This window comes from Hallerella succinigenes (assembly GCF_002797675.1).
Taxonomy (GTDB): Bacteria; Fibrobacterota; Fibrobacteria; order Fibrobacterales; family Fibrobacteraceae; genus Hallerella; species Hallerella succinigenes.
The window spans coordinates 2,070,861-2,128,531 of sequence record NZ_PGEX01000001.1; the positions used below are offsets into that span (position 1 = coordinate 2,070,861).

A 57,671-nucleotide genomic window follows, 5' to 3' on the forward strand; every position below is an offset into this window, starting at 1 on the left:
AATCCGACAGCCTTTACTGAACGCGGTCTCTACATGCTTGCCACAATTTTGAAAGGGCGTGTCGCAACGCAAACAACTGTCTCGTGCCATTGCTCGCGTTCCTGAAGTTGTTGATGAAAATGAAAAGAAGTCGTTGTTGAAAGTAAAAAAGGCGTGGAGTTGAATGCATCTATCTACCTGAGCGTCCGTCTTGTTCCCGTTGTTGAAATTGTCGCAGTTTCAGATAGAGAACAAGAGAAAACTCTATTTGTCCCAAAGATAGATTTTTTGGAATGCCCAAAAATGTCAAAAATGAGCAAATAGGTACATCTTAGAGAAATTTGAAAAAATATTTTTTTTTCGATTGACTTTTTCCTCGAAAGATGGTATATTGTTTTGTGTTCGCTGAACGACGAATGTGTAATGCTGTAATAGGAGACGATATGAAAACATTGGATTCTTTTGGGTCTTACATTTCCGAGAAACGCCGAGAGCGAGGACTTTCGTTGAGAAGATTTGCAGAATTGATAGGCAAAGCCCCCTCTTATGTTTGTGACATCGAAAAAGGCAAAAAGAACCCCGTTGAAAAAGACTTTCTTGAAAAGATCGCAAATGTACTGAACCTTCTTGAAAACGAAAAAAACAAGTTGTTTGACCTATCGGCTAATGCTAGGCGTGATGTCGCACCGACTGATTTAACCGAGTATATCAAGGCGACTCCTCTTGCCGCAATTGCACTCCGTTCTGCGAAAAGCTCAAAAATTACAGACGAGCAATGGCGCAAAATTATTGATATAATCCAGAAGGTAAAATGAACGACTTCATTGATTACTCTTGTATTTCTATGGACGAAAGAGGCGTATATTGTGTTAGCTACGCCCAAATCGAGCGTGCTGTGGAAAAATATTTACAGGAGAATCACCCTGAAGTATTGCTGGCTCCACAAAGGATTCCTATTGAAGAATGGATCGATTCGGGCGAATACAGTTTTATACTGGACATGCGCAATATAGCCTATCCTCAAGCCAAGGGAATCACAGCGTTTTCAAAGATGGTCATTTGGTCTATTGACTGCGAAACGAATGAAATTCGAGGAATACCTATTGAAGAATCTACGATTGTCATAGATGAATCGCTACCTCCCGTAGAAATCAGGTTTACTGCGGCTCATGAAGTCGTCCATATCAAAATGCATTCCTATTACTTTATGCGTCATTCCAATGCAATTGCAGCGAATTCAAATGTTATCAGCCTGAGTTCCTATTTACGTAAACCGATTTGGTGGCTTGAGCGACAAGCGAATTATGGTGCAGGGGCACTACTGATGCCTCGGGTTACTTTATCATTGCTGTTCAAGATATTCTTTCAGACAACAAAGACGTTCAAGATTCCTAAAAATGATCCTCGATGTTGCGAATTTGTCAATTCGATTTGTGAAATTTATGATGTAAGCATGAGTGCCGCTCGTATTAGGCTCAAACAATTAGATTTGCTGGAGGAATAGAATATGGGTTCAATGAGGTGTTTTTGTGGCTATGGAATGCGGAATTCTGACAGCATAAATCAAATAGAACTTTCGCTTTTCAAACTTGATGATGTCAAGTCTGCTATAGAAAAGGGAGTTAAATTGAAGGACCTTCCGTATCTTTATGATGAAATTGAAGTTTGGCGGTGTCCGGTATGCGGACGATGGGATTTTGTCTCATCAGAGTTCAATTATCGAATGGTTCCTGCCGAGTCCGAGGCGGATGTGTCAGAATGTATGGACGAAGATGATGTCGTGTTAATTGAATACGACTTGCGCTCTGCGAATAACGCATTCTCCATCTCCGGAGAAATAACTGTTTCGGATTTTCTAAAGCTGGATGAAGATTTCGCCAAGATTCGTTATCTTAGGGTAAATCCTCGGAGAATGTTGTTGTACAGGGATTCTGCAATGTTGAAGCCTGTCAAATGTTATAAACAAGAAAAATAAAATTTTTTATCAGTAATGTTCGCCGTGAGACGAACGAAGGAGATTGTCATGGGTGGATATGGCGGCCAATCCGGCAGAAAAAAGGGAAAAGGATTTCTTAATACGGCAGGAAATCCTGTCAAGGACAAAAATGCGGTTGAAGTTGCCGAATATTATCTGGGCATGGGCAAATATGTTGCATTTTTGAAGGAGACTCCCAATGATCATAAAAGGGCGGATTTGATGGTTGAAGGTGCTCCTGTCGAAGTGAAGGGAGTTGAGGGAGCGAATTCCAATACCATTTGTACTAGCAGTTTAGCAAAGGCGGTCAAGCAAATACGAGCTACAATTTCAGAATCCAGGTGGTATGCGAATAAGGAAAATAGCAAAATCATCCTGCTTTCTAGGCATAAGACAGACGCCGAAGGTAAAAATGCTATTGACGCTGTGATGGAAGGCTATAAGGCAGCTCTTCGAAAAGGAATATTGAGACCGAACGATAAGGTGGAATATTGGTTCAAGAAAGGAAATAAAAGACGATTATGGAATTGAATGCATATGCATAGAGTTTGAATAGAGATGTTTATGATTAAGGCAGATCAAATAACGTTGGATCATTTGCTCATACAACAGGGAGCTTTGTTTACAGGTACTTTGATGGTTCCTTCATTGTCTTCTATTGAAGATGTTCCAGATATGGAAAATTGCATACCTATCAATCTTGCTATCAAAGCGGGGGGTGTAGGACATTGGGGGCATTGCTTTGTCAAAGATGAACTCCAAAATAAATATTGGAATAGCCCCTACGCGTATATTCCTACATTGAAGAATTTGGAAGGAGTTATCGGACCTGATTTCAGCTTGTATAGGGACTATTCGCTTGAACGGCAGCAGTGGAACTGTTACCGCAATCGAGTGATTGCCTATCATTGGCAAAAAAACGGCATAAATGTAATCCCAACTGCAAGCTGGAGTACTCCGGATAGTTTTGAATGGTGTTGGCAGGGGTTGCCATCAAATTCTGCTCTTGCAATAACGACAAATGGTATTGTATCCGAAAAGGAAGGTACGCGACTTTTCATTATTGGTTTGGACGAATTGATTCAAAGAAAGAACCCACATAGTTTGATTGTATGTGGGCATTTCTTCCCTTGGATGCAAGAAAAATACCCGCAAGTTCGTATGATTCGGATAAAAAGTTACGGACAAATCTGGAACGAAAGGAAAAAAGCAATGCGATAGATTTTTGAAATGATGCAAGTTGTCAAATATTTTACATATACTTTAAAGAAGAAAATTCTCCAAGCAGGTTTATATGAAATTCGGAATTCTAGGCTGTGGACATATTGCTGGCAAAATGACTTGTGCTGTAAAGGCTCTCCAAGAACAGGGCTATGGCGTCGAAGCCTATGCAATCGCTTCCCGAAGCTTGGAAAAAGCTCAAAATTTTGCCGCGGAAAATGGATTTGAAAAAGCTTATGGCAGCTATGAAGAACTTGCGCAAGACCCGGACGTGGATCTCATTTACATCGCTACTCCGCATTCCGAACATGCCGCCCATTCCTTGCTTTGCATTGAACATTCCAAAAATCTGCTGGTGGAAAAAGCGTTCACGGTAAATGCGGACGAAGCTTCTTATGTAATCGCGCGTGCCAAAGAAAAGGGGACTTTCCTTTGTGAAGCCATGTGGACGCGCTTTTTGCCGGCAGTTCAAATGATCAGGGAAAAAATTTTGCAAGGGACAATCGGAAAAGTCGAAACCGTCGAGGCGGATTTTTCGATGCCACTTTCGCACCGTGAACGTCTTCGCGATCCCAAACTTGCGGGCGGCGCTCTTCTGGACCTGGGCGTTTAGAGCTTGACTTTTGCCGATATCTTCCTCACCGATCCGCAAATCGGAGGCAAAGACAATCGGGTGGAAAATACGGAAACAAAAAGCGTTGCGTTCCCGACAGGCGTCGATGCCACGGACTGGATCAACTTGACCTACAGCCACGGGCAAAAGGCTTATCTAAAAACATCCATGGTGGCGCCGACCCATAACGAAGGCACTATTTATGGAACCAAGGGCTTTATCCATGTACAGAACCTGAACGATATGGTCGAAATCCAGATTTTCGATTATTCAGGAACTTTAACGGAATCCATCGTCCCTTCAAAGATTGCGAACTTTTACGAGTACGAAGTTCTTGCCTGCAAAAAGGCAATCGAAGAAGGACGGAAGGAATGTGCGGAAATGCCGTGGGCTAAAACCCTCGAAATCATGAAAGTTCTCGACAGTCTACGAAATTCTTGGTATATTGAGAGTGTACGTTCTACGAGGTAAGCTTTATGCCGGCAAGTGTGGAACAGTTGATTTCGGAATGCTCGCCCCTTTTGGAAAAGGATTCGGTCGTTTTCCAGGAGCTGCTGACCTATTTTAATGGCGACGCGAAAATCGCTCCTGACTTGCACGACCTTCGGGAATTTTTGGTGCCGCATCGGCTTTATAAAGTGGTCAAAATCGTGGAGACTTCTTTTATGAAGTGCGCCTATGCGCTGGTGGATAACTATCCGGAATGTACGCGCGCTTTGGGAATGCTCCGCTATTACCGCTCGCCGAACGCAATGATCTGGCAAGACGTGGAAAAGGCGGAAAATATTATTTCTAATTCGTTGACGATGGATGTATACGGCTGGAAGCCGGATTCGTTTACCGCTTTCGAAAAAGTCGGCGGCGATCAGTTTGAACTAACCGCGATTCTCGCCTTTTAATTTTTAGAGGAATTCAAACAGGAGAATTCCCGGAACTTTGCCCGTTCCGACCCAGGATTCCAAGTATTCTTGCAATTCGTGGTCGAGGACTTTTCCAAACTTTTGAGAAGCGTCGCGGAGAACGGGCTTTTTGCCCTTTTCCAAAATCAGGAATCCCGTGTGGAAAATGTCGATGATCTGTAAACGGCTCACGAAACCGATTCCGCGGATCGTGCTTTCGCCTTGCCATTCCTGTTTGGAAAATTCAATCGCCTTGTCGAGGGGCAGATACTTCAAATAGATCTGCGGATCGGGTTTGCCGTAAGCAATCCCTTTTGGCTTGAAGAATGCTTTCTTTGGAATCGTGCGAATGACAAGCGTATCGTTGGGCTGAGGAATTTGCCTTGCAAAAGTGCCTTCGCCGATCCAGTCCAGTACAAAGTAATGCTTGCGGTTTTTGTAAGCGATGTCTCCATTTAAATAGCGGATTTTTTGGAGAGTTTTGAAAATCGCATTTTCATCGGGGCTTTTAGCGAGTGCCAGAACGTGTTCCAGGTAGGTGACGCAGTCAAGTGAATCCGTGTAAACCATCGGTTTGGAATCGATCGTGTCTAGATAGCCTTCGCCTGTAGGCCCAAGCAAATAAGGCTTGTCGAGGAACTTTTCCGAGAAGAAGCGCAAGCGGTTTTCAAGTCCGCTGACCGATTCCCCTTGGATGTAGAGTTTTTTCATTTCGAGCAGCGAAGCGTAGCCGTTGTTCGTTGCACGGTAAATACTGGACCAGATGGAATCGAGAATTCCTCGGCACGTGTTGTCGGGCGTTTTACCGGTGCGGTTCAAATAGCTTGCAATCACGAGGGTGTCGCCGTCGATTGTCGGCATATAACCGACGAGACCGTGTGCTTCATTGATAAATCCTGTTTTAAAGCGAATGCGCCAGCCGTATTCCAATTCACGCATGCGCTTGTAACCGCTGCCGACCCACGGGCTTGCAAAACTTTTGATGTAATACTTTCCGCGTGGATGACGGGCCATCTTCGCAAGCAACTTCGTTTCAGAAGAGGGTTTTAGCCGGTTTTTGGGAGAAAGTCCGCAACCGTCGTAAAGGATAAAGTCTTCTGCAGAAAGTTCCATCTTTTGCAGAAATGTTTGAACGCCTTTTTTGCCGTTTTCCACGTTTCCCACGCCGTATTTGGCTGCCGCAAAATTGCGGAAAAGGGTTTCGGCGTGCAGGTTCTGACTCCTCTGGTTGATTTCATCGAGAAAGCTTAACAGGGGAGTACCAGCATATTCGAATGTGTAAATATCGAGACCGCTTTGAGCAGCCGGATCATCGATGACGATCAAACCTCGCTCCTTCATCGCATGGATAAAGGCGGCTTCAAAGTAATGGTTCGGGTCGCGTACAGGAATGACAATGGACGCATCGGTTACGTTCACTCCGATTGTTCCCGAAATGTTTAAAACCGCTGAGTCTTTGTCGAGGGAATACTTCCACTTGCGACGGCTGCCTTTGCCGGTGATGAGCGCATTATTGACTTTGACATAGCCGATGTCCGGGTCGATTGAAATCTTCGCGGTATCGCCGATTTTTTCACCTGGATCCATATGCACTAGGGTGCAGTTGTCGTTGAATTCGAGCGGGGTGATTTCTGCGCCGTACCAAGAGTCGAAATAGTTGGATTTCCAATGGTCCGGCTTGCGGGGTCCCGAAAAGTAAGTAGTGTCTAGCTCAATGCGAATCTGCAAGGTGTCGATGTTCTTGGAACGGATCGAATCCGCGAACTGGTGCAGTACGTAGAACGGTTGCGAATAGAATCTCGCCGAAATGTTCGGGTCGCCTTCTCCGCGTAAACGGATTACGCCGGAGAACGTTTTCCCGGCAAAGCTTCCTTCCATGTGAACGGAAGTTTTCGCTTGAAAGTTGAGCGGTAAATAGTCGAGAGCCGCCGCCGTGGTGACGGTTTTCATGGTGCTTGCCGGCGTAAAGAAGGAATCCGCATTGACGGTGGCGATTTGCTTTCCCGTGTGCAGGGAACGGATGGACAGTCCAAAGAGAGATCCCGGAGCGAGGGAATCGACAATCGTCTGATAGTCGGCGGTCGAGATATAGGGTTTGGGTTCAAACAGCACGGAGTCCGCGGCAGAGCCCTTCGATGCGTTACCGGTCGCTGCTTGGGCGACGACAGAAAAAATCCACAGTGCAGAACAGAGCTTTCTCATTTTGCACTCGGAATTTCAAAGTTTGCGCCGGTCAAGGTTTTCAAATCCTTCCAGTAGCCCGGATACGTTTTGTTCACGCAGAGCGGGTCCAAAATCCGAATGGACTTTCCTTTTTCAAGTCCAAAGGCGGCTAGGCTCATGCACATGGCCATGCGGTGATCGTTGTACGTTTCAAAGTCGGCGGTCTTGAACACCTTTGGCGGCGTAATCGTAATGGATTCGTCTGTCGTCGAAACTTCGGCACCCGCCTTGCGAAGTTCATTTGCCATCGCCTGAATGCGGTCGGTTTCTTTGACCTTCCAACTGTGGATTCCGCGGATCGTGCTCGTTCCGTTTGCAAAAAGGCAAAGAGCTGCGACGGTCATCGCCGCGTCCGGAATTGAGGAAAGATCCTTGTCGATCGCTTTGAGGGGGAATTCTCCACGACGGCTTTCCACAAAACCTTTCCCGTAAGAAATCTTTGCCCCCATTTCGGCGAGGACATCAGCAAAGTGAATGTCTCCCTGCATACTCTTTTCGTCGAGACCGAGCAGGCGGACAGGGCCGTCTGCAATCGCCGCTGCTGCAAGAGCGTAACTCGCACTCGAAGCGTCGCCTTCCACGTCATAGTCGCCTGGAGAAATGTATCCAGTATTGGGAACGTGGAATTCCTTAAAATCCAGATTTTTGACTTCGACGCCAAACTGTTGCATCATGCGGAGAGTCATGGTCACGTAAGGCTTCGAAATGAGTTCTCCGTCGACGACGATTTTCAGCGGTTTTTGCATGCAGGGCGCAGAAAGCAGAATCGCCGTCAGATACTGGCTCGAAATATTTCCTTTGATGTGAAGAATTTCGCCCTGCAAACCGTTTGCGTGCAGAACGATCGGCGGGTAGCCTGCATTTTCTGTATAATCGATCTTTGCACCGACTTGGACTAGGGCGTCCACCAGGTCGCGGATCGGGCGTTCCTTCATGCGTTCTATGCCCGTAAGGGTGAAGTCTCCCTGTCCAAGGGCAACAGCCGCGGTCAAGAATCGAATCGAAGTTCCCGAGTTTCCCACGAAAAGTTCAGCATTTTTGACAGAAAAACGGCCATTTTGGCCCGGAATCACCGCTTCAGAATAGTCTGCGGAAAAATGCATGCCTTGGACACCGAGTTTTTCCAAAGATTCCGCCATATAACGGGTGTCATCGCTCCATAGCAAGTGGTGCAGACGGGTTTCTCCCTGGGCGAGGCTCGCGAGTAAAAGGGCGCGGTTGGTAATGCTTTTTGAACCAGGAAGGCGAATTTCCCCTTGAATATGGTCCAAAGCGCGAATTTCCAAAAAAGTTGGGCTCGAGGGATTCTTGTTCATAATTTCAAATTTAGATTAAATTAGAAGCATAGAGAGGTTTACTATGGATCAGAGCGGCGACGTTTCTCAGTTGGTCAAAAGTCTAATGGTCTCGGATATCTTTAAGGGTCTTTCGGCGGAGCTCATCGAAGAATTCAACGATATCATTTGCCGAGTTCATCTCTCCAAAGATGAAATCCTGATTGAAGAAGGCACGGAAAGTTTCAGCTTTTACGTTGTGGAAAGCGGCGATATTGAAGTTTATTTTTCAGTTCCCGGTCAAAGTCAGTTTTTGGAAGCTTGCCGCTTAAAGGTCGGCTCTGTCGTCGGAGAAATGGCGTTGTTGGAAAATGACGTCCATTCCGCTCGTGTCGTCGCCAAAACAGAGGCGAGTGTCATCAAAATCGACAGTAAGGCATTCCTGCTGTATTTGGAATCCAATCCAAATGTCGGATTTATTGTGATGCGGAACTTGGCGAAGTTGATCAGTAACCGTCTGCGTTATACCGATCAGTTCGTGCGTCACGTCGCTGCGTATTAGTTTGTATACAAAGAGGCTTTGTATGGAAAAAGGGATTGACGAACATATTTTTCCCATTCGTTTCTCGGATTGCGATCCGAAAAATCGTTTACGCGTTTCTTCATTCTTTGACTTTATGGAAGAAACCGCCATCTTGGATGCCGAAGCACATGGGATGGGAATCTGGAAAATGGTGCAGAATGGCTATACTTCGGTGATTTCACGCTTAAAGCTTCGAATCAATTATATTCCGCGTTGGGGTGAAAAACTCCATGTTTCAACGTGGACCAAGTCGATTTACAATCACAAGGTGGCTCTGCGCGATTATTCGATTCGAGACGATAATGGCAACATGATCGCGGAAGCGACTTCTTCCTGGCTCATGGTGAATTTGCAAACGGGACATTCGGAAGACCCGGAACAGACTCCTTTTTTGCCGACGCTCTATCCCGAAAAAGTCGCCATTTCCGAAAATTTGATGCTGCTTGAACCTCGTGCAAATCCACGTGTGGTGATGACAAAAACCGCAGCGTTTTCGGATATCGATATGAATCGGCATGTGAACAACTGCCGTTATGCAGACTGGGTCTTGGACGCGCTCTATCTGGATCAGTCGATGAAGGGTAAATCGATCCGTTCTATTCAAATCAACTATCTCGCGGGGATCCCGGTTGGGGAAGAAATCCATCTGGTGCGTTTTGATAATTCGAATCACCACGCATATGTTTTTGGCGTGAACGCAAAGGATCCGACAAGGGTTCATTTTCAGGCTCGAATCGGCATTGCGGATTGAGAATTTTGAAATAATTTTGTAAGTTTCCTTCTATGAAGGGAATTATACTTGCCGGTGGATCCGGAACTAGACTTTATCCGCTGACCATGGTGACATCGAAGCAGCTGTTGCCTGTTTACGACAAGCCGATGATTTACTATCCACTTTCGACGTTGATGCTCGCGGGTATCCGCGACATTCTCATCATTTCGACGCCGACGGACTTGCCAAATTTTGAACGTTTGCTCGGGGATGGAAGTGCGATGGGTCTGAACCTTTCGTATAAGGTGCAGCCTAGCCCAGATGGCCTTGCCCAGGCGTTCATTTTGGGTGAGGAATTCATTGGTGACGATTGCTGTGCGATGGTTCTCGGCGATAATATCTTCTACGGTAACGGCTTTAGTCCGCTGCTCAAGGCGGCGGTCAAGAATGCGGAAGAAAATGGCCGTGCTAGTATCTTCGGCTACTACGTTGAAGACCCGGAACGTTTTGGCGTTGTTGAATTCGACGCAAACGGCAAGGTCATTTCGGTCGAAGAAAAACCGAAGGAACCGATGAGCAATTACGCGATTACGGGTCTTTATTTTTACGACAACCGCGTTTGCAAATTTGCAAAGGAACAAAAACCGAGTGCTCGCGGTGAACTTGAAATTACCGATTTGAATAGAGTTTACCTGGAAAAGGGTGAACTGGATGTGAAACTTTTGGGCCGTGGATTTGCATGGCTCGACACAGGAACGATGGACAGCCTGATCGAAGCGGGCGATTTCGTTCGCATGGTTGAAAGCCGTCAGGGCATTCAGATCAGCGCGGTCGAAGAAATCGCTTACATCAATGGTTGGATCAGTAAGGAAAAACTCCTCGAAAGCGCTTCCAAGTATGGCAAGTCTCCTTACGGTCAGCACCTGCGCAAGGTTGCGGAAGGAAAAATTAAGTATTAAACAACGTGGACACTCCACGCTTCACACTCCACACTCCACACTATCCTAACAACTTTCTATTATGAAACGATCTATCATCATCACTGGCGGAGCTGGTTTTATCGGAAGTCATGTGGTACGCCTTTTTGTGAACAAGTACCCGGACTACAAGATCATCAATCTAGACAAGCTCACCTATGCGGGAAACCTCGCAAACCTGAAGGACATCGAAGACAAGCCGAACTACAAGTTCGTGAAGATGGACATCTGCGACTTCGACGCTTTCTACGAGCTCATGCAGAGTGAAAAAGTGGACGGCATTATTCACCTCGCCGCCGAAAGCCACGTGGACCGCTCCATCCAGGATCCGTTCACCTTTGCCAAGACGAACGTGATGGGTACGCTCAGTCTGCTCCAGGCGGCAAAGCTTTACTGGGAAAGCCTCCCGGAAAAGTATGAAGGCAAGCGCTTCTACCACATCTCGACCGACGAAGTTTACGGCGCTCTCAGCATGAGCCATCCGGAAGGCATTAAACCACCGTTTACGACGACCGCTTCGAGTTCCGAACATCATCTTGCTTACGGTGAAGACTTCTTCTACGAAACGACAAAGTACACGCCGCATTCCCCGTATTCCGCATCGAAGGCGGGCTCGGATCACTTTGTACGCGCTTTCCACGATACCTACGGCATGCCGACGATTGTCACGAACTGCTCGAACAACTACGGTCCATACCAGTTCCCGGAAAAGCTCATCCCGCTTTTCATCAACAACATTTGTCACAAGAAGCCTCTTCCGGTTTACGGCAAGGGTGAAAATGTGCGCGACTGGCTCTTTGTCGAAGATCACGCCCGCGCCATCGACATCATTTTCCACAACGGCAAGATCGCTGAAACCTACAACATCGGCGGCTTCAACGAATGGAAGAACATCGACATCATCAAGGTCGTAATCAAGACCGTCGACAAGCTTCTCGGTCGTGCAGAAGGGGAAGATCTGAACCTCATCACATACGTCACCGACCGCTTGGGCCACGACGCCCGCTACGCGATCGACTCGACAAAGCTCCAGAAGGAACTCGGCTGGGAACCCTCCCTCCAGTTCGAAGAAGGCATTGAAAAGACTGTCAAGTGGTATCTCGAGAACCAGGAATGGCTGGACAATATCACGAGTGGCGACTACGAAAAGTATTACGAAAAGATGTACGGGAACAAGTAACCCCTGACGTCTTAGAAGGTTTTAGGAGAATCGATCATGGGAAAGTTTAAGTTTATCGATACGGAAATTGAAGGCGTTAAAATTATTGAACCGACCGTTTTTGGCGATGCCCGCGGTTACTTCATGGAAACCTATAGCGAAAAAGAATTCGCAGAAAACGGTATCGATGTGAAGTTCGTTCAGGACAACGAATCCCGCAGCAAAAAAGGCGTTCTCCGCGGTCTGCATTTCCAAAAGCAGAACCCGCAGGGAAAGCTTGTGCGCGTTCTCGAAGGGGAAGTTTTTGACGTCGCTGTGGACCTGCGCAAAGCGAGCAAGACCTTTGGAAAATGGGTGGGCGTCACCCTTTCTGCAGAAAACAAAAAGCAGTTCTACATTCCGGAAGGTTTTGCTCATGGCTTTGCCGTTCTTTCGGAAACGGCGACCTTTGTGTACAAATGTACACGTCTTTATGCCCCGGGCGATGAAGGCGGTCTTATGTGGAACGATCCGCAGATTGGCATCCAGTGGCCGGTGAGCGAAGACTTTAAGCCTCTTTTGAGCGAAAAGGATACAAAGAACCCGACCCTTGCCAATTTAGATTGGACATTCTAATCGATAAAATTTTATTTTTCGCATAATGAAGAATATTCTTGTGCTCTGTACGGGAAACGTCTGTCGAAGCCCGACTGCGGAATACCTGTTGCGTAAATCTTTGGAAGGCGTGGATTGCATCGTCCAAAGCGCTGGAATGGGTGCAGTCGTTGACTCGCCTGCAGAACCGATGGCTCAAAAAGTCGCGCTCTCACACGGGCTCGATATTTCTGCGCATCGTTCGCGACAGGTGACGATGGATATGCTTAAGTGGGCGGATCTGGTTTTGGTGATGGAAAAAGCCCAAAAGATTCACCTGCTCGAACGTTACTCATGGTTGGATGGAAAAGTTTTCTGTTATGGAGACTCGATAAAAGTGGACGTTCCGGATCCGCATGGACGCCCGGAAAGCGCCTTTGTCATGGCTTGGAATTTTATTGAAAAATTGACGCCTTACTGGGCTCAAAAAATTTCTCATCACGAGGAATAGAATTTATGGCGATAGAAAAGAAGACTATACCGGTATCGACGAAGAATCCATGGTTGGATTTGCTTGAAGACCTGTGGAAGAATAAACTGTTGGTTTTTTCTTTTACCTTCGTTTTTGGCATTATCGGTATCGTTGTTGCTCTTTGGATTCGACCTATGTATGAAGCGAGTGCTTTGATTCAGGTGAAGACCAAGGGAGGCTCCCTTTCTGCAATGCTCGGGGATGTGGGTTCTTTATTAGGCATGGGCGGAAGCTCTGCGGAAACGGAAATCCAGCTGATGCAGAGTCGTCGCATTTTGGAAGAACTCATCGATTCTTTGGGACTTCATAACGAAGCCAACCCGACAGAGACCATAGATCGTTTCCTTCGAAAGGAGGGACGTGTGGATATCCGCTATATGAAGCTTCCGGATTCTTCTGCAGTGGCTCCGGAAATTCGAAGCAAACCATGGGTTTTGATTGCGGACGATTCTTTGAATTTCTCGTTTTACGATGCAGATATGTCAAAGGTTTTGTCTTGTTCGAAGGGCAAACTTTGCTCGGCTCCTTATCATGGAGACTCGGTTTCGATACTCGTTTCCGTGATGGATGTGAAAGCGGGACAAAAGTTCAATGTAACGCAGAAAATGATGGTCCGCGCGGTGAATGCGGTTTTGCAAAACCTGTCTATTTCGGAAGCGGCTAAGAAGACGGGCCTTTTGCATGTGTCCTTCCAGCATCAGTATATGGACAAGGCCGTGACGGTGGTTGACTCTTTGACGTCCATTTATCTTCGTTTGAATGAGGAATTCAGCTCTTCGGATATGAAGAATACTCTGGAACTTTTGGAAGACCAGCTGCCGATTGCACGCAAGACGCTGGACAGCTTGATGCTTAAACTCAACGAGTATCGTGAAAAAATCGGATCTGCGGATATCGCCGCCGAAACGAAGATTACGCTTGAATCTCAGGTCAAGCTTCAGCAGCAGATAATCCTTTTGGAACAGATGCGTGAAGAAAAGGCTCGCCTGTTTGACGCCTCGCACCCGCAGATCGTGACGATGGATAGGCAGATTGCATCTCTCAAAAGAGAAATGGCAAAGGCGAACTCGCAAACAAAAAAACTGCCGGAAACGCAACAAAAAATCCTGACGATGACTGCCGAAGCGCAGTTTGCTCAGACCGCTTATTCCGATCTTTTAAAACGCGTGGAGCAGCTTCGTTTGCTCGTCGCTGGTTCAGCAGAATCGGCTCAGATTGTGGACCATGCTGTGGCAGATCCGAAGCCTGTCAAGCCGAAGAGAAAGATGATCGTTCTCGCGTTCATTTTTGCAGGATTCTGTGCGGCGTTCGGATTTATTTCTTTGCGTAAAAAGATGAAGGGTGTAATTGACCCGTTCTTGGTTTCGAAGGCAACAGGCTTAAGCGTGTATTCTCTGATTGCGAAGGGCGAAAAAGAATCGCTTGAAGGACTTCATACTCTGCAACTTTCGCTTGAACTAGAAAGTTATGACAAAAATCGGATTCTTTGCTTTACGGGACTTTTGCCGCATGTCGGATGCTCTTTTGTCGCCGCTCAGATGGCGAAGCTTTTTGCAGAATCCGGTAAAAAGGTTTTGCTGATTGATGCAGATTTGCAAAAGGGAAATCTGGGCAGTTTGTTTGGCTTTGAACCTGCGGAAGGACTTGTGGATGTTCTCGCTGGGAAGAAGTCGATTTCGGCGGTTGTGAAGACGACTCAGACTCCGGGCTTGGACCTTCTTCTTTGCGGATACCATTTGCTATGCTCGGAAGGCGTTTTGGGAACGAAAAAGTTTGCCAACTTTATCAAGCTTGTCCGTGAAAGTTATGACATTGTTATTTTGGATACGCCGTCTTTGCAAAAGACAATGGATGTTTCGGTGGTGAGCCGTGAATTGGACGAAATCGTTCTGATTTTGGAATACGGTCGCCACAGCATGGATAGCATTCTGGAAGGGGTATCTCTCTTGTCTAAGACATCGACGCTTTCGAAGGTTATAGCCTTCAACAAGTGCGTTCTTCCGCAGAAAAAGAAAATTTAGGGAGTAATCAATGATGATCAATTTAATTTTATGTGGTGGATGCGGAACGCGTCTTTGGCCGGTTAGCCGGACTCTGATGCCGAAACAGTTCGCCAAGCTTTTTGATGGCAGTTCTCTTTTCCAGGGAACGGTCGTGACGAATTCGGTCGCATGCGAATCGCAGTATGTAATCAGCAATGCGGAGCAGTATTTCCTTGCCAAGGATCAGCTGTCGGAACTTCCGGAATGCGGTCACGATCCGCGTTTTATGCTGGAACCGGTGGGCCGTAATACAGCGCCTGCAATCGCTCTGGCGTGCCTTTCCTTGGATCCGAATGCGGTTGTTCTCGTTTCTCCGTCCGATCATGTGATCCGTAAAAAAGAAGCCTATTTGAAGGCTTTGGAAAAGGCGGAAAAGTTTGCGGAAGAAGGTTCCTTGGTCACATTCGGCATTACGCCGACAAGTCCGGAAACCGGCTACGGTTACATCGAAGCGGATGGCGAAAACGTTAAGCGTTTTGTGGAAAAGCCGAACCTGGAGAAGGCGAAGGAATACCTGCAGAGCGGTAACTTCTATTGGAACAGCGGCATTTTCTGCTTCAAGGTTTCCACGTTCCTTTCGGAACTCGAAAAGTACGCCCCGGACATGTTTATCGCATGCAAAGCGGCTCTTGCCAATGCGAAAAAGGAAAATCAGCTTCTTCGTGTCAATTACGAAGACATGATGGCTATTCCGGCTAATTCCATCGACTACGCGGTGATGGAAAAGTCCAAGAAGGTAAAGGTCGTCCCGTCGGATATCGGCTGGTCGGACCTCGGATCTTTCGACGCCCTTTATGGGGAATATCCGCATGATGAAGCGGGCAACAACGTGAACCCGAAGCATATTCCGGTCGGCACTACGAATTCCTTGGTCATCGGTCAGCAGCGCATGGTTGCGACGATCGATCTCGACAAGATGCTCGTGGTGGACACGCCGGATGCTCTTCTCGTCGCACCTCTCGCTTCGAGTCAGAAGGTGAAGTCGGTCGTTGAAAAACTCAAGTTCAAGAAGTCTCCGCTGACGGACGTTCCGCAGACGGTCAGCCGTCCGTGGGGCACTTATTCCGTTCTCGACGACAACGAACGTTACAAGATCAAGCGTATCGTGGTGAAGCCGGGTAAACGCCTTTCTTTGCAAAAGCATTTGCACCGCTCGGAACACTGGGTCGTGGTAAGCGGTACTGCTACTTGCACGGTTGGAGAGAAGATTTTCTACGTGCGTCCGAATGAATCGACTTATATCCCGGTGGGTGAAGTGCACCGTTTGCAGAATGACGGTAAGCTTCCCCTCGTCATCGTGGAAGTTCAGGTCGGTGAATATACGGGCGAAGATGATATCATCCGCATTCAGGACGACTTCAGGCGTTCGTAATTCGAACAAAGGAATTGAAAAAGGCTCCGCTTTTGCGGAGCCTTTTTTGTAAGCCTTGAAATTTTAGTTGGCGGTCGAATCTGTTGTCGATTCTGCAGAAGAATCGTCCGGGCCCATGTATTCGACAACGAAGACAAGCGTCGCGTTGCTCGGAATCGGACCTCCGCCGCGGTTGCCGTAGCCGAGTTCAGGCGGAATCACGAGGACTCTCTTTTCGCCCGGGAGCATGCCTTCGACACCCAAATCCCAGCCGCGGATCACGTTGCCCTTGCCGAGCGGGAAGTTGAAGATCTGGCCGCGTTCACGCGAACTGTCGAATTTTTTACCGTCGGAGAGGAAGCCTGTGTAATGCACACGGGCATTTTCGCCGGCGTGGATCGGTTCACCCTGGCCTTCTCGGATAATGCTGTATTTCAAACCTTCTGGGCCGTCCTTCAGATCGAGCTTTTCCACATCCGGGAAGAAGTCCATCGTTTCTGCAAGAGCTTCATCCACTTCGACATTCAGCATTTCCACGCGGAAGACGAGTGTCGAATTGGGCGGAATGGTGCTGTAAGACTTGGCTCCGTAACCCATCGATGGGCTGATTTTTAGCCAACGAACGGTTCCCGGCATCATACCGTCGAGACCGACTTCCCAGCCGTTGATCAAACGTCCACCGCCGAGGATTGTGGTTAAAGGCTTGCCGAAATCTTTAGAACTCGAGAACTTACGACCCGATGCAATCCAGCCTGTGTAGTGGGTTTGGATGCGGGTTCCTTGCGTTGCCTGCGTTCCTGCACCGACCTTTTCGTCCCAGTATTGAACGCCGTTTTCGAGCTTTTTCCACTTTGCCTTTTTGCTGTCGGCAAAGTTGTCCGGTTCAAGTGGCGGTTCTGCAGAAACGAGTTCCACTTCAAAGTAGAGGTCGGAGCGTGGGGGAATCGGGCCGATTTCACGGTCGCCGTAGGCGAGCTGGTAAGGGATTGAAAGTTTGCGGATTTCACCGATTTTCATGCCCAAAAGACCGCGTTCCCAGCCCGGAATCACTTGGCCTGCGCCTAAAGAGAATTCCAGCGGTTCGCCGCGATCATAAGAGTTGTCGAACATCGTCATCGCCGAGTCGGCCAAAAAGCTCTTATAATGGACGCGGATCAGCTGACCATTCTGAATCGGTTCACCAGAACCTTCTTTAACAGTGACAACTTCATACGGAATTGCCCACAGGCAAATCGGCAGAAGAAGGAGAAAAGCGAAAAATCTGTTTTTGGGCATGCGAACTCCTGAAGTGCAAATTAGAAAATGCTAGTTTTTTTGGACACAATCAGGTGGAATAACATGGATTTGACAATCATTTTCATGCTGGTGGCCATCGTTCTGCTCTCGCTGGTGCTTGCCGGCTTGGGTGCGTATGTGGTCATCCATAATTCGGATGAGAAGGAAAAGGAATCGAATGCTCCGGTTATCGATGTTTCCGGTCAGTATGCGGTCGTGGTCCGTCCTGCCCGCGAATCGATCGAGAAAGTGAAACCTTCCTTAAAAGAAATGGCTGAATGGCTCTCTACTACAGGCGCTAGTCCGGAAGAACAAGCTCGTTTGATTGAATCTTGGAACAAGAGTATTGATGACGTGGTGAAGGTAATTGACGAAGGCGACCGAAATGGGACCGTGACTTATCGTGTGGTGGTTGGTCCTAAGAGCAAGCCGTTTTGTAATTTTATGAGTGACGACAATTATATTACTCGGGAACAGATTCGGAATCACGCAGAAATTCTGCCACCCTATGTTCTCGGTTGCGATTGTCATTTGGTACCTAAGCTTCCTTGGGAAAATCCGGGTAAGGCGGGGTGGAAACCTCTTATTCCGGAAAATGGGGCGTATCGCGTTCCCGATTGGAGACACATTGCGTAAGACTCTACTGTTTGCTTCTCTTTTCTCGGTCGCCGCATTTGCAGCGAATTCAGCGATTATCACTCTAGAGATGCCGGTTGGCGCTCGTCAGCTCGGTATGGGTGAAACCGGCGTGGCTGTTGCGGATGACGCGGCGGCACTCTATTACAACCCGGCAGGCCTTGCCTTTGGCCCGCTTGCTAACGAATGGGAACTGTCCTTGGAACAGAAGTCGGAAAAGACTCCAGCTTTTACGACTCTCGCCGTCAAAAACCGTGCAGGGTTTTTTGAAAAGAGTGAAATTTGGGCAGGCACGAATAGCGGTATTCGCCATTACGATGGGGAACACTGGTCCGATTATCATGTCGTGACCCTTGAAGGTCAACAGAAGATCCGGGATGTCGTCCGCGTGTTTGCTGGTACGGAAGCGGGTCTGGATGAATACACGCGCAAGGTCAAGCAGTTTAACGATGTGCAGAATGACGTCGATGAATCCTATGTCCGCGACGTGATGATTCCCTGGAATTTGGTCGTCAGCGATACGGTGACCGCACTTCTGTATGAAGTCCGCACGGAAAAGCTCTGGGTGGGTACGCCGAAGGGACTCTTCCGCTTTGACGGCAAAACCTGGAAAAACTATTCCGCAGAACTGGGAACGCCGCGTATTACCGCCTTGGAAAATCAGGGCGCAACGCTTTGGATCGGTACGGATAACGGTCTTTTCTCTTACCGCAACGGAGTCGTGGAGCAGAAGGGTAAGGTCCTCCCGAGTCAAAAGATCAACGCTCTGGCGTGGTCGGATTTCAAGGGTGAACTTTATGTATCCGCAGACGGCGCTGGTATCGCTCGATTGATTCCGAAGAAGGGTTCAAGCGGAAAGGACCGCTGGAGCCTGTTCAACGAAGAAGACGGTCTCATGGATTTGCATGCGACGGCTTTGATCGTGGATTCTTCGGGGCACGTTTGGGCGGCTCATAACGGCGGTCTTTCTCACTTCAACTTGCGCAAGTGGGAACAGGTCAAGTTTGAAAGCAACATCGTGCACGATCTCGCTGTGGACGATGACGGAGCCATTTGGATTGCGACGGATAAGGGCGTCTGGCGTCATTTGCCGGACTATGCCACCGCGTCCGGTCGTAAGGCGGAACTCGAACGCAAGCCGGAAGACCGCGGAAACCAACAGTCGGAAGATGAATGGGAACATTTCCATTCCGGCAATGGACTTTCTTCGAACCGAGTCTGGGCGGTTTTACCGCAGGCGAATGACGTCTGGTTCAGTACGAGCGCAGGCATTGAACGTTATAAGGACGCGGACTACCAGCTCACCTTCTTCTATGAAAAGCTTCTTCCTGTCTTGAATATCCCGGACTTGTACCACTTGTTCGGCGGCATGACGATTCCTCTTGATGAATGGGGAACTTTGGGTGTGTCGGTAAACTTTGTTTCTTTCGGTGAAACGGTCGTTTCGACGGAAGATGATGCTGCAACAAATGCGAACAGCTCTGAAGTGGTCGGTGCCATCAGTTACGGCACCAAGTTGACGCAAAAGTCTTCTATTGGTCTGACGATCAAGTTCTTCTATTCGGACTTGAGTTCTGGTGCATCGACGAATGGCGAAGAAGCAACGACGTTCAGTTACGCGTTTGACGTGGGCTTCCTCCGTCGCGACTTCTTGATCGATGACTTGAGTGCGGCAATCGTTCTTGCCAATATCGGTCCGAGCGTTTATTACACGGACAAGTCCGATCAGGATCCGATTCCGCTTACCTGGCGTTTGGGACTTGCTTATGAAGTGGTGAACTCTTTGGACCATCGCCTGTTGATTGCGGCGGATTATAACCGTACGGTTGTTTACGACGATGATAAGGGCAATCCGGAACCGTTCTACACCGCAATGTGGAAAAGCTTGATCCATCCGGAACTCGGAGGCCATGGCGCAACGCGCTTTAAGAACTCTCTTCTTCAGGGCATTTTCAACATCGGTGTGGAATACACTTATTCCAATACGGTGGCGGTGCGAGCTGGTTACCTTTACGACAAAACGGGCAAGCGTAACGAAGTGGATCTGGGTCTTGGCGTGATGCTTTCCGATGTACTCGAATTCGATATTTCGACAATCAAGGACGTGGGCGAAAACGACGGCGTTCGTGACGGTCAGATGCGCTTTGGTGCAATCTTTAAGTTCTAAAGATTTGAAACATGGTTCCGGTTAATTATCAGCGTCAGATGGATGATATCATCCGTCGCTTGCAGAGCAAGGGAGAAGTTCCTTCGCTTTTGCTGCATTGCTGCTGTGCGCCGTGTTCAACCTATGTTCTGGAATATCTTTCGAATTATTTCCGCATTACGACTTTCTATTACAATCCGAACATTTTCCCGATTGAAGAATACAAACACCGTGTGGCGGAATTAAAGCGCTTTTCGGCAGAGTTTCCGGCGAAGCACCCGGTGAGTTTCCTCGAAGGAAATTATGAACCTGCACGCTATTATGCAGCTGTTAATGGACTTGAAAAAGAGCGCGAAGGCGGAGCCCGGTGTTATAAATGCTTTGAACTCCGATTGGGCGAAGCGGCAAAAGTAGCGAAAGAGCTCGGCATGGATTATTTCACGACGACGCTCACCATTAGCCCAATGAAAGATGCGGACGTGCTGAACCATATTGGTGAAGAAATGGGAAAGCTTTACGGAGTCAAGCATTTGCCGTCGAACTTTAAAAAGCGTAACGGCTTCCTCCGTTCCACGCAGCTTTGCAAGGAATACAATCTTTACCGCCAGTATTTTTGCGGATGCGTCTTTTCGAAAATGGAACGGGACCGTCAGATTGCAGAAGAAGAGGCGAAGGCTCGAGCCCTGGAACTGTCTTCTGTTCTTGTTTAACGTATTTTCAGCGTAGAATAGGGCGAAAAAAAGGCCTCCGCCGCAGCGGAGACCCTTCTCTCTTTGTAGGTTGAAACTTAGTGGATCGAGATACGCTGGGTGCTGTTCATCGAACCTGCATGGACGCGGACGATGTAGGAGCCGCTCTGCATCGATTCGAGCGAAACGGATTCGTTCACCTGGAAGAAACGCTTCAGTGCACGGCCCTGCATGTCGAACACTTCTACGGTGACAGGCGTTGCGGTGCTGACGTGGAGAGTTCTGCCGAGGACTGCAAGGTGCAGGCTCTGGGCTGTCTTGTCCGCGGCAATCGAAGTGCTTTGTTCATTGACAACGTTCAGGCTTATGGTAATGGTTTCGCCGTTCACCTTGATTGTTTCGGTGTAAGAACCTTCGGTGGCCCAGCTTTCTACAGTACCGGAAATCGTTACGCTGTTGCCTGCGTAGGTGAAGTTGATGTTGCCGATGGAGGCTAGGTTCCAAGTTTCACGGCTGAAGGATGTGACGTTCGTAATCGTGATGGTTTCGAAAGCGGTATTCTTGGCGACCGTCTGGTTAGTCGAACCGTTGATGACATAGCCTGCTGCAGAAATTGCAGAGGAGCTAGAAACGACGACGCTAGACGAAGATGTCGCGCTCGAACTGGAAACTGCATTGCTCGAGGAGGAGTTTGTGCTGGAGCTGGACTTCGCAGAGCTCGAAGAAGACGGAGATTCTACCGGGACAATCGCCATGCCCGAACAACGGACGTCATCTACATAGAGGTAATTGAGGCTGGGCTGGTTCCCCTTGATTTCCCAGGTGAGTTTTGCGATGCGCTTCTTGGAAAGAGTCACGTCATCTGCCCAGGATTCCTGAGCCAACATATCCCAGGGAATCGTCACGGTGGTCCAGGAAGTAGACGCCGTCTTGGTAATCTGGTGGTAACCGTAATCCTTGACCGCCGTATCCTCTGCCTTAAAGTTGTGGGCAGCACCCTTGTACTTGTATGTAATGGCGGTGCAAGAAGAAAGGTCGTAAGCGGTCTGGGTTTCGTTCAGGCCTACACCGAGAGCCACATAAGGATCGTACTTGTTGCCTCCCTGGGAAAGCGTGACTCCAGTAATACCCGCCACATAGCTGGTGGAGTTTCCGGTTGTAGAACCGGGAAGCACTACATTGTAACCGCCGTTCTTGCCGGGACCGTTTGTAATCGTAGAGGCGCCATCGTCGCCTTTGTCGGTATAGGCATACCATTCGCCGCCGGTAAAGGCGTAATTGTCCCCGTCTTCAAAGTCGTCAATGTAATCGGTGGTTCCTGCCGGCTGCACGTAGCTCGAGGAACTGGCCGCGGAGCTGCTGGAGGTTATTGTCGTGCCGCTGCAAGCCGTGTAGGAGGTAGGCAACTTCGAGAAGATATTGGTATTTACCCACTTTCCACTTTCGGAATAGTTCCAAGCGCTTCCACTAAAATAAGAAGCCCCTTCGTTCTTGTTGGATACAGACCAGTTGGCACCGGAAAGCTTATGCTGATTCATCCAGGATAGCCAAGTGGATGAAGTCCCACTGACAGAACCGCCGCCATCGGCATTGACGGTTCCCCATTCCGAAACAAACACGGAAAGCCCGCTGTTCATGGCCGAGACCGCATTGGCGCCTTCTGTTCTCGTGCTGTGGGAACCCGCATAGTAATGGAAGGTGTAGGCTGTGTTATTCTTGGAGTCCGTCACCGGATTGCTGGAAGCCTCGTTGGGAAACTGGTCCCAGCTGCGGCTACCCACCAGGATTAGATTGTCGGAGTATTGACGGATTGTCGACACAACTGTATCAGCATAGGTCTTGATGGTGTCCCAGGACTGGGTAGTGGGTTCATTGAAAATTTCAAAAATTACGTTGTCGTATTTGCCCCATTTTTCTGCCATATAACTGAAGAAGGTCTTCGCGTTTTCCACGTTGTCGCTGGCCTTGTGACTATGGTAGTCGATAATCACGTAAATATCGTTGTCGATGGCCGCCTGGACCACTGTATTCATAAGGCTTTGGTAATAACCATTCTTGTTAAAGTAGTTACCGGCACCCCAGTCCTCGTCCACACCCATGGGGGCGCGAATTAGCTGTATGTTCTGTTTCTGTACAAGACCGCTGACATAATCGGCAGTCCAGAAAGGAGCTCCCACGTCGCTTGCGATGCTCCAGAAAAGGCTCATACCCTGCACCGCCACCTCGTTTCCGCTGGTGACGCCCTTACAGGAACCGTAAATTTGGCCCTTGCCGCTGGAATTGGTACCAGCCTGCAACTGGCCGTAGGCGCTCACAGGACCGACGCGTCCAAATGAAAGCGTTGCAAGACTCATGGCGAGTACGCCAACAGTCAAGACGGATTTGGTGAAAGAAAAGTTCATTCTAGACCTCGCAAAGAGAAAATAGGATTACCCCTATAATTTATGTCAAAGGCTTTTTTTAGGGAGTAAAATGCGATTAACAAATGGTTCTTTTTGTTCCCACTTTGTTCTCTTGTGAGCAAAAACAAATTCCCCTGTGTGATGCAGGGGAAGTAAGTAAAAGTTACTTTGCAAAAGTTACTTTGCGAAACGGTTGAAACAGTTGTGCGATTCTTCTTATTCTTCGAAGGTCCCTTCAAAAACAAATTCAGCTGGACCTGTCATCATCACATGGGAATCTTCTTCTCTCCATTCGATGTGGAGCGTTCCGCCGAGAAGTTCCAGGTCAATTGCACGAGAAGTTTTTCCGTTCAAAACACAGGCGACAAGTGTTGCGCAAGCGCCTGTTCCGCAGGCGAGAGTTTCTCCTGTTCCGCGTTCCCAGACGCGCATTTTGGCGTGGGTAGAGTCTACAAGTTCGCAAAATTCGATGTTTGACTTGCGCGGAAAAAATGAATCGATTTCGTAATCGGGTCCTTTGGTGTGCACCGGAGCTGTTTTAACGCTGTCGACAAAAGTTACCGCATGTGGATTTCCCATGGAAACGCAAGTGAATTCACATCCGTCGAGGGTGATCTTGTTCGTTTCCGCGGCAACCGGAATCTTCGCCGGTTCAAGAATCGGAGCGCCCATGTCCACTGTCGCCGATTTAAAGTTTTCTCCATCGCGATGGATCACGATGTGTTTAATGCCTGCACCGGTTTCTAAGTCAAATTCGTCTTTGGCTTTCTTGAAGAAACGTTCCCACGCAAAACGGGCCACGCAACGACTGGCGTTACCACACATTTCGGCTTCACTGCCGTCTGGATTGAACATTCGCATGCGCACATCGGCCTTGTCCGAAAGGCTAATCAAAACGAGGCCGTCTGAACCGACGCCAAAATGTCTATCAGAGATTTTCGGGGAAAGCTGGGTAGGGTCTTTAACCACGCCGTTTCGATTATCTACATAGATGTAATCGTTTCCAGCGCCTTGCATTTTAGTGAAGTGGATCATAGGAGGGTCCTAGGTGAAGTGGTCATCAATAATGCCGCTCGCTAAAACGGCATCATCTTGATAAAGTACGACGATTTGCCCCGGAGTCACAGACATTTGAGGTTCGTCGAAGGCTACGTACAAATTATCGCCTTCGATTTTGAATGTAGCAGGGGCAAGGGTTTTACCGTGGCGGATCTTTGCCATGGCGCGACCCTCATTCACATGATCGTCCAGAAGCAATCGGTTGACGTCATGGGCTTTAAGGCTTTTGGAATACAAATCGGCTTTGGTTCCGAGAATCACTTGATTCTTGTGCGGGTCAATTTTCACGACAAAAAGCGGCTCTTTGAGACCGCCAATGCCAAGACCTTTGCGCTGACCGATGGTATAATAAATGATACCGTTGTGATGGCCGAGAACTTTGCCGTTCAAATCGACGATGTCACCGGGCTTGATGTCATCCTTGTCGAAGAGAACTGCGTAATCTTCGCATTCGATGAAGTCTTGACTTTCGTGCTGGGCGGCAATGTCTTCAAATCCGGATTCCGCAGCTAGGGTTTTGACTTCTTTTTTGGTGAGGTTTCCGAGTGGGAAAATCACGCGGGAAAGCTGTTCTCTTTTTAAGCGCGAAAGGAAATAGGTCTGATCCTTGGTAGAATCGACCGCCTTGCGCAAGAGTCTTCCGTTATCGGAAACCTGTGCATAATGCCCTGTCGCGAATGTGTCGAAGTCGAGCAGTTTATGGGCGCAATCGATTAAGAATCCAAACTTCATCTTTTGATTGCATTTAACGCAAGGGTTCGGGGTGCGACCGGCTCTGTATTCTTCGCGGAAATAGTCTAAAACATTTCGCTTGTACTGTTCGGCAAGCGGAATGACTTCGTAGTCGATACCTAGGCGTTTGGCGACTTCTGCTGTTTTTTCAAGTTCGCGAGCTTCACCTGGGCCAAAACATCCGCTTTGACCGTGGTCTTCTAAAGGAATTGTTCCATCCCAAAGAGACATCGTAACACCGACGACGGAGTGACCTTGTTTCTTTAAAAGATAGGCTGCCATCGTGGAATCAACGCCACCAGAAAGTCCGACTGCGATTTTCATGCTCCAAAATATAGAAAAGCCAAAGTCCTTCAAAAAACTTTCTAACTTTCCCTATATGGATATTGCGTACTGGCGAAAAAAAATCGACGAGCTTGAAAACAATCTGATCGAGCTTTTGAATAACCGCGCAAATTATGCGGTTAAAATCGGTAAAATTAAAAAGGAAAAGGGACTTCCTGTTTTTGATGCCTCTCGCGAACAGGAAATCTTGGAACGCGTCGCTGCCAAGGCGAAAGCGTGTGACGGTCCGCTCTCTCCGGAATCGATGGCTCGGATTTTTCAGGTCATCATGACGGAAACTCGACAGGTGGAAAGGTGATGTTTTCTTTCAAACGAGTCACTTTTGTCGGTTTTGGGCTTCTTGCAAGTTCCATCGCCGCCGCTTTTAAGCAGGCGAAAGAAGATGTCATTGTTCGAGCGGTCAGCTCGCCGAAGACGCTTGCCCGTGCCAAGGAATTGAAACTCGCCGACGAAACGTTCGGCTATGATGAAATTGATCAGTGGGTAGAAGGTTCGGACGTCATTCTGCTTTGCACGCCGATTTCGATCATTCTTTCGACTCTCGAAAAGCTTTCCAAGCGGACTCCGTCCCATCCGATTCTCGTTTCGGATATAGGCAGTACCAAGGCGGAAATTTGCAAAGCGGGTGCCGCTCTTAAGGCTCCGTTCCGCTTTGTGGGAAGTCATCCGATGGCTGGCTCGGAAAAACATTCCGTTGAATTCAACGATCCGTCGTTATTTGAAAATGCGTACTGGTTCGTCTGCCCGCCTGCGGGAACCTCTGCTTGCGATTATAAGGCTCTGTCCGAAATGATTTCGTTCGTCGGAGCGGAGCAGGTCGTTTTCCCGCCGGAACATCACGATCAGACGGTCGCCTGGGTCAGTCACATGCCGCAGATGGCAAGTTCAAGCCTCGCCGCGAACATCCCGGCGCGCCTTCTCGACAACGGGTACCAGCATTTTGCCGGGCGCGCCTTCCGCGACATGACCCGTATCGCCGCATCCAGCTGGGCCATGTGGAAGGATATTGCCGAAACGAACAAACCGGAAATTCTTCGCGCCATGGACGAATATATCGCAGGCCTTCAAGAGACCCGTCAGGCAATCGAAAAACTCCCGACGGATGAAGACTATCTGCATCGGATTTTTAGCCAGGGAAACGCCGGTCGCGCTTCGCTTTTTGCCCCAGGCAAGAATGCGAACAACAGTTTTTTCCAGCTCACGGTACAGTTGAAAGATGAACCGGGATCGATTCTTGCAGTGCTTGAACCGCTTGCGAAGGCAGAGCTGAACGTGCGAGATATCGAACTTATGAAGGTGCGCGAAAATATCGCAGGCACCCTTTTGATTGCATTTAAAACCGAAGCTCAGGCGAATGCGGCGCGAGAACTCTTGCGCTCCTTGAATTTTGAAGTAACGGAACGCTAATGGAAGATATCGTTTTAAATCCGGACCGCGAACTTTCGGAAGATGTGCTTGCGCTCGGCCTTCTGGTGAACGGTCGTACGACTTTGGACGACTTTGCGTTTACCGATCGCTCTCGCCATTTTGCGAACTTGCTCCAGGAGTTTGGCCTCAAGGTCGAAGAAAAAGGTTCGAATACGATTCTGACGGGTGTCGGATTCTCTTATAAGATTCCGGCTCTTCTGCATATTCCGGAAAGTGACAATGCCATGTCGCTTTTGCTTGCTCTCGCTTCCAAGGATACGGAAACGCTTTTCTCTGCAACGGGAACTGCGGAACAGCTTCAAAAGGCAAAGACTTTCCTCGCTGAAGTTTTCGGCGTGAAGGTGGAAAACGAATCGGATACGGAAGCGGGCAAGACGATTTCGTTCCACTTTGAACATGTGCTTCCGTTGCTCAAGGAAACGCGTGAAGGCTGCATCCCGTACCTCGCTAAGAATGCGGTCCTCGTGAATGCTCTTGTTCTCGGTAGAACTGTCGAGTTTGATGAACGCTGTCCGGTCCGTTCTTCGTTTGTCGAAATGCTCGCTTACTTCGGCGCGCAAATCCAGATTCAAACGACCGGTATGCAGGAAATGAGCGAACTCGAACGCCGTATTGCCAAGGCTCGTGGTATCAAAACGGAACGCCGTGTCAAAACGGTCATTTCCGAAACCAAGATTTTGACGAGCCACGACTACTTTGTGCCGAATGATCCGACGGAAGCTTGTGCCCTTGTCATCCTTTCGATTCTTTCTCCGGCATTCAAAAACAAAAAGATTACGCTCAAAAATGTTCTGGTTGCGGCCGACCGTGCCGGAGCCTTCTCGGCGCTCCGCCGTATGGGGGCAAAAATCGATTTTGGATCGCGTCACGAGCGTTATGGCACAGCCTATGCGGACGTGATTTCTGTTTACGATAAACGCTTGTCCTCTCGCCGCCTTGCAGAAGATATCCTTTGCACGTGCCTGGAGGAATATCCGTTCATCGCTCTTGCGGCGAGTACTGCCGACGGGGAAAGTATTCTTCGCATTCCGGATAGCCTATCCAAGGAATTGCGTCCTCGTTGCGAAACGCTCGCCCGAAATTTGAAACAGACAGGCGCTTCGATCGGCGTCTATGATGAAGGACTTGTTATCCGCGGAAGAGAAGAACTCGATGCGGGCAGATTTGATGCGGAAAACGATCCGGTTCTTGGATTGATGTTTAACGTCATTTCGCTTTTCTCGCAAGGAGAAACGACGATTGAAAATCTGGGAAACATCGACGTCGCTTTTCCAGGGATCGTAAATAAATTAAAAGAGATTGCACAATCATGAAGTTTTCCAAAATCGGCATTGTTGGCTTTAAGGGAAAGAGCCCTGAACTCATCAAGGCTCTCGAAGAAATTTCCGTGTTTGCGGCAAAGCATCGTGACATTTCGTTCTATGCGGTGGATTCTCTTGTGGGAGTCGCTCCCAAGGGTATTCGCATTGTCTCGGAACGCACTCTGCGCAAATGCTCTCTTTTGATTGCGATCGGCGGTGATGGTACGTTTTTAAGCTCGGCACGTATTGCGCTGGGCGTCAACATTCCGATTCTTGGCGTGAATGCGGGCCGCGTTGGATTCCTGACGGAAACGCCGGTGGAAAGCTTGCCGGATGCGCTGAATGCACTTCTCGTGGGCGATTATACGACCCGCGACCGCATCATGATAGATGCCAAAATCTATCACAAGCAAAAGGTTCTCTGCTCGGAAACGGTTTTGAACGAAATGCATATCCGAGCCCATGCTCCAGAACGCCTCGTCAATATCAACGTGGAATTCAAGGGCCGTCCGCTGACGGAATATTGGGCGGATTCTCTGCTCGTTTCGACGCCGACAGGTTCTACTGCTTACAATCTTGCCGCGGGTGGGCCAATTATCTATCCGTCGGTCGATGCCTTTGTCTTGACCCCGGTGGCGCCTTGCAGTCTTTCGGTTAGGCCGCTTATCATCCCGACGGATTCGGAATGCCGTGTCACGTCGATTATGAATACGCCGATTGAACTCGTCTTTGACGGTCGAATTGTGCACGTCCTTGAAGCGGGGGATTCTCTCGTTCTTTCCAAGAGTAAGGATGTAACGACGTTTATCCGCATGAAGAATACGGGCTTCGTCAATGCTCTTCACGGAAAGCTCGGCTGGACGGGAAAACCGAAGCTCGCGATCAAGTAATCACAAATAAGGTTCAATCAGCGGAAGGGTCTGTGCGACTGCGTCCTGGATGCTTTCCAAATCTTCGCCGGGATACGCTTTGGACTTGGAAATTTCAAGTGCTAAATCGAGTCCGCGTTTCAGGTTCTCTGCGACCGTTTTCAAAGGAGTTCCCATTTCTACCGAAGCCTTAAACCACTTTGCGTACAGCTGAATTTCCAAAGCGAACATGTGCGGACGATGCGCGGTGGTTAAAGTTTCCCCACGTCCATAGATAAAGTCCACCATTTCTTTGAGCGTGTAAGTTCTGTCGAAAAAGGCGAGGTTCGGGCCGGGGCAAATTTCTGCCGGAGCCTTTTCTGAGCTTTCAAGCCCGAGAGCGATTAGCCCGGAATTTCCGAGCTCATGGCAAATGCACGTCTTTTCGAAGACCAGAGCTTTTGCTTTTTGCTTTTCTTCGGCGGAAATGTTCAAAGCATCGATGGCGGCGATTTTTTTCTTTTGATATTCGCGGCTTGCCGTGCAAATCGGGCGTTCCGTGAATTCGGTATTGTTTTGCAAAAAGCCTTTGGGACAAAGGGCGCCTGGATTTCCTTGCTCTATTTTTTGAACGCGGTCGATTTCTGCGGGGCAGAGTTTCAAATGGCTAAAAGGAATGCCGAGCGGGGATGCCTCGCTCATCACGATGTCATTTGAACTCGCCTTGGCGAGCAAGTTTCTCAATGCGTCATCCACGAGAGTCGCTTCCGATACAAGCAAAAAAGGCGATCCCCATCCGCACCGGTCCATCCCAAAATCGCGCAAAAGACGCTCGGCTTCGCCAAAGTTTCCAATGCCACCCTGGACTGTAAATTTTGGCATCAGCGGCATCAAACGTTTTACGTCGAGACCGTGGGTTGTATAATACTTTTGCACGGCATCTCTAAAACCGCAAACAAGCTTCTCTTTCTTCGTCACGACTTCTTGTAAAATCAGCGGTAGAAGCTCTCCCTGTGCAGGGAACAGGTGACCGCCACAGTTCAACCCGGACTCAATGCGGTATTCCGAAACTTCGAGACCCTTGCGGGCTAAAAATTTACCTTGGATTTCTGCTGAACGGAAGTCCGAAATTTTCAATACAATTTTTTTGTCAAAGCCTCCGACCGCATTTCGGTAAAAGCAGGGGAAAGCTTCCATTTCGCTGAAAAGTGCCTGGTTGATTCCCGCGCTTAGAATCAGACTCGTGTTTCCGTAAAGGTTTGATTTCGCATAGCCGCGGAGCGCTTCTTTAGCATCGTCAAAGCCCGGGCGGTCGAGTTTCACCATGATGTTCACATCGATAGAGCCCGGGCGCATTTCTGCACTCAAGGCGTTCTCTTCAGCATCACGGGCGTCTCCCCTAGGCATTTGGAGCATCTTCAGGTAACGCTTGCGGAGCGGATCTTCTGTCGGCAATAGCTGAAAGTAAAAGTCCTTTTCGCTTTCTCCCGTAAAAGGCGCTTTTTTTACACGGGCAAAATTCTTTTGCACCAAGGCGTTCACCAGATTCAGATAGAGCTGTATCCGCTTTTCTCGGGCGTGTTCGGCGGAAGGGGAAACCTTTTCGTACGGCAGTCCGTATTTTTGGGCGTAATACAGACCGATCTTTTCCGTCATCCTGTCATCGACGAGGGAAATCGCCGAGTCGATTCCCCAATGCGCCACGCGTAGGGGAGAATCGGTCGTAAAACAGGTTCCCATTACAGGAATATGGAAAAGATGTGACATAGACCCTTAAACTAGTAATTTCTTAGCCATAAACCTTTCTTGAGTCGCCATTCCACAACAAGTGTTCCCAAAAGGTCTGTGCGTAAAATCTTGGAGGAATCTCCGGTCACAAAAGAAAGTTTTTTCAGCGTACTCTTTGCCGGATGACCGTAAGGATTGCCTTTTCCCACAGAGATGACCGCAAGCGTGGGCGCCACCTGTTCCAAAAAGCGGAGCGAAGAACTGCTCGTAGAACCGTGGTGCCCGACTTGCAAAAGGCTCGCCTGCAGATCGTGCGAAAGTTCCAAAAGTTCCGCTTCTCCCAGATTCTCCAGGTCCCCTGTGAAAAGCGCCCGCTCTTTTCCGTCCGAAATCTGCAAAACGGCGCTCGCATCGTTTCCCCCGATTTTTTTGAATCCCGTCGGCCATAAGATTTGACAGCTCCATTCTTCGCACGGGAGTTTTTGTCCGCGTTCGACTGCAACCGTTTTTGTCCCAAAACGTTTGGCAAGCTTCAAAATGCTGTCCCGCAACCAAATGCCGCCGGTATCTCGGCTGTAAAAAAGCGTATTGATTTGCACGGAACCGTCCCATTCCAAAAATCCCCCCGCATGATCCCGATGCCAATGGCTCACTAGCGCCCAATCCAAGTGCTTTATGTTTCGCACGTGCAGTGAATCCCAAAATCCAGTGGAATCGTTCCCTGCATCGTACAAAAACGCCCACTCTTTGCCACTAGATTGAATCAAAACGGACAAACCTTGCCCGACATCCAAAAATTCAAGCTTTGCCGTTCCAAAATCCGCCACTTCGCTGGAAATATCCGCTTGGGAACAGCCTCCAATTTGCCAAACGAGCGTGAAAATGCCCACAAAATACCACTGAAATCGCTTCATTTGCATAGGTCCTCCTAAAAGAAGCTCCATTTATAAGACGCTCGAAAGCACGGAGAAAGGAAAAAATTGAAAAAAAAAAGGATTTTTAGTAAATTTACAAGTGCTATGCAGCTACCTAAGTACAAAAAGAAGAAACGCATTAAGCTCAAAATTTGCCAAGAACCGGGTTGCGGTCGCGAATTTTGGGGTCACCCGATTGCCAAGTACTGCCCGATTCACCGCGATATCAAGAATCGCCAGAAGCAGAAGAAGGATGTGGAAAATATCGATGCAAAGAACATCGTATTCCGCCACAACTATACAGATGTTTTGGACTTGAAGTTCCGTTGCTGCCTCGAAGGTTGCGACAATCTGTTTGAAATCAAGGTCTTCCCGAAGCAGTTCATCTACCCGAGATTCTGCAACGAACACCGTAATGATTTCAAGCGTGCCAACTTCATGCGTTTGATGAGGCGTAAAGAGCGCGAAGAATAATTCAAAATTATCCCTTTGAATTTTCTTTAAACTTTGTTATATTTGCCTCGCTCATTTATGGTGGGTGTAGCTCAGATTGGTTAGAGTCCCAGATTGTGATTCTGGTTGTCGCCGGTTCGAGTCCGGTTACCCACCCTTGAAAACCTCCGTGCGGAAGTGCGGGGGTTTCTCGTTTTAAACAGATTTAAAATTTCGCACCTTATTTCGGTTGGTGAATTTATCTGAAAATTGATGAGTAAAAAAGAGAAGACGCACTTCGGTTGAAGTGCGTCTTCGATTAGAATTATCAAGGCGTTAAGCCTTTATAATCGTATCCTTGGCGAGAACGACGATACCCGAAGGCGTTACGTGGAACATTTTGCTATCGCGTTCCAAATCATAACCGATTTCGAAACCCGCAGGAATGTGCAAGCCCTTTTCGATAATGGCTCTGCGTACCTTCGCGCCCGGACCGATCGTCACGTCAGGGAAGAGAATGGATTCTTCGACGAGGGCTTCCTTTTGAATGGAAACCGCCGGAGAAAGAACGCTCTTGATCACGCGACCGCCGCCGATTACGCAGCCTGCAGAAACAACGGAGTCGATTGCTGCGCCCGGATTTTCCGAGTCGCCGGCGCTAAAGAAACGGGCAGGCGGCTGGTTCCAGTTATAGGTGCGAATCGGCCAGTAGTTGTTGTAGAGGTCGAACGGAGGATTGCCCGAGCAAATATCCATGTTGGCTTCGAAGAAGGCATCAAGCGTTCCCACGTCGCGCCAGTAACCCTTGGTTTCTGCGCGTTCTCCGCGGACGATGTTCGTGTTGAAATCGTAGACGTAAACAGGGTAGTTCGGGTAAAGCGCCGGAATAATATCCTTGCCGAAGTCAGTTGCGCCTTCGCTAGAGTGCTTCAAAAGCTCTCGTACAAGGAACTTGCTTGTGAAAATATAGTTGCCCATGCTGGCGAGGCACCAGCCCGGGCGTCCCGGCATTTGCTTGGGTTCTTTCGGTTTTTCCTGGAAGCCGATCATGCGGTTGTCGCTATCGACTTCGATAATGCCGAATTCGCTTGCTTCTTCCACTGGTACAGGAATCGCTGCAATTGTCAGGAGTGCTGCACGAGAAAGGTGGAAGTCTATCATCTGATTCACATCCATTTTATAGATGTGGTCGCCGCCGAAGATCGCGACGATATCCGGACGCTCATCCGTAATCAGGTTGATGTTTTGGAAAATGGCGTCTGCGGTGCCTTTGTACCAATCGCCTCCGGTGCGCATCTGTGCGGGCACAAGGTCTACATACTGGTCAAGGCTTGCATTCAAGTTCCAGGCTGCAGAAATATGCTTGTTCAAGGAATCCGACTTGAATTGGGTCAACACCTTGATCTTGAAGATGCCAGAGTTGATAAAGTTGTTCAAAACGAAGTCGATAATTCGGTAAGTTCCACCAAAGTGAACCGCCGGCTTTGCACGGTCTCGGGTGAGAGGTTGGAGTCGGCTGCCCTGACCGCCAGCCATGATCATGCAAAGGGTGTTCTTGTTATGTTCACGATAAGACCAATTCATAAAGCTCCTAATCTATATAAGCGATAAATACTCTCCTAATCTATCTTATTTTTTGCAAAAATTGGGAAATTTTCAAGAAAATCAAATAAAATCGTTGTAAAGATTCTGACTGCTGGCTGGAGTTGTCCCTTCAAAAATGTGAAAATAGTCTGACTCAGTTTCGGAGCCCTTATCCAAGGGGCGTGGAAAAGGCTTTTTTAGATTCTATCCACTTTCCGAATCTCCATTTTTTTGTACATTTATCGTGTTCGAAATGATCGAAACGTAACGTTAAACCAAATAGGAGTTACCTATATGAGTCTCACTCTCAACGACATCAAGCATAACAAGATCAAGGCTTGGGTTGAAGAATGCATCGCCATGTGCGAACCGGACAACGTTGTTGTTGTTGACGGTTCCAAGGAAGAATATGACGCCCTCATGCAGAAGTGCGTCAATGCCGGCCTCGCTACGAAGCTCGCCAAGAAGGAAAACTGCTACCTGTTCCGTTCTCTCCCGTCTGACGTGGCGCGTGTCGAATCCCGTACCTTTATTTCTTCCGTGAAGGAAGAAGATGCTGGTCCGACCAACCATTGGATCGACCCGAAGGAACTCAAGGAAACCATGAAGGGCCTTTACAAGGGTTGTATGCACGGCCGTACCATGTACGTGATTCCGTTCTGCATGGGCCCGCTCGGTTCCCCGATCTCCAAGAACGGTATCGAACTGACCGACTCTGAATACGTTGTCCTCAACATGGACATCATGACCCGCGCTGGCAAGAAGGTTCTCGACATTCTCAATGCCGACCAGAACGCTGAATTCGTGCCCTGCCTCCACTCCGTGGGTAAGCCGCTCAACAACGGTGAAACCGACGGCGGTATCTGGCCTTGCGCAGACGTCGAACATAAGTACATTACCCAGTTCCCGGACGAAAAGCTCATTTGGTCCTATGGTTCTGGCTATGGTGGAAACGCTCTCCTCGGCAAGAAGTGCTTCGCTCTCCGTATCGCAACCGTTCTCGCTCGCGATGAAGGCTGGCTCGCTGAACACATGCTCATCCTCAAGCTCACGAACCCGAAGGGCGAAGTCAAGTATGTGACTGGCGCATTCCCATCTGCTTGCGGTAAGACGAACCTCGCCATGCTCATCCCGACTATCCCGGGCTGGAAGGTCGAAACCATCGGTGACGACATCGCTTGGATGAAGTTTGGCAAGGATGGCCGTCTCTACGCCATCAACCCGGAAGCCGGCTTCTTCGGCGTTGCCCCGGGCACCTCTGCAGAATCCAACAAGAACGCTCTTATCTCTGCCGAAAAGAACACCATTTACACGAACTGCGCACTCACTGAAGATGGTGACGTCTGGTGGGAAGGCATCGGCTATCCGGCCAAGGGCAAGCTCGTCGACTGGAAGGGCAACACCCGCGACGCTCTCCCGAAGGACAAGGCTCCCAAGGGCGAAGAAATGGCTCACCCGAACGCACGCTTCACCGCTCCTGCCAACCAGTGCCCCTGCATTGCTAAGGAATGGGAAGATCCTGCCGGCGTGCCTATCTCTGCAATCCTCTTCGGTGGCCGTCGTCCGTCCACCATTCCTCTGGTCCACCAGTCCCTCAGCTGGAACCACGGCGTGTTCCTCGGCTCCATCGTGGGTTCTGAAATCACCGCTGCTTCCACCATCAACGCTGCTGAAGTCGGTAAGATCCGTCGCGACCCGTTCGCCATCCTCCCGTTCTGCGGCTACAACATGGGTGACTACTTCAAGCACTGGATCGAAATCGGCAAGAAGTCTACCGAAGACAAGCTTCCGAAGATCTTCTACGTGAACTGGTTCCGCAAGGATGCCAACAACGAAAAGCTTCCGGGTGGCTTCATGTGGCCGGGTTACGGCGACAACAGCCGCGTGCTCGCTTGGATCTTTGACCGTTGCAACGGCGACAATTCCAACGTTGTTGAAACCGCTATCGGTTACATGCCGAAGACCCTCAACACCGATGGTCTCGCTGACTACTACAAGGAAACCCTTCCGGAAATCCTCAAGGTGGATGTGGAAGGCTGGAAGAAGGAACTCGCTGACGTGAAGGAAAATCACTATCCGAAGTTCGGCAAGCACCTTCCGAAGGAACTCTCCGAAATCATCGACATGATCCAGGATCGTTTGAACAAGGCTTAATCTTTCGCAAGAAAGAATCCTTGTTGAAGGAATTCAAAAATCCCTCGCAGCGCTGCGGGGGATTTTTGTTGTATGTATTCAAAACCGCCGGCTAGGCCGGCGGTCCCGTTTAGCCTTTTGGCGTTCCTTCCTCGACAAACAAGAAATCCTTTGGTAGCTTTTGAAATGCGGTCTGTCAGCTGCGAACAAAAGAACCAAAGGATTCAAATGAAAAATAGCAATAATCATGCCTTGGCCCACACGACGTGGAATTGCAAGTATCATATCGTGTTTGCCCCCAAATTTCGCAGGAAGGTGTTCTATGGAGAAAAGCGCCGCGAGATAGGAGAAATCCTACGTACGCTTTGCAACTGGAAACAGGTGAATATCGTCGAGGCGGAAGTTTGTCCAGATCATGTACACATGCTTCTCGAGATACCGCCGAAATATTCGGTTTCGGGATTCATGGGATTCCTGAAGGGGAAGAGTAGCTTGATGATCTACGAACGGTATCCGTCGCTTCAGTTCAAATACAGGAATAGGGAATTTTGGTGCCGAGGGTATTACGTAGACACGGCCGGCAAGAGTGCGAGCAAGATTGCCTCGTATATCAAAAATCAGTTGGAGGAGGACAAGTACGGAGAACAGCTGACCATGCTCGGCAAGATGTAGCCCGTTTACGGGCGGCCGGTAAGGACCTTACGCAGGTGGCAGATTGACCAACGCGACGTGACGCGTGGCTAGTATCCTAGGGCTACGCCCGTAAAAGAAGAACCGCCGGCTATGTGAACTGAACCCAAAAAGTTGGACAGTTTAAAGTTAGGATAAAACAGCGTTATGAGTCCGGTATTGTACCGGACTCATTCCGTTTAGGCGCAGCTTTATCCGGTCGTTGTTGTAGTATTCGATATACTTCCTCAGCTCCTGTTTGAAGTGGTCCATGTTTCTGAACGTGTTCGGGTAGAGAAGCTCTGACTTCATTATTCCAAAGAAGTTCTCCATCATGGCATTGTCCAGGCAGTTGCCCTTACGGCTCATGCTCTGGATGATTTTATGATCTTTCAGCGATTTCTGGTAAATCGCATGCTGGTAGTGCCACCCCTGATCCGAGTGCAGAACCAGTCGCTTCCAGGTACGCTTCTTCGCATATGCCCGGTCCAGCATGTCCATTACCATCTTCAGGTCCGGATGGTCCGAGATTGCGTAGCTGACTATCTCGCCGTTATACATGTCGAGTATTGGCGACAGGTAGCACTTGTCCATGCCGATGTTTATCTGAGTCACGTCGGTAGTCCATTTCCTGTTGGGGGCCTTTGTGTTGAAGTTCCGCTTGAGCCTGTTCGGGGCGGTCTTGCCGACCTCGCCCTTGTACGAGCGGTACTTGCAGCGCCTGCGCACGTTCTTCAGGCCATCTTCCTTCATGAGCCGATAGACCGTCTTGTGGTTTATGGCATAGCCCTCGTTCCGGAGCTGGGCCACGATGCGGCGGTAGCCATAGCGGCCCTTGTTCTGGGCGTGTATGGCCTTGATTCGCTTGCGCACGACGGCGTAGCGGTCGGGGCCATCCTTGAGGTTGTAGTAGTACGTGGAGCGGGACAGCCCGCTAGCCTTCAGGAGATGTCTCAGGGCGTACTCGGCGCTCAGTTCGCGGACGACTTGGGCCCTATACCGAACATCTCGGCACTTTCTTCCTGGTCTAGGGCCTTTAATTTTTTTAGGTAGGCGTTCTCCGCTTTTAGATACTCATTTTCTTCCCTGAGGCGTTCAATCTCGCTCATTCCCGTTGTCCATTTCGGCTTGGCCTTGTTCATCTTGGGTGGTCTCCCTCTCGGCTTGGTAGCTAGTCGTCCCTTAAAATCCCGCCCAGCCCGCATAACTATTGGGAAAAACTGATTTCTACCCTGTGAAAATATTGCAAGGTTTTCTAAAATATGATTGAAAACCTTGCAATTTTTTATGTACAGACCGCCAAAATCCCACGCACAGACAAGCCTTTTCTGTTCCCTTGAGGAGCAGTTGAACCACAAGCATTCCCTCTACGTTCTCGCGAACAAGATTGACTGGAACAAGTTCGAGACCGAGTTTTCGAAACGGTTTGACGACAAAATGGGTGCGCCGAACAAGCCGATCCGTCTCATGACCGGGCTCATCATCCTGAAGCACATCCGCAACGTATCGGACGAGTCCGTCGTGGAGCAGTTTCAGGAAAACGCCTATTACCAGTATTTTTGCGGAGAACGGTTCTTCTCGACGGAGCAACCCTGCGACCCGAGCGAACTTGTTCACTTCCGGCACATGATTGGCGAAGCGGGCATGGACATGATCCTCAAGGAAAGTATCCTCGTCAACGATGACCACGATAAACAAGGACCGACAGGATGCGGCACGGTCTTTCTTGACACGACCGTGCAGGAAAAGAACATCACGTTCCCTACAGACGCCAAACTTGCGAACAAGATAATAGAACAGGTACAGAGGATCGTGGAAGAGCATGATCTTCCGCAAAGACAGTCCTACAAGAGAACCTTGAAGAAGGTCCATCGTGACCAGCGTTTCCGCAATCACCCGAAGAACGGCAAGAAGGCTCACAAGGCAGATCGCAGGCTGAAGACAATCGCGGGACGGCTCGTCCGTGAATTAGAGCGAAATCTCGCCAGCAAGAACTTGTTGAACACGTACAAAGAAAAAATCGAGCTTTTCAAAAAAGTTCTGGCACAGAAGAAATGCGACAAGGACAAGGTCTATTCGCTTCACGAACCCGAAGTAAAATGCATCGGCAAGGGCAAGGAACACAAGAAATACGAGTTCGGCAACAAGGTGTCAATCGCCCGGAGCTACAGCGGCATCATTGTCGGCGCGGTCTCGTTCCGGGACGAGTATGACGGACATACGATAGACGATACGCTTGACCATGTTGAACAAATGCTTGGATTCAGGCCGAGCCAGGCCGCATGCGACCGAGGCTACCGCGGACAAAAGGAATCCGGAACGACAAAGATCGTGATACCGGACGTCCCGAAGAAAAACGCGACTTACTACCAGAAGGAAAAGGCTCACAAGCTTTTTTGCAAGAGGGCAGGCATCGAGCCTATCAACGGCCACCTGAAAAGCGACCACCGTATGGGTAGAAATTTCTACAAGGGAATCTTTGGCGACATGCTCAATGCAAAGCTTGCAGCAGCGGCGTTCAACTTCAAGAGGGCCATGAGGCGCTTTTTTGTCCTGTTGGAATGGCTATACTGTTGCTTCCTTTGCCGGGAAGGGGTGAATAAAAACGGCGAACCTCCTTATCCTGCGCTCGCGAAGTGACTTTTTAAGGGTCAACTAGCTAGCAGTTCTTCGTATCCGCCATGACGGTATTTCCGCAGCCAAGAACTCAGGCTGGTAAAACTTATGCTGTACTTGGCGATAACTTCCGCATAAGATAGAGATTTCTTGACGACCGCGTCGATGACAGTCCTCCTCAAGGCAGGAGTTGACCGAACATTCGTTTTCCTTTCAGTCTGCCAACAGCCGGTCTGTCGGTAAAGCCGGATATGGCGCTTAATTTCGGACAGTTCCAGACCTGTCAACCTTGAGATTGACGGAGAGTCGTAACCATCCTTGTGAAGTTCATAGGCCTTGGCCCATTCTTCTTTTGTGTGTTTCTGGTACATGAAAACTCCGAAAGTTGTGTCCAACTTTCGGGGTTCACATCAATGCCGGCGGGTTCCTTTTTTTTAAAAAGTTGTTTTCAAATTGAATTTAGATCGCCACACTACGCTCGCGATGACACGTTCCTCAGTCCTTGCGAGGGGCGTTCGCCCCGAAGCAATCTTACCTTGTAAAGTGCGTGTCCGCTTTCATTGAACTTTTTTTCGAAGGCGGAAATCGGCTGTGTCGGTACAAATGTCTCTTCCGAAATTTTTGCCTCCCAGTTCAAGTGTTTGCTCGCAAGTTCTAACGCGAAGCGGAATTCATCGGCATAGATTTTCCAGTTCGTCCGCATTTCAAGTTCCGGAGAAAGCCTGATTAGCGTCGGGAATATCGGGCTTCCGTGAAAGCGGTACCGCAGTCCGGATTGCTTTGGCCAAGGGTTTGGGTAAAAAAGAGCGTGAAAGCAGATATTCCATTTGGCATCGGCGGCGAGCTTCCAAAAGTCCAGCAGTTCCGCGCGCACGTAAAAGATATTGTTCGGCAAAGGCTCGCCGTTTGCAGCACGGGCATCAGCTTTGGAAAGTCGCACTTCGGACTTGTCCACGCCAATCACAGGATTCTCCGGAAAACGCTTGGCGAGGTTCAACGTGGAAAGGCCTGTTCCGCAGCCGGAATCAAGAATAATCGGCGCCTGAAATTTATGGACAAAGGCTTCTGCCGCTTCAAATGCAATCCGCGTATGCTCTGCGATCGGACGGCGAAATTCCGAATCGAGATAGCGCAAAACAAGCCCTTCCAAGTCCTTGTGAACGCCTGTCTGGTTGCTTTCTACCGCTTTCGAAATTCCGTTCATCGAAACCTTCTTATGATTGAAATCTTCTGGCAAATGGGCAACACTTGCAGAAGGGATCTACCAGCTTGTGGTGCTCAAAGCCCTTTCGAATGCGCTCTGCTTTTTCGCTCGTAAAAATAGAATCCCATGTCTCGTCCGGAAGATTTCCTAACGGAATATTTCCTTTGTAATCGAGACAGCAGGGGACAACCGTCCCGTCAAAGAGAACGCCGCATTGGTCAATGATGCCATGGCATGTTCCCTTTTCTTTTTCTTCGCCCGAACCGTTTGGCCATGTAAAGCGCGAATCCCTGTGCAAATAAAGGCGTCCCGTAATCGGAAAGCTCTTGTGCCGTACAGAAAAAACGGTTTGGGAAAGATCCGTCTGAAAACGCTCGGCAAGCAGCTGAAAAACGGTTGCGTTCCACGCATCCGAGGTGGAGTCCGCATGGTCGTTCCATAGCCTAAAGTTTAAATAGACTTCAGGACGTTCCGCATTCAAACGTTCGGCAAAGTCGAAAGAATCGTTCAAAACGCTCAGGGCTTTTTTCCTTGGCAAATAGGCGTAAGCGTGAGTCGAAAAATTGATTTGCCGCAGCGAAGAAGACGCCAGAAGAGAATCTGCGTGCTTTGCAATCAGAACTCCATTTGTCGTCAGGTTCAATTTGAAATCGCTCGCATCCACTGCTTTCAGGATACCTGCGAATTGAGGGTGCAGCAGAGGCTCTCCCAATACATGCAAAAAAATTTCTTGGACTTTGCCCTGTAAGCTTTCGAGGATTGTTTCGAAACGGGAAAGAGACATTTCGCCGCGGTGCCCGTTCAATTCTGCGCTAGGGCAGAACGGACAACTTAGGTTGCATTTTTCCGTGATTTCGATGTAGGCGTATTTCACGCTTTTTCGAGCATGTCCGAGTGCACGATCTGGCCTGGACCGTGTTCCTTGGCATAGTAAAGGCTCTGGCTTGCTGTCGAGAGCATCGCATCGAGGGTGGGAATTTCCTTTCCCTTGAAACTGGCGATGCCGAGCGAAACCGTTACCGGAATCGGTTTATCGTTAAAGCTGAACTTGTAGGCTTCCACGGCTGCACGCAGGCGTTCAGCGCTTTTTTGAGCGTCGGCTTTGGTCATTTCCGGGAGCAACAGAACGAACTCTTCGCCTGCGTAACGGGCAAAGAGATCGCTTTCGCGCTTATTGCGGGTCAGGATCTGGGCAAGCCCCTTCAAAATCATGTTGCAGGCGGTTTTTCCCCAGTCATCGCTCAGCTTTTTAAAATGATCCACTTCGCACAAAAGCACGTGAACGTATTGGTTCTTGCGACGTGCTGAAGCGAGTTCACCCAGGGAGCGGTCCATAAAGGTTCGGCGGTTGGGAGCCTTGGTCAAAGGATCCGTAGTGGCCGCTTCAAAGAATTCGCGGTCAAAAGCTTCGTCCGTCGGTTCCTTAAAGTCGATTTTAAGGACCATTTTGCCAATTTGCAGGCGGTTTTCCGCATCGATGGCCTTTGGATGCGTTGTTAGGGCGACTCCGTCCACAAAGGTGCCGTTCGTGGAATCCAGATCGCGCAGGGTAACCTTGTTTCCGTCCCAAGCGATTTCGCTGTGCTTGCGGGAAATCATTTCGTCTTCCAGGCGAATGTCCGCATCGCTTCCGCGGCCCAAAATCGTTTTACCTTGGGTCAGGGGAATCTGGCGGAAAGAGGTCTGCGGATACAGCACAATCAGATAAGGCCGAGCCTTTGCTGTCGGCATAGGGCGGGTAAGTCCGTCCGATTGGATTGTGTTTTCCAGATGTAATTCGCCTAATGTGGACATTTCAACGACAAAATTAGCTTTTTTGTCTAAAAAAATGCGTTCGGTATCACGCGTAAACGGTAAATCTATCGCAAATTAAGAAAAAACTACCCTTTTTTCTTAAAAAAGGATAGTTTTTCAAGCGAATGAGAACGACTTTTAGCTAAGCCGTTCTTGGGTCGTCATATGCAAATCTCGTGGTTGGGATGCTGCGATTGGTTTTGGAGATGTTATGAAAAAAACAAAGAACGTGACTAGCTGGTTAGCAAAGCTTGTATTCGGCTTTGCCCTCCTGTTCGGAATGGGCTCTTCTTGGGCGCTTAGTTGCTCTGGTACTGTCTACGTCGCAAACCCAGGTGGTTGGAATTCGATGTACATGGTGGTGGATGGGCAATTTAATCTGTTGCCTTCGACAAGCCTTTCGGATGGCTGGTACGTAATCAACACTTTGGATTACGGTTCTCAATACGCAAAGGAATTCTTCTTTGTTGCATCGGAAGGTGGCTGGAACGACTACGGCATCACCTCGACGCAGTATAATCAGACAGGCTGGAATCAAGGTGATAAGTTCGCCTGTGACGCCTTTGGCACGGGTACGACGCTTTACATTTATGAAGATCCGACAACGGAAGGCAAAACCGCCATTTCAACAGATCCTCCTGACGCTAAGTACTTCTACTTCCTTCCGCCGGATGACCAGCTTTGGAACAGTTCCGTTCCGATGCTCAGTACCGATGGAGGCAAGACTGGCGTTGCCTTGAAGACGGATGCAACTCGTTGCGGCTGGTTCTATTATGTTTGGTTTAATCAGGAACCGCCTGCGGAAGTGACGATCTATCGTGATTCGGATACCGAACGTGAAGAAATTTTAGGCTATGACGGCTATGATGGTGCGGGTCTTGCTCCGACAGCCATCCCGATGCAACAAATCTTTACCCAGTTGAATACGAATACGGTTTTCTTTGTTTCGGACGCAAGCATGTGGCCGGATGGCATGACGGAAGCCGAAAAGGGCTTTACGATTGTGGATCCGGCCGTGGATGGTAACTGCGAATATCATTTGGCAGCTATCATTTACGATACGGATGCCCAATTGCACCCGGCTTTCTCTTGCTACTCGGCTGGTGGTGAAGGCTGCCAGTATGGTGCGCAGGGAGTGTCTTCTGCTCAGGCCCAGGCTGCGGTAAATGCCTGTATCGGTGTGACGCACGGCATTGTCCAGGACACTTTGGATGCGAACAAGAAGCCGCTTTTGAAGACGACGGCTATGGGCGGCATGGGTGAAACGTGCTTTATTAGCGAAGCATTTTTCAATCAGCTTTTCCATCCGACTACGGGTGTGAACGAAATGACTTGCTTTGACCTTCCGTTCAATCGCGATGCTTACGGTAAGTGGGAGTTTAATTCCGATTACTATACGAGCAAAGGTTTGACGGCTCAGGGAGGTTTTTATCCATCCGAAACAACGACGGACGCGGATGTTTTGACGGATTATGGTTCTACACCGGTTTCGAAGGCAAGAACCAAGCGCGGTGCAGAAGGCCCGGTCTTTGTGGGTCCTTTGCTCCGTGAAGTGGATCCTGCGGAAAATGCGCAAAAATTTGATTTGCTTTGCAATGGCGCAGGTTGGCTCGGAGGAATGGATGATTGCTCCGGTCGTTTTGCTAACGGCGATGACGACATTGCTGCCGTAAACTCTTGGCTGGGGGCTACGGATGCATGTATGTGGGGATGGTCTTGCCAGGATAGCAGGCCGGCAGGTTGGCCGAGCTTTAAGGACGGAACGGATACTCCGCTTGCAGGGGGAACGTATCGTTGGACGAGTACGCGCAACCAGCAGTTCTGTTTTGAAAGCCATGCTCAATTCGTTTACAAGCCGGGTCTCCGCTTTAACTTCCGCGGTGACGATGATATTTGGGTCTTTATCGGTGGCAAGCTTGCTGTGGACCTTGGCGGAACGCACCTCGCGGCTCCGGCTTATGCCGTTCTCGACAACTTGACGGATAAGAATGGCAATCCTTTCGTGGAAGGCTCCACTTATGATTTGGACATCTTCTTCTGCGACCGTCGTACGACGATGAGTAACGTGCGTATCAACACGAACATGTACATCCAGCAGAACTCGGGTGTCAGCCGTTCGAAGGATTCCACTTATTCGGGCGACGGCTCTCGTTACAACATCTGCTACGAAGAAACGGGCTCGGGCGACTGCGCCGCAGCTCTTTCGGGGTCGCTCGGTACAGAAACCAAGGTTTACTGCAACGAAGAAATGGCAAATATCCCGGGCGGTCTTGCGGTCAGCTATGCTCTTTACAAGGGCAGCTCCGTTTATACGGCAGCAACGGGGGAAGTCTATGACGAAACCTATTTCAACACGGCTCATGCAAAAGGCCAGACCTCTTTCTTTGGAGCAATCGATCTTTCGAATTGGTATCAGCCGGTCGTGTTAGGCAACGATAAGATTTCGGGACTTCCGTCTGGTACGTATAAGTTCATGGTCTTTATCGGTTCCAAGAAGACGGTCGTGGCAACCCTCCGTGTAGCCGGTAATTTGGATGTCTTGAATGCTAACGGTAAGGACTCGACGGGTCATGTTTACAAGGTACAGACTTCTGCGATGGCTGACGTTCGCATCCCGGTTTATGTCGGTGCAATCGGCGAAGCTTTGGAAGACGGTAACTTGGATGTGGACTTGGGGAGCGCTGTGGGTGAAAGCTACACGATTACCGCGTCGGAAGGTCTTCTTGTTTATGCCGATAGCAACGGCACGACCCCGCTTACTGCAACGGACAAGCAGACTGTCGGTTCGAAGGGTATCGATACTCTCTGGGCTACAATCCCACTTTCTGCAATGACTTCAGCCTCGATGACCGGTACGATTTCTGTTCGTAAGACGGTTCTTGAACTCACGTTCAAACTACCGGCGATTGCCTTTGTGGATTCTTCTTACACAACGCAGTTGAATGGTTACGGCAACTGGGATATCAGTCCAGACTCCGTGCTCTACCGTGGAGCTTATTATACGGCTTATGTGATGATGTTTGACCCGACGACGGGCGCAATTTGCACAAGCTGTAACTATGGCTTGGAACTGGTGACGACGGCTTCTTCCGAAGGCTTGACCGGTTCTTCTACGCTCGGTGTTGTGGAAGGGAAGGGCGTCGTAAACTTCCGTTCTTCGATGCTCTATCCGGATATGGGGAACAGTGTAGTAGACAGCGCTCACTTTACGGTGGCGACGATGGAAAGTGCTTTGATTACGGCTACCTGGAACGGTCTTGTGTTTACAGAGCCTCCAGTACCCATTCCAAATACGGTCCTTGTGTATGATACCAAGGGTAGTGCTGTGACCTACGCCGGTCTTGATCCTGCTTTCACCAATGCGGAATATCTCGATGGGATTGCGGACTCGCTGACGATCCTTTATCACCGCCCGTTCCATGTGGACTCCTTGCCGGATTCCATCGTGGTGAACTGGTCGAAGGTGAAGGAAGAAGCTTTGACGATTACGCGTGATGAAATCCTCAAGGCTGCAAAGGTCTTGATCGCAGATTCTCTCTATGATTCTGTGCTGACGTTCTCCGGCCTTGAACTTTCAAAGGATGTGCAGACCGCAAATTCCGGAAGTTTGCTTTCTTCCTATGCGACTTATAAGAAGAATGGAATTGAGACATCGGGTTCGTTCGATGCTCCGTTCACGGATAAGGTTGCTCCGGTGATTACGCGTGCGAACATTTCCGAAATGTCAGAAGGTCTCTTCCAGGTGAAGATCTCCCTTTCGGAACCTGTGATGGTCTCGGAAGAAAATGCGGGTGAAGTGAAGTCGCTCTTCGGTTATTTCCTTCGCTCTGCAACGGATCTTGTGGGTTCGGCCAAGTATCAGGTTGTGACTGCAACAAACGCTACGGTGGTGGATTCCAACGTGACGATGTTCTACAACTCGGCGAGCGGAACGATTCCGCAGTCTGGTGACTACGTCCGCGCTGTTCCGGGCCTTTTGATGGATGCTGCGGGCAACAGCCCGACCGATTACAACGCAACAGTGCCGTCTCCGTGGATGCTCCTCGAAGGAGACGCAGCTTCGACCATCGCAAGTATCAAGATGGGTACTGTCGATAACACAGTGGATGTCAAGGCGGATATAATTGTTCCGCACTTCCTCGGCATCTATGACTCTGTGGGTGTCTTGCTTGATAAATATCCGAACACGCTTGGTTACATCATCAAGACGGATATGGGTAACATCTTGACGGATCCGAAGCTTGATGCCTTGATTGCCGCAGGCAAGATCAAGATTGAAGATGTGAAGCTCAAGTATGAACTGGATATCTTCACCAACCTTGGAACTTTTGTGGCTCATAAGAGCGGATCGATCGCTTGCTCCGATGAATTCTTCGGCGGTGATTGCCGTGAAAACCGTGGCTATGTCTATCTCGCATGGGATATGGTCACTTCGAAGGGCCGTATTGCAGGCACGGGCGCTTATATCGCGAAGCTCAGCACGTATGCGGTTGTTCCCTCTCAAGGCAAGAAGGGCAAGCACAACGTGACCCAGACATGGGGCGTTCGTCGCACGACAGCAAAGTAATCTCCACGGAGATTTGAAAATTTAAAATGCATCGCTTCGGCGGTGCATTTTTTGTATGTATTCAAAACCGCCGGCTAGGCCGGCGGTCCCGTTTAGCTTTCTTTCGTTCCTTCTTCGCTAAACAAGAAATCCCTTGGATCATTCCTTGGCCCGCACAAGGTGGAATTGCAGGTGTCATATCGTGTTTGCCCCCAAAATTCAGGGGGCAAGTTTTTTACGGAGAAGGCGGCTTGAAACAGGCGCGATACGCCGCAGGCTCTGCGTGTTCCCTGCCCGGCAAGACGCGGCCCTTTCTGCCTGACCGTCCGTGTGAGTACAAACGAACGGGAAGTGAATTTGTTGCAAAATGACGGGAAGGTCTCCAGGCAGAGGACGGCCCCGTCTGCGGGAACGGCGTCGAGGACGGCATCGCGGTAGAGATGGCGGTAGAGATGGGGGCCAGAAAGCGCATCAAAGGAGGGGGGGGCGCCTTCGAGGGGCGCCTTCGGACGTCCCGGAGCGGTTTCGAGAGGCCTCCGGGACTGCATTTTCGGGGGGATCGAAAAAAAATGGCGGCGAAAAAGGAAGAAATGCGTGGATTGATTGTGGACAATATGGAAATATGCGGCTTTTTGACGGCGTTTAGACGGAAAACAGGCGTTGTAAGAAAAAAAAACGAGGAAATTCGCAGAAATCTGCGCAGGAACCCCTTGACGATTCCGTGGGGATTTCTATAATTGGCCTCGTTCCGGTCGGAAACGGCCAGGAAACGCCCCGGACGGGATCCGGGCAGGCTGATTGAAGGATTTGGAGATGTGCTTGAGTGATGCTCCGGTCAATCAAATTTGACGGAAAAGGAAGCGTGTCGGGACAGGCCTTTAGAAAACAATGAAGAGTTTGATCCTGGCTCAGAACGAACGCTGGTGGAGTGTCTTATACATGCAAGTCGAGCGAGGACGTAGCAATACGAGCCGAGCGGCGAATGGGTGAGTAACGCGTAAGCAATCTGCCCCGCATTCCGGAACAACCGTGCCAACGCGCGGCTAATGCCGGGAGCCGTGGCGGCCCGCATGGGCCGTTGACGAAAGAATCATCGATGCGGGATGAGCTTGCGTCCGATTAGCTAGTTGGCGGGGCAACGGCCCACCAAGGCGACGATCGGTAGCCGGCCTGAGAGGGCGATCGGCCACATTGGGACTGAGAGACGGCCCAGACTCCTACGGGAGGCAGCAGTAGGGAATATTGCGCAATGGGGGCAACCCTGACGCAGCAACTCCACGTGTGGGATGAAGCATTTCGGTGTGTAAACCACTGTCGAGAGGGAATAATTCGGCCTTTCGGGGCCGTTGAATGTACCTTTAAAGGAAGCACCGGCAAACTTCGTGCCAGCAGCCGCGGTAATACGAGGGGTGCAAGCGTTGTTCGGAATCACTGGGCGTAAAGGGAGCGTAGGCGGGCCGCCAAGCGTTCTGTGCAATCCCGGGGCCCAACCCCGGACCCGCAGAGCGAACTGGCGTCCTTGAGTGGTTCAGAGGCCGGCGGAATTCCTGGTGTAGCGGTGGAATGCGTAGATATCAGGAAGAACACCGATGGCGAAGGCAGCCGGCTGGGGACCCACTGACGCTGAGGCTCGAAAGCGTGGGAAGCAAACAGGATTAGATACCCTGGTAGTCCACGCGGTAAACGATGCATACTAGGTGTCCCGGGGCGACCCGGGGTGCCGTAGCTAACGCGTTAAGTATGCCGCCTGGGGAGTACGTACGCAAGTATGAAACTCAAAGGAATTGACGGGGGCCCGCACAAGCGGTGGAGCATGTGGTTTAATTCGACGCAACGCGCAGAACCTTACCAGGGTTTGACATGGAATCGCCGCGGCGAGAGATCGCCGTTTTGCAGCAATGCAACGGTTCACACAGGTGCTGCATGGCTGTCGTCAGCTCGTGTCGTGAGATGTTGGGTTAAGTCCCGCAACGAGCGCAACCCACGTTTCCAGTTGCCGCCCGCAAGGGGGCTCTCTGGAGAGACTGCCGGGGACAACCCGGAGGAAGGTGTGGATGACGTCAAGTCCTCATGGCCCTTACATCCTGGGCCACACACGTGCTACAATGGGCGGTACAATGGGCAGCGGGGCCGCGAGGCCGAGCCAATCCCCAAAGCCGCCCTCAGTTCGGATCGGAGTCTGCAACTCGACTCCGTGAAGCTGGAATCGCTAGTAATCGTGGGTCAGCACACCACGGTGAATACGTTCCCGGGCCTTGTACACACCGCCCGTCAAGCCATGGAAGAAGGGAGTGCTCTAAGTCGCGATGCCAACCCGCAAGGGAGCCAGCGCCTAAAGCAAGACCTTTGACTGGGGCTAAGTCGTAACAAGGTAGCCGTACCGGAAGGTGCGGCTGGATTACCTCCTTTAAGGAGTAAACCGCGGTCCTTTTGGACCGCCACCCGATTCGCAAACCAAGGCATCAAGCAAGTACATCTCCAAGTTTTGCAAGAAGCTAACGCGGCTCCGAGAGAGCCCGCGGCCGATTGACAGTACGGGAAGCAATTCCAGAGAAAGTGATAACAAGCATACAAGAAGCGAAGCAGTTTCGAGTGACTGGGTGGCCCGATCAATGACAGGGCGCCGAGCTGCTCATGCGAAGCGAGAGCTATATCGCTGGAAAGAAGGAATTAAGCATAGGAACGCACACGGGGGATGCCTAGGCATTCGCCGGCGACGAAGGACGCGACAAGCTGCGAAAATCCCGGACGAGGCGCAAAGGGCCCGTGACTCCGGGGACTCCGAATGGGACAACCCGCGCGGGGCGACCCGCGCATCGCGGGGCCGAACACATAGGCCCCGTGAAGCCAACCCAGTGAACCGAAACATCCAAGTAGCTGGAGGAGAAGACATCAACCGAGATTCCCCAAGTAGCGGCGAGCGAACGGGGAGGAGCCCAAACCGGGAGCGATCCCGGGGTTGTAGGACTGCCGCGTGACGCGAAGAGAGGTGCTGAAGCGGGATGGAAAGCCCCCCCCCAGCAGGTGACAGGCCTTTAGGGACCGATCTTCGCGCTTGGCAGTATCCTGAGTAGGGCGGGGCACGTGAAACCCTGCCTGAAGCCGGGGGGACCACCCTCCAAGGCTAAATACGAGCGGATGACCGATAGCGACCAGTACCGTGAGGGAAAGGTGAAAAGCACCCCGAGAGGGGAGTGAAAGAGCGCCTGAAACCGTGTGCGTACATTCTGTCGGAGGAGGGACTTGTCCCTCTGACGGCGTGCCTTTTGTTTAATGAGCCAGCGAGTTGCTCGTGTACGGCGAGGCTAAGGTCCTGAGGACCGGAGCCGCAGCGAAAGCGAGTCTGAAGAGGGCGCCTAGTCGTACGCGGCAGACACGAAGCCTTAGTGATCTACCCATGGCCAGGCTGAAGCGGGGGTAACACCCCGTGGAGGGCCGCACCGATATACATTGAAACGTGTCCGGATGAGCTGTGGGTGGGGGTGAAAGGCCAATCAAACTGGGCGATAGCTTGTTCTCTCCGAAACATATTTAGGTATGGCGTCGCGACAGGCTGCCGGGGGTAGAGCACTGGATGGACTAGGGGGCACACCCGCTTACCAAACCCAACCAAACTCCGAATACCGGCCAACCGATTCGCGGCAGACAGCCCGCGGGTGATAAGATCCGCGGACGAAAGGGAAACAACCCTGACCACCGACTAAGCGTCCCCAAGTGCGCGCTAAGTGGGAAAGGATGTGGGACTGCTCAGACAGCCAGGAGGTTAGCTTAGAAGCAGCTATCCTTTAAAGAAAGCGTAATAGCTCACTGGTCGAGCGGTCCCGCGCCCAAAATTATCGGGACTAAGCGCGTCACCGAAGTCGTGGGCTCCAGCGATGGAGCGGTAGGAGAGCGTTCCGCAGGCCTGGGAAGGCGGGTGGCGATGCCCGCTGGAGGTACCGGAAACGAGAATGCTGGCATGAGTATGCGAAAACGCGGGTGGAAAGCCCGCGCACCGAAAATCCAAGGTTTCCCGGGTAAAGTTAATCTTCCCGGGGTCAGCCGGGACCTAAGACGAGGCCGAGAGGCGTAGCCGATGGGGACGGGGTCAAGATTCCCCGGCCTCCCACGAGGCGTCCGACCGACGGGGCGACGCATCGAACAGTACACAGCCACCGATGGACGCGTGGCGGAAGGAGCGTAAGGCGGCAGGGAGGCAAATCCCCCTGCCACGTGCCCGAGACTCCCGACCGGAGGAGGGCTTCGGCCCGAATCCGAGCTGTACATGCCGGTGCCAGGAAAACCCCCTAAGGGAGCCGCGAGGGAGCCCGTACCGTAAACCGACACAGGTGGATGGGGCGAGCAGCCCAAGGTGCTTGAGACAACCCAGGAGAAGGAACTCGGCAAATTAACCCCGTAACTTCGGGATAAGGGGAGCCCCCGGCGGTCAGCGCGGACAGCGCGGAGCCGCTGGAGGCCGCAGAGAAATGGCAGAAGCGACTGTTTACCAAAAACACAGGGCCATGCAAACCTGCAAAGGGAGGTATATGGCCTGACACGTGCCCGGTGCCGGAAGGTTAACAGGAGGGGTCAGCGCAAGCGAAGCCCCGAATCGAAGCCCCGGTAAACGGCGGCCGTAACTATAACGGTCCTAAGGTAGCGAAATTCCTTGTCGGGTAAGTTCCGACCTGCACGAATCGTGTAACGACTTCTGCACTGTCTCCTCCTGAGACTCAGCGAAATTGCAGTGCCGGTGAAGATGCCGGCATCCCGCACCTGGACGGAGAGACCCCATGAACCTTCACTGAATTTTGACATTGGTTTTAGGCCTTGCATGTGTAGGATAGGTGGGAGGCTTTGATGGCGGGGCGCCAGCCCCTCCGGAGCCGCCGTTGAAATACCACCCTTGCCAGGCTTGAGGCCTAACCCGCGCCCCTCACCGGGGCGGGGGACCGTGTCTGATGGTCAGTTTGACTGGGGCGGTCGCCTCCCAAAAGGTAACGGAGGCATCCAAAGGTTCCCTCAGCGCGGTCGGTAATCGCGCGCAGAGCATAAAGGCAAAAGGGAGCCTGACTGCGAGGCGGACACGCCGGGCAGGTACGAAAGTAGGGCTTAGTGATCCCGCGGTACAGCGTGGAACGGCCGTTGCTCAATGGATAAAAGGTACTCTGGGGATAACAGGCTGATCTCCCCCAAGCGTTCATAGCGACGGGGAGGTTTGGCACCTCGATGTCGGCTCGTCGCATCCTGGGGCTGGAGAAGGTCCCAAGGGTTTGGCTGTTCGCCAATTAAAGCGGCACGCGAGCTGGGTTCAGAACGTCGTGAGACAGTTCGGTCCCTATCCGGTGTGGGCGTACGAGACTTGAGGGAACCTGTCCTTAGTACGAGAGGACCGGGACGGACGAACCTCTGGTGTACCGGCTGTCGCGCCAGCGGCACCGCCGGGTAGCCATGTTCGGATCGGAGAAACGCTGAAAGCATCTAAGCGTGAAGCCGTTCCCAAGATAGGGTCTCGCGGGGGCAACCCCCTGAAGGGCCGTCGGAGACTACGACGTCGATAGGTCGCAGGTGTAAGCGCGGCGACGCGTTGAGCCGAGCGATACTAATAGCCCGTGAGGCTTTTCCTTTTCTTCCTACGATGTGGCTTTGCTGCGCGTGAGCAGCCTGGCGTCCGGAGGCACCCCATTCGAGGGCTTCGCCGGCTATGCTTCTTTCCCTGGGCATCCCGTACTGAGAGATTGAAATTTCGGCGGTCATCGACGGTGGGTCATACCCGTTCCCATTCCGAACACGGAAGTCAAGCCACTTGTCGCCGATGGTACCTGGCCCCCGGGCCCGGGAGAGTAGGTCGCCGCCGGATCCACGGGCCCCCGCGGGACATCGCGGGGGCCCTTCCTTTTTCCCCCGGAATCTTCCCTTGTGGCCTTGGTCCTGAAAAAGGCTCCGTGTTGAAAAGGCGGACCCGGGTCCGCCTTCTGTGTTTTAAAGGGTTTAACTGTTTTGTTTGAAATTACAGCAGACCGAGTGTCTGCTTGATTGTTTGCTCGTCGGCGTCGGCGGGGAACAGAGCGCGTTCTTCGGGAGAGATGAATGCCAGTTTGCGTTCTTCATCGGGAAGAGCGGAGCGGTCGCGGAGGACGACCGGTTTCGACGTGATCGTGTAGAAGAACGGGCCTGTTTTGATAAAGGCTTTTTTGGCAAGTCCTTGAGCAATGCCATCCTTGATAGCGCGGACTACGGCTGGGCCTGCGCGATGCAGTCCATGCAGGTGCAGTACGCGTCGTATAAGGTTTTTTTCGTGAATCGGCGACTCTGCGTCAACATAGAACTTCATTTGTAAAATGAGAAGTTTTGAGGCGAGTTCCGGAATGGGAACGTCATGGACGGAGCCTTCGATTTTGGGATGTATAATCTTGTACGGTTCTACGTGTAATTCGGGCTCTTCTTCTGCTTTCACGCTCTTTTCGCGGGGCGGAGGTGCGACGCTTTGTTCTACAGCGATGGTCGTGAGGATGTGGCCCTTTTCGTCTGCGGTGGAACGGTACCAGTTCGGGCACCAGAGCGGGATAATTTTCCAGCCGAGGCGATCGAGCATTTTGAAGCGCAGATAATGGCGGTCCTCGACGGAATTGCGCAGGAAATCGTTTCCGGAATCGGTTTCGATGCCGATGAGGAAATGTCCCGGGTTGTTGGCGTCGTGGACGGCGAATTGGACGGAGGCCCCGTTGTAATTCCAATTCTTTTCCAGTTGGATTTCGCCCGTGTTGATTTCGGTAAAGATTTCCTCTCCGAGGTGGGTGAGGATCGGGCTTGTTTTGAAAATTTCTGCAGATTTGGACGTTTCGACGTATTGCAGGAATTCGGCATAGGCTCGGACGCCTGCACTCGGCGATGACGATTTCTCCGCCTTTTCGCTTGCAAATATGCGCAGGCTCGAAAGAGCGTGCGTGGCGCAAACGTTGATAAGCTTTGTATTCAATCCCTGGCTTGCGATGGTTGCGTTGGGCTCGGCGCAGATGAAGAGCGTGTCGCGGTAATCGCCCGAGGCTTCCTCCGGGAGACGTACATACGGGTCGCGGAGAATATCTTTGGGGGAAACGAAAAATCCGAGTTCGGGATGCTCCTGAATCTTTTTCAGGATGGCTTGGAAAACGCTCTGACGGCGTTCTTCGGTAAAGACGATGATGCCGAGCGATTGCATCGGGTGCTGTTCGACATGCATTGCGGCGGCATCGGCGATCGCCTGGGAAAGATCCGCTTCGTAGACGATGTGAAGTTCGTGGGCTTCCGTATTTGGAGGCGGGAGCTTGCGAATCTTTTGGCTGTAGAAATTCCTGTTGGCGTAGTCGATAAGAATCGGATGCTTGTGCAGAACGTTCAGCGACAGGAAGGAAAGTTTTGCACCCTTATAGAGAGAATAGGCAAGAATGCTTTCGAGCTGCGGAGCCATGAATCCAGGATGTCGGTCTTCGCCTGGAATTGCCGGGAAGGGAGGCGTCGGGAGTTTGGAATCCCCGATGAGGACCGCACGTTTGGCGCGGAGCAGTACAGGCATCGCTTGCAGGGGCGGAACCGCTTCGGCGTCGAGCAGAATGGCGATGTCGAAAAGTTCGGGTTGCTGCGGCAAGACCCCTGCGACTTGGCCGATGGGTAGGATGGTCAAAAGTTTGGGATTCTTTTGGAGCGCATCCTTGGCATTGCGCAGGTTCATGGTGCAAAGGTCATCGGTTGCTTCGCGGAAATCGCGGGCACGCTTGGAATGCGCCTTGGGCGAAGACGAGAAGATCGCCGGGAAAATTTTGCACGCTCTCTGGATTTGCAGGGAGCTGAAGAACTTGCTGAGCTCCTGGATAAGAAGATTCTTGTTTGGGCGTTCGTCGATGAGAGCGTTTTCGAGAGCGGCAAGTCCGAGCTTGCAGAGTTCGTTGCGCTTGTGCTGGATTTGCGTGTAAAGCGGAAGCAGGCGCAGGGAGGCTTCCCAGCGGGAAATGAGTTCCGCTTGTTCATCGACGGTTTCGCAGTCGACGGAGGCGTCAAAGCCTAGTTCTTCGCAGAGTGATTTGAAATTTTTCTCTGCGCTTTTGCAAAGTTCGCGGAGTTCGTCGGCGTTGCGAATCTGGTCCTTGATTTGGCTGTACTTGGAAAGGATCGCGTAAGAGAGCGAAGCGTTTTCCGTCTTTTCCGTTTTTTTGCGGAAGTCATAGAACCATTGAATTTTAGCGGCGAGGACAATCCAGTTGGTATGTTCGAACTGCCAGGACTTTCCGAAGAGGCGGCCAGCGAGGGCTGCCGTGTTCATGTAGAGTTTTTTGCAGTCCTGCAGACGGATCAACTTATCGGTGAGTTCGAGCAGGTCCGCATCTTTTTTACCCTGTTTTGGATTCTTTAAGGTGCGGAGCAAAGTCTTGCGGGCGTTGTGGTAATATTCCGAGAACGCCTTGAAGGTGCGGTCCTGGTTGTTCTTGAGGACTTCTCGTGCGGCTCCGAGTTGCATGTCGATTGCATCGTCGAGATAGACGGGTGAACCGTTGCGACGGAATTCCGACCATGCGGCCCCAGCATCGGGTAGGGCGCGAAGCGCTTCTTCATAAGTTTCCCAGTCTTTGGAATCGAGGAGCCAATCGTCAAAAGCGGGGGTGGATTCGTTGAAGTCGGGCGATATCGCCTTGCTGACATCGGCGAGTTCAGAAATATTGACAGCTTGATTAAAGAAAAGAGCTTTAGAAACACATTCGGCAAGGGTTTCAAGTGTTTGGAATTCCGCTTTGGCCTGTTTGAGCTTTTGCGAGAGATTCTTGCACTGGAATTCATTTGTCGAATCGAGCGAGACCCCGCGGTATGCTTTGAGGGCTTTTTTGGCGTCGTCGCGTTCTAAGGTCTCGAGAAGATCTTGGAGAATGTTTTTGACAAAGTGGACATTTTCACGGTTGAGCTTTTCGACACCTGCGAAAGTGGAATCGGGCCAGGTCTTTTTGCGCGAGCCTGTTTCGCCGAGGATCTGCAGAGCCTCGGAGAGGGTGCTGTTGCCCGGTAAAATCGGCATATTGCTTGCGCGGTTGTAATCGACAAGGGCTTTGCGTGATTCGGAGAGCGCTTCACGGGCCTTGTCGAGTGTGATGTCCTTGTAATTGATGTGCGGCGGATTCCAAAGTTTTTCGAAGCGGACGAGGGAGGCCTTTTTTTTGTAGGCGAGAAGAACTTTTTGGCCGTTTGAGACACTTTCGGAAATGAAGTTCGCTAGAAATTCTTCTTTGGCGGATCCCGGCGGAGCTTCGACCGCATAGATATCGTTTTCCGGGGAGAGCGCTTCGAGTAAAGCCGTGGACGCTTCGGAATCGAGAGTGTGGACAAAATAATGATCGACCGGGTTGAAAAGTTCATCTGGAATACTTTCTTCAAGGTCGGATTCGACGACGTGGAATCCTTCTTCGGAGAGCAGGTGGGAGAGCATTGCTTCCTTTGTGGCGTTCTCCTTCCAATTGGCGGATTCCGTGTCTTGGTATGCGTAAAGGCTTGCCTTGTCGTAGAAGCCGATGAACATACCGCGGGAGGTTGCTTTCCAGCCGGAAACGGCTTGAGTACATTCTTCGACAGCGGCGAAGTATTTGCGAATATCAAAAGTTTTGCCGTCCCAGAAGTCATGGGCGGTGGGCAGGTCGATGACGCCTTTGTTTTTAAGGCGAAGCGGAACATTCTCGATGGGAGCGGATTCCGTGAGAGAAACCTGGAGGGTTTTCGGGTCGATCTGCAGCGGGACAAGCAACAGGGGAGCTGTACTTTGCGCTCTTAAAAAGCCGATGGCGAGGAATGCGTTTTGTTCCCCGGTTCCTTCTTCCATGGTGCGGAAAGCGTAGCGGAAATCGGCGAAAAGGGCATTCTGGGATTCCTGTGAAAATTGGGCACCTGTCGGGGCGAATATAGAGAGAGGCAATGCAACTGGCTTATAAACCCACTTTTCCAAGAAGGGGATTCCATCTTCGGCAAGGAGCGGTGTTTGGTATTTAGCTCGGGGTGCGACATGCAATAGACGACTTTTTGAGCTCAAATCAAAGGAAGCATCGCGTAATTTTAACAGTTTTTGGTACAGAGCGTCCGCCATATATTACGGAATATAATTTGAAACTTCTAGAAAAGGCGATTTTTTACGAGTTGAATTGAATCCTTTACAGAAAGAAGCTGCGTTTTTTTAATGATTCCTGCTTTTGCGCAGACTTCGCCGAGAAGCGCTTCGGCGGATTTGCCTTTGTCTCTTTCGCCTCGGATGCTTGCAGCGTGTTCGCGCTTGGACAGCTTTTTGCCCATAGGATCGACTATCAGAGGATGATGTAAAAAAAGCGGAGGCGTGGTTCTACCTAGAGCTTGAGCGAGGACGATTTGACGTGAAGTGGAATGTTTAAGGTCCTCTCCGCGGACGACAAGTCCGATGCCTTCTTCAAAATCATCTGCAACGACGGCGAATTGGTAGGTCCACTGCCCAATGCGATCCTTGAGGGCGAAGTCGCCGCAGAGTTCCTTGGGGTTTTCCATGAACTTGCCGAGGAGCAGGTCTTCCCATTCGATATTTTCATTTGGCGTTTTGAAACGCACCGCATGATCTTTTGTGAAGGGAAGTCCAAGATTTTGACAGTGTCCCTGGTAAATGATTTCACCGTCGGAATTGGTCGGATTTGTTTCGAAAGTAAATTTTCGGGAGCAGTTGCAGGCGTAGATGAGACCCTTTGAACGAAGCCGCTCGAGCAGGCGTTCATAGCGTTCCGTGTTGGCGCTCTGGATGGATTCCGCATCCCAGGTAAAGCCTAACCATTCGAGATCTTCGCGGATCGCGTCGATGTAGGCCTGCCTAGCACGGCTCTGGTCGTGGTTTTCGATGCGCAGACGTACTCGGTAGCCGAATTTTTCAGCGGCTGCGTAGACGCAGAGTGCGGAAAGAATATGCCCGCGGTGCAAATAGCCGGTTGGGCTCGGAGCAAATCGGGTGAATGGATATTCGGAATTCATCGCGTTATAAGTTAATTAAAATGAGTAAAAAATTTTGAATTCAAAAATTAAAGTTTATATTAGGGGCGATTGCAAATTTTAGGATCATGTTGGAGATTTT

At 50.4% G+C, this 57,671-nt stretch carries 45 protein-coding genes, 1 tRNA gene, 3 rRNA genes and 2 pseudogenes (1 of these 51 only partly in view); 34 read left to right on the forward strand and 17 right to left on the reverse strand.

Annotated features, from left to right (window positions below; genetic code table 11):
* The 9 genes and pseudogenes from BGX16_RS15265 to BGX16_RS09565 form a co-directional block, all read left to right on the forward strand.
* Positions 1-81: pseudogene (locus BGX16_RS15265) on the forward strand (ORF6N domain-containing protein); its annotated part reaches 18 nt to the left of the window's first position; the annotation flags it as partial.
* Positions 82-422: 341 nt separating this feature from the next.
* Positions 423-794 (forward strand): helix-turn-helix domain-containing protein, encoded by a 372-nt coding sequence (locus BGX16_RS09535; protein WP_100426819.1) that lies wholly within the window; start codon positions 423-425, stop codon positions 792-794.
* Positions 791-1,483: an ImmA/IrrE family metallo-endopeptidase gene (locus tag BGX16_RS09540; protein WP_100425823.1), complete on the forward strand. Its 693-nt coding sequence runs from the start codon at positions 791-793 to the stop codon at positions 1,481-1,483. Before BGX16_RS09535 ends, BGX16_RS09540 begins: the two co-directional genes overlap by 4 nt.
* Before the next feature lie 3 nt (positions 1,484-1,486).
* Positions 1,487-1,954: a hypothetical protein gene (locus tag BGX16_RS09545; protein WP_100425824.1), complete on the forward strand. Its 468-nt coding sequence runs from the start codon at positions 1,487-1,489 to the stop codon at positions 1,952-1,954.
* 48 nt (positions 1,955-2,002) lie between these two features.
* A complete protein-coding gene (locus tag BGX16_RS09550; RefSeq protein ID WP_100426820.1) occupies positions 2,003-2,485 on the forward strand; it encodes a hypothetical protein in 483 nt (160 codons plus the stop codon).
* Positions 2,486-2,518: 33 nt separating this feature from the next.
* Positions 2,519-3,175, forward strand: coding sequence for a DUF4417 domain-containing protein (locus tag BGX16_RS09555; protein WP_100425825.1), 657 nt, complete (start codon positions 2,519-2,521; stop codon positions 3,173-3,175).
* 73 nt (positions 3,176-3,248) lie between these two features.
* Positions 3,249-3,788 (forward strand): Gfo/Idh/MocA family protein, encoded by a 540-nt coding sequence (locus BGX16_RS15015; protein WP_241899521.1) that lies wholly within the window; start codon positions 3,249-3,251, stop codon positions 3,786-3,788.
* 3 nt (positions 3,789-3,791) lie between these two features.
* Positions 3,792-4,259: a hypothetical protein gene (locus BGX16_RS15020; protein ID WP_241899522.1), complete on the forward strand. Its 468-nt coding sequence runs from the start codon at positions 3,792-3,794 to the stop codon at positions 4,257-4,259.
* A 5-nt stretch (positions 4,260-4,264) separates the two neighbouring features.
* Positions 4,265-4,687, forward strand: coding sequence for a hypothetical protein (locus BGX16_RS09565; RefSeq protein WP_100425826.1), 423 nt, complete (start codon positions 4,265-4,267; stop codon positions 4,685-4,687).
* 3 nt (positions 4,688-4,690) lie between these two features.
* Here BGX16_RS09565 and dacB read toward each other — a convergent pair whose 3' ends face one another.
* Together dacB and aroA are read right to left on the reverse strand one after the other, a co-directional pair.
* Entirely contained in the window at positions 4,691-6,889 is a 2,199-nt protein-coding gene (gene dacB, locus BGX16_RS09570; protein WP_100425827.1) for a D-alanyl-D-alanine carboxypeptidase/D-alanyl-D-alanine endopeptidase, read from the reverse strand.
* Positions 6,886-8,226, reverse strand: coding sequence for a 3-phosphoshikimate 1-carboxyvinyltransferase (gene aroA, locus BGX16_RS09575; protein WP_100425828.1), 1,341 nt, complete (start codon positions 8,224-8,226; stop codon positions 6,886-6,888). Before aroA ends, dacB begins: the two co-directional genes overlap by 4 nt.
* Positions 8,227-8,269: 43 nt before the next feature.
* On the opposite strand from aroA, the gene BGX16_RS09580 reads away from it, so the two are divergent.
* From BGX16_RS09580 to BGX16_RS09615, 8 genes are all read left to right on the forward strand, one after another.
* Positions 8,270-8,746: a cyclic nucleotide-binding domain-containing protein gene (locus BGX16_RS09580; RefSeq protein ID WP_100425829.1), complete on the forward strand. Its 477-nt coding sequence runs from the start codon at positions 8,270-8,272 to the stop codon at positions 8,744-8,746.
* A 22-nt stretch (positions 8,747-8,768) separates the two neighbouring features.
* Positions 8,769-9,518 carry an acyl-[acyl-carrier-protein] thioesterase gene (locus BGX16_RS09585; protein ID WP_100425830.1) on the forward strand — a complete coding sequence of 250 codons (750 nt, stop codon included), beginning with the start codon at positions 8,769-8,771 and terminating at the stop codon, positions 9,516-9,518.
* Positions 9,519-9,550: 32 nt separating this feature from the next.
* Positions 9,551-10,438 carry a glucose-1-phosphate thymidylyltransferase RfbA gene (gene rfbA / locus BGX16_RS09590; protein ID WP_100425831.1) on the forward strand — a complete coding sequence of 296 codons (888 nt, stop codon included), beginning with the start codon at positions 9,551-9,553 and terminating at the stop codon, positions 10,436-10,438.
* 61 nt (positions 10,439-10,499) lie between these two features.
* Positions 10,500-11,636: a dTDP-glucose 4,6-dehydratase gene (locus BGX16_RS09595; RefSeq protein ID WP_100425832.1), complete on the forward strand. Its 1,137-nt coding sequence runs from the start codon at positions 10,500-10,502 to the stop codon at positions 11,634-11,636.
* Between the two features lie 36 nt (positions 11,637-11,672).
* Entirely contained in the window at positions 11,673-12,230 is a 558-nt protein-coding gene (gene rfbC / locus BGX16_RS09600) for a dTDP-4-dehydrorhamnose 3,5-epimerase (RefSeq protein WP_100425833.1), read from the forward strand.
* Positions 12,231-12,255: 25 nt separating this feature from the next.
* Complete coding sequence (locus tag BGX16_RS09605) at positions 12,256-12,699, forward strand: arsenate reductase/protein-tyrosine-phosphatase family protein (RefSeq protein ID WP_100425834.1); 444 nt, start codon at positions 12,256-12,258, stop codon at positions 12,697-12,699.
* A 5-nt stretch (positions 12,700-12,704) separates the two neighbouring features.
* A complete protein-coding gene (locus BGX16_RS09610) occupies positions 12,705-14,741 on the forward strand; it encodes a Wzz/FepE/Etk N-terminal domain-containing protein (protein WP_100425835.1) in 2,037 nt (678 codons plus the stop codon).
* A gap of 13 nt (positions 14,742-14,754) precedes the next feature.
* The gene (locus BGX16_RS09615) at positions 14,755-16,134 is read left to right on the forward strand and encodes a mannose-1-phosphate guanylyltransferase/mannose-6-phosphate isomerase (protein WP_100426821.1); all 1,380 of its coding nucleotides are present in this window, start codon (positions 14,755-14,757) and stop codon (positions 16,132-16,134) included.
* Positions 16,135-16,197: 63 nt separating this feature from the next.
* Here BGX16_RS09615 and BGX16_RS09620 read toward each other — a convergent pair whose 3' ends face one another.
* The gene (locus BGX16_RS09620; RefSeq protein ID WP_100425836.1) at positions 16,198-17,388 is read right to left on the reverse strand and encodes an FKBP-type peptidyl-prolyl cis-trans isomerase; all 1,191 of its coding nucleotides are present in this window, start codon (positions 17,386-17,388) and stop codon (positions 16,198-16,200) included.
* A gap of 63 nt (positions 17,389-17,451) precedes the next feature.
* Between BGX16_RS09620 and BGX16_RS09625 the strand changes: the two genes are divergently transcribed.
* Genes BGX16_RS09625 through BGX16_RS09635 form a run of 3 tightly spaced genes read left to right on the forward strand, consistent with a single transcriptional unit; the run spans position 17,452 to position 20,880 of the window.
* Positions 17,452-18,024: a flagellar basal body-associated FliL family protein gene (locus tag BGX16_RS09625; protein WP_100425837.1), complete on the forward strand. Its 573-nt coding sequence runs from the start codon at positions 17,452-17,454 to the stop codon at positions 18,022-18,024.
* Positions 18,017-20,191: a PorV/PorQ family protein gene (locus tag BGX16_RS09630; protein WP_100425838.1), complete on the forward strand. Its 2,175-nt coding sequence runs from the start codon at positions 18,017-18,019 to the stop codon at positions 20,189-20,191. Before BGX16_RS09625 ends, BGX16_RS09630 begins: the two co-directional genes overlap by 8 nt.
* A gap of 11 nt (positions 20,192-20,202) precedes the next feature.
* Positions 20,203-20,880 carry an epoxyqueuosine reductase QueH gene (locus tag BGX16_RS09635; protein WP_100425839.1) on the forward strand — a complete coding sequence of 226 codons (678 nt, stop codon included), beginning with the start codon at positions 20,203-20,205 and terminating at the stop codon, positions 20,878-20,880.
* 77 nt (positions 20,881-20,957) lie between these two features.
* Here the strand turns inward: BGX16_RS09635 and BGX16_RS09640 are convergent, their stop codons facing one another.
* The 3 genes from BGX16_RS09640 to mnmA form a co-directional block, all read right to left on the reverse strand.
* Positions 20,958-23,261 carry a cellulase family glycosylhydrolase gene (locus BGX16_RS09640; RefSeq protein ID WP_100425840.1) on the reverse strand — a complete coding sequence of 768 codons (2,304 nt, stop codon included), beginning with the start codon at positions 23,259-23,261 and terminating at the stop codon, positions 20,958-20,960.
* Positions 23,262-23,477: 216 nt separating this feature from the next.
* Entirely contained in the window at positions 23,478-24,296 is an 819-nt protein-coding gene (gene dapF / locus BGX16_RS09645) for a diaminopimelate epimerase (RefSeq protein WP_198514902.1), read from the reverse strand.
* A 9-nt stretch (positions 24,297-24,305) separates the two neighbouring features.
* Positions 24,306-25,376 carry a tRNA 2-thiouridine(34) synthase MnmA gene (mnmA, locus tag BGX16_RS09650; RefSeq protein ID WP_100426823.1) on the reverse strand — a complete coding sequence of 357 codons (1,071 nt, stop codon included), beginning with the start codon at positions 25,374-25,376 and terminating at the stop codon, positions 24,306-24,308.
* Between mnmA and BGX16_RS09655 the strand changes: the two genes are divergently transcribed.
* The 4 genes from BGX16_RS09655 to BGX16_RS09670 are packed head-to-tail and all read left to right on the forward strand — an operon-like array spanning position 25,375 to position 29,016.
* Positions 25,375-25,695, forward strand: a complete 321-nt coding sequence (locus BGX16_RS09655) for a chorismate mutase (protein ID WP_241899524.1) — start codon at positions 25,375-25,377, stop codon at positions 25,693-25,695. The two genes, mnmA and BGX16_RS09655, sit on opposite strands and share 2 nt — an antisense overlap.
* A complete protein-coding gene (locus BGX16_RS09660) occupies positions 25,695-26,804 on the forward strand; it encodes a prephenate dehydrogenase/arogenate dehydrogenase family protein (protein WP_100425842.1) in 1,110 nt (369 codons plus the stop codon). Before BGX16_RS09655 ends, BGX16_RS09660 begins: the two co-directional genes overlap by 1 nt.
* Entirely contained in the window at positions 26,804-28,138 is a 1,335-nt protein-coding gene (locus tag BGX16_RS09665) for a 3-phosphoshikimate 1-carboxyvinyltransferase (protein WP_100425843.1), read from the forward strand. The genes BGX16_RS09660 and BGX16_RS09665 overlap by 1 nt, the downstream gene beginning before the upstream one ends.
* Positions 28,135-29,016, forward strand: a complete 882-nt coding sequence (locus BGX16_RS09670) for an NAD(+)/NADH kinase (protein WP_100425844.1) — start codon at positions 28,135-28,137, stop codon at positions 29,014-29,016. Before BGX16_RS09665 ends, BGX16_RS09670 begins: the two co-directional genes overlap by 4 nt.
* On the opposite strand, the gene BGX16_RS09675 is transcribed toward BGX16_RS09670, so the two are convergent.
* Positions 29,017-30,741 (reverse strand): hypothetical protein, encoded by a 1,725-nt coding sequence (locus tag BGX16_RS09675; RefSeq protein ID WP_157797972.1) that lies wholly within the window; start codon positions 30,739-30,741, stop codon positions 29,017-29,019. It abuts the gene before it with no gap.
* Positions 30,742-30,752: 11 nt separating this feature from the next.
* Positions 30,753-31,616: a ComEC/Rec2 family competence protein gene (locus BGX16_RS09680; protein WP_157797973.1), complete on the reverse strand. Its 864-nt coding sequence runs from the start codon at positions 31,614-31,616 to the stop codon at positions 30,753-30,755.
* Between the two features lie 105 nt (positions 31,617-31,721).
* Here BGX16_RS09680 and BGX16_RS09685 point away from each other — a divergent pair, with 105 nt between their 5' ends.
* Together BGX16_RS09685 and BGX16_RS09690 are read left to right on the forward strand one after the other, a co-directional pair.
* Positions 31,722-32,090: a hypothetical protein gene (locus BGX16_RS09685; protein ID WP_100425847.1), complete on the forward strand. Its 369-nt coding sequence runs from the start codon at positions 31,722-31,724 to the stop codon at positions 32,088-32,090.
* Between the two features lie 60 nt (positions 32,091-32,150).
* Positions 32,151-32,225, forward strand: a tRNA-His gene (locus BGX16_RS09690).
* 159 nt (positions 32,226-32,384) lie between these two features.
* On the opposite strand, the gene glgC is transcribed toward BGX16_RS09690, so the two are convergent.
* Positions 32,385-33,632, reverse strand: coding sequence for a glucose-1-phosphate adenylyltransferase (glgC, locus tag BGX16_RS09695; RefSeq protein ID WP_100425848.1), 1,248 nt, complete (start codon positions 33,630-33,632; stop codon positions 32,385-32,387).
* Positions 33,633-33,926: 294 nt separating this feature from the next.
* On the opposite strand from glgC, the gene BGX16_RS09700 reads away from it, so the two are divergent.
* Together BGX16_RS09700 and tnpA are read left to right on the forward strand one after the other, a co-directional pair.
* On the forward strand, positions 33,927-35,786 hold the full coding sequence (locus BGX16_RS09700; RefSeq protein WP_100425849.1) for a phosphoenolpyruvate carboxykinase (GTP): 1,860 nt from the start codon (positions 33,927-33,929) through the stop codon (positions 35,784-35,786).
* A 207-nt stretch (positions 35,787-35,993) separates the two neighbouring features.
* Entirely contained in the window at positions 35,994-36,437 is a 444-nt protein-coding gene (gene tnpA / locus BGX16_RS09705; protein WP_100426824.1) for an IS200/IS605 family transposase, read from the forward strand.
* A gap of 147 nt (positions 36,438-36,584) precedes the next feature.
* Here tnpA and BGX16_RS09710 read toward each other — a convergent pair whose 3' ends face one another.
* Both BGX16_RS09710 and BGX16_RS09715 read right to left on the reverse strand, forming a co-directional pair.
* Complete coding sequence (locus tag BGX16_RS09710; RefSeq protein ID WP_157798087.1) at positions 36,585-37,475, reverse strand: IS3 family transposase; 891 nt, start codon at positions 37,473-37,475, stop codon at positions 36,585-36,587.
* A complete protein-coding gene (locus BGX16_RS09715) occupies positions 37,406-37,576 on the reverse strand; it encodes a hypothetical protein (protein ID WP_157797974.1) in 171 nt (56 codons plus the stop codon). The genes BGX16_RS09710 and BGX16_RS09715 overlap by 70 nt, the downstream gene beginning before the upstream one ends.
* Positions 37,577-37,721: 145 nt before the next feature.
* Here BGX16_RS09715 and BGX16_RS09720 point away from each other — a divergent pair, with 145 nt between their 5' ends.
* Positions 37,722-39,074, forward strand: coding sequence for an IS5 family transposase (locus BGX16_RS09720; protein ID WP_198514820.1), 1,353 nt, complete (start codon positions 37,722-37,724; stop codon positions 39,072-39,074).
* Positions 39,075-39,085: 11 nt separating this feature from the next.
* Here the strand turns inward: BGX16_RS09720 and BGX16_RS09725 are convergent, their stop codons facing one another.
* From BGX16_RS09725 to BGX16_RS09740, 4 genes are all read right to left on the reverse strand, one after another.
* Positions 39,086-39,421, reverse strand: coding sequence for a helix-turn-helix domain-containing protein (locus tag BGX16_RS09725; RefSeq protein WP_100425851.1), 336 nt, complete (start codon positions 39,419-39,421; stop codon positions 39,086-39,088).
* Positions 39,422-39,522: 101 nt separating this feature from the next.
* Entirely contained in the window at positions 39,523-40,254 is a 732-nt protein-coding gene (trmB, locus tag BGX16_RS09730; RefSeq protein ID WP_157797975.1) for a tRNA (guanine(46)-N(7))-methyltransferase TrmB, read from the reverse strand.
* Positions 40,255-40,264: 10 nt separating this feature from the next.
* Positions 40,265-41,128 carry a radical SAM/SPASM domain-containing protein gene (locus tag BGX16_RS09735; RefSeq protein ID WP_100425853.1) on the reverse strand — a complete coding sequence of 288 codons (864 nt, stop codon included), beginning with the start codon at positions 41,126-41,128 and terminating at the stop codon, positions 40,265-40,267.
* A complete protein-coding gene (locus tag BGX16_RS09740) occupies positions 41,125-41,985 on the reverse strand; it encodes a GGDEF domain-containing protein (RefSeq protein ID WP_198514903.1) in 861 nt (286 codons plus the stop codon). Before BGX16_RS09740 ends, BGX16_RS09735 begins: the two co-directional genes overlap by 4 nt.
* A 274-nt stretch (positions 41,986-42,259) precedes the next feature.
* Here BGX16_RS09740 and BGX16_RS09745 point away from each other — a divergent pair, with 274 nt between their 5' ends.
* The 5 genes and pseudogenes from BGX16_RS09745 to rrf all read left to right on the forward strand — a co-directional run bounded on the left by BGX16_RS09745 (position 42,260) and on the right by rrf (position 52,433).
* Positions 42,260-46,615 (forward strand): fibro-slime domain-containing protein, encoded by a 4,356-nt coding sequence (locus BGX16_RS09745; RefSeq protein ID WP_100425855.1) that lies wholly within the window; start codon positions 42,260-42,262, stop codon positions 46,613-46,615.
* 133 nt (positions 46,616-46,748) lie between these two features.
* A pseudogene (locus BGX16_RS15270) lies at positions 46,749-46,877 on the forward strand (IS200/IS605 family transposase); the annotation flags it as partial.
* A gap of 602 nt (positions 46,878-47,479) precedes the next feature.
* Positions 47,480-49,003 (forward strand): 16S ribosomal RNA (locus BGX16_RS09755).
* 257 nt (positions 49,004-49,260) lie between these two features.
* A 23S ribosomal RNA gene (locus tag BGX16_RS09760) occupies positions 49,261-52,200 on the forward strand.
* Between the two features lie 118 nt (positions 52,201-52,318).
* A 5S ribosomal RNA gene (rrf, locus tag BGX16_RS09765) occupies positions 52,319-52,433 on the forward strand.
* The 16S, 23S and 5S rRNA genes sit together here, the layout of an rRNA operon.
* A gap of 150 nt (positions 52,434-52,583) precedes the next feature.
* Here rrf and BGX16_RS09770 read toward each other — a convergent pair.
* Positions 52,584-56,504, reverse strand: a complete 3,921-nt coding sequence (locus tag BGX16_RS09770; protein WP_157797976.1) for a DUF3320 domain-containing protein — start codon at positions 56,502-56,504, stop codon at positions 52,584-52,586.
* 194 nt (positions 56,505-56,698) lie between these two features.
* Positions 56,699-57,571 (reverse strand): glutamate--tRNA ligase family protein, encoded by an 873-nt coding sequence (locus BGX16_RS09775; RefSeq protein ID WP_100425857.1) that lies wholly within the window; start codon positions 57,569-57,571, stop codon positions 56,699-56,701.
* Positions 57,572-57,671 lie beyond the last annotated feature (100 nt).

Bases quoted from the DNA above. Each gene is read 5' to 3' on its own strand.
- BGX16_RS09715 (WP_157797974.1), bottom strand. From the start codon at position 37,576: ATGAACAAGGCCAAGCCGAAATGGACAACGGGAATGAGCGAGATTGAA.
- BGX16_RS09685 (WP_100425847.1), top strand. From the start codon at position 31,722: ATGCAGCTACCTAAGTACAAAAAGAAGAAACGCATTAAGCTCAAAATT.
- BGX16_RS09640 (WP_100425840.1), bottom strand. From the start codon at position 23,261: ATGAACTTTTCTTTCACCAAATCCGTCTTGACTGTTGGCGTACTCGCC.
- BGX16_RS09655 (WP_241899524.1), top strand. From the start codon at position 25,375: ATGCTCCAAAATATAGAAAAGCCAAAGTCCTTCAAAAAACTTTCTAAC.
- tnpA (WP_100426824.1), top strand. From the start codon at position 35,994: ATGAAAAATAGCAATAATCATGCCTTGGCCCACACGACGTGGAATTGC.
- BGX16_RS09555 (WP_100425825.1), top strand. From the start codon at position 2,519: ATGATTAAGGCAGATCAAATAACGTTGGATCATTTGCTCATACAACAG.
- BGX16_RS09585 (WP_100425830.1), top strand. From the start codon at position 8,769: ATGGAAAAAGGGATTGACGAACATATTTTTCCCATTCGTTTCTCGGAT.
- BGX16_RS09675 (WP_157797972.1), bottom strand. From the start codon at position 30,741: ATGTCACATCTTTTCCATATTCCTGTAATGGGAACCTGTTTTACGACC.
- trmB (WP_157797975.1), bottom strand. From the start codon at position 40,254: ATGAACGGAATTTCGAAAGCGGTAGAAAGCAACCAGACAGGCGTTCAC.
- BGX16_RS09620 (WP_100425836.1), bottom strand. From the start codon at position 17,388: ATGCCCAAAAACAGATTTTTCGCTTTTCTCCTTCTTCTGCCGATTTGC.
- BGX16_RS09610 (WP_100425835.1), top strand. From the start codon at position 12,705: ATGGCGATAGAAAAGAAGACTATACCGGTATCGACGAAGAATCCATGG.
- BGX16_RS09550 (WP_100426820.1), top strand. From the start codon at position 2,003: ATGGGTGGATATGGCGGCCAATCCGGCAGAAAAAAGGGAAAAGGATTT.
- BGX16_RS09540 (WP_100425823.1), top strand. From the start codon at position 791: ATGAACGACTTCATTGATTACTCTTGTATTTCTATGGACGAAAGAGGC.
- BGX16_RS09720 (WP_198514820.1), top strand. From the start codon at position 37,722: ATGTACAGACCGCCAAAATCCCACGCACAGACAAGCCTTTTCTGTTCC.
- aroA (WP_100425828.1), bottom strand. From the start codon at position 8,226: ATGAACAAGAATCCCTCGAGCCCAACTTTTTTGGAAATTCGCGCTTTG.
- BGX16_RS09595 (WP_100425832.1), top strand. From the start codon at position 10,500: ATGAAACGATCTATCATCATCACTGGCGGAGCTGGTTTTATCGGAAGT.
- BGX16_RS09700 (WP_100425849.1), top strand. From the start codon at position 33,927: ATGAGTCTCACTCTCAACGACATCAAGCATAACAAGATCAAGGCTTGG.
- BGX16_RS09740 (WP_198514903.1), bottom strand. From the start codon at position 41,985: ATGCCGACAGCAAAGGCTCGGCCTTATCTGATTGTGCTGTATCCGCAG.
- BGX16_RS09565 (WP_100425826.1), top strand. From the start codon at position 4,265: ATGCCGGCAAGTGTGGAACAGTTGATTTCGGAATGCTCGCCCCTTTTG.
- BGX16_RS09665 (WP_100425843.1), top strand. From the start codon at position 26,804: ATGGAAGATATCGTTTTAAATCCGGACCGCGAACTTTCGGAAGATGTG.
- rfbA (WP_100425831.1), top strand. From the start codon at position 9,551: ATGAAGGGAATTATACTTGCCGGTGGATCCGGAACTAGACTTTATCCG.
- BGX16_RS09635 (WP_100425839.1), top strand. From the start codon at position 20,203: ATGGTTCCGGTTAATTATCAGCGTCAGATGGATGATATCATCCGTCGC.
- dapF (WP_198514902.1), bottom strand. From the start codon at position 24,296: ATGATCCACTTCACTAAAATGCAAGGCGCTGGAAACGATTACATCTAT.
- rfbC (WP_100425833.1), top strand. From the start codon at position 11,673: ATGGGAAAGTTTAAGTTTATCGATACGGAAATTGAAGGCGTTAAAATT.
- BGX16_RS09615 (WP_100426821.1), top strand. From the start codon at position 14,755: ATGATCAATTTAATTTTATGTGGTGGATGCGGAACGCGTCTTTGGCCG.
- BGX16_RS09625 (WP_100425837.1), top strand. From the start codon at position 17,452: ATGGATTTGACAATCATTTTCATGCTGGTGGCCATCGTTCTGCTCTCG.
- BGX16_RS15015 (WP_241899521.1), top strand. From the start codon at position 3,249: ATGAAATTCGGAATTCTAGGCTGTGGACATATTGCTGGCAAAATGACT.
- BGX16_RS09680 (WP_157797973.1), bottom strand. From the start codon at position 31,616: ATGAAGCGATTTCAGTGGTATTTTGTGGGCATTTTCACGCTCGTTTGG.
- BGX16_RS09670 (WP_100425844.1), top strand. From the start codon at position 28,135: ATGAAGTTTTCCAAAATCGGCATTGTTGGCTTTAAGGGAAAGAGCCCT.
- BGX16_RS09605 (WP_100425834.1), top strand. From the start codon at position 12,256: ATGAAGAATATTCTTGTGCTCTGTACGGGAAACGTCTGTCGAAGCCCG.
- BGX16_RS09745 (WP_100425855.1), top strand. From the start codon at position 42,260: ATGAAAAAAACAAAGAACGTGACTAGCTGGTTAGCAAAGCTTGTATTC.
- BGX16_RS09535 (WP_100426819.1), top strand. From the start codon at position 423: ATGAAAACATTGGATTCTTTTGGGTCTTACATTTCCGAGAAACGCCGA.
- BGX16_RS09660 (WP_100425842.1), top strand. From the start codon at position 25,695: ATGTTTTCTTTCAAACGAGTCACTTTTGTCGGTTTTGGGCTTCTTGCA.
- BGX16_RS09580 (WP_100425829.1), top strand. From the start codon at position 8,270: ATGGATCAGAGCGGCGACGTTTCTCAGTTGGTCAAAAGTCTAATGGTC.
- BGX16_RS09775 (WP_100425857.1), bottom strand. From the start codon at position 57,571: ATGAATTCCGAATATCCATTCACCCGATTTGCTCCGAGCCCAACCGGC.
- glgC (WP_100425848.1), bottom strand. From the start codon at position 33,632: ATGAATTGGTCTTATCGTGAACATAACAAGAACACCCTTTGCATGATC.
- mnmA (WP_100426823.1), bottom strand. From the start codon at position 25,376: ATGAAAATCGCAGTCGGACTTTCTGGTGGCGTTGATTCCACGATGGCA.
- BGX16_RS09545 (WP_100425824.1), top strand. From the start codon at position 1,487: ATGGGTTCAATGAGGTGTTTTTGTGGCTATGGAATGCGGAATTCTGAC.
- dacB (WP_100425827.1), bottom strand. From the start codon at position 6,889: ATGAGAAAGCTCTGTTCTGCACTGTGGATTTTTTCTGTCGTCGCCCAA.
- BGX16_RS09725 (WP_100425851.1), bottom strand. From the start codon at position 39,421: ATGTACCAGAAACACACAAAAGAAGAATGGGCCAAGGCCTATGAACTT.